This is a genomic window from Paraniabella ginsengisoli, from assembly GCF_022513635.1.
GTDB lineage: Bacteria > Bacteroidota > Bacteroidia > Chitinophagales > Chitinophagaceae > Niabella > Niabella ginsengisoli.
On record NZ_JAKWBL010000002.1, the window covers coordinates 345,485 to 403,155 of the forward strand.

General features: G+C 37.5%; 59 protein-coding genes, 1 other RNA gene and 7 pseudogenes (1 of these 67 cut by a window edge). 38 read left to right on the plus strand and 29 right to left on the minus strand.

Annotated features, from left to right (window positions below; genetic code table 11):
- The 3 genes and pseudogenes from MKP09_RS26140 to MKP09_RS12980 form a co-directional block, all read left to right on the plus strand.
- Nucleotides 1–521 carry the 3' portion of a DHA2 family efflux MFS transporter permease subunit gene (locus MKP09_RS26140; protein ID WP_262915359.1) on the plus strand. 259 nt of this gene lie to the left of the window's left edge, so the window shows 521 of its 780 coding nt (coding positions 260–780); its start codon lies off the left edge, out of view; its stop codon occupies nucleotides 519–521.
- Between the two features lie 58 nt (nucleotides 522–579).
- Nucleotides 580–1,326, plus strand: coding sequence for an MFS transporter (locus tag MKP09_RS26145; protein ID WP_394801064.1), 747 nt, complete (start codon nucleotides 580–582; stop codon nucleotides 1,324–1,326).
- Nucleotides 1,327–1,654: 328 nt separating this feature from the next.
- Nucleotides 1,655–2,092, plus strand: a pseudogene (locus MKP09_RS12980) (YdcF family protein); the annotation flags it as partial.
- Between the two features lie 21 nt (nucleotides 2,093–2,113).
- On the opposite strand, the gene MKP09_RS12985 reads toward MKP09_RS12980, so the two are convergent.
- Complete coding sequence (locus tag MKP09_RS12985) at nucleotides 2,114–3,385, minus strand: sterol desaturase family protein (protein WP_240830429.1); 1,272 nt, start codon at nucleotides 3,383–3,385, stop codon at nucleotides 2,114–2,116.
- Nucleotides 3,386–3,584: 199 nt separating this feature from the next.
- On the opposite strand from MKP09_RS12985, the gene MKP09_RS12990 reads away from it, so the two are divergent.
- The 19 genes and pseudogenes from MKP09_RS12990 (at nucleotide 3,585) to ssrA (ending at nucleotide 24,721) form a co-directional block, all read left to right on the plus strand.
- Nucleotides 3,585–4,664, plus strand: coding sequence for an extracellular solute-binding protein (locus MKP09_RS12990; RefSeq protein WP_240830430.1), 1,080 nt, complete (start codon nucleotides 3,585–3,587; stop codon nucleotides 4,662–4,664).
- A 14-nt stretch (nucleotides 4,665–4,678) separates the two neighbouring features.
- Entirely contained in the window at nucleotides 4,679–5,194 is a 516-nt protein-coding gene (locus MKP09_RS12995) for a type 2 periplasmic-binding domain-containing protein (protein ID WP_240830431.1), read from the plus strand.
- Nucleotides 5,194–6,332, plus strand: a pseudogene (locus MKP09_RS13000) (CaiB/BaiF CoA transferase family protein). Before MKP09_RS12995 ends, MKP09_RS13000 begins: the two are co-directional and overlap by 1 nt.
- Before the next feature lie 81 nt (nucleotides 6,333–6,413).
- Nucleotides 6,414–7,585: pseudogene (locus tag MKP09_RS13005) on the plus strand (CaiB/BaiF CoA transferase family protein).
- Between the two features lie 49 nt (nucleotides 7,586–7,634).
- Entirely contained in the window at nucleotides 7,635–8,483 is an 849-nt protein-coding gene (locus MKP09_RS13010; RefSeq protein ID WP_240830432.1) for an amidohydrolase family protein, read from the plus strand.
- Between the two features lie 228 nt (nucleotides 8,484–8,711).
- Nucleotides 8,712–9,628: pseudogene (locus tag MKP09_RS13015) on the plus strand (L-rhamnose/proton symporter RhaT).
- 1 nt (nucleotide 9,629) lies between these two features.
- On the plus strand, nucleotides 9,630–10,682 hold the full coding sequence (locus MKP09_RS13025; RefSeq protein ID WP_240830435.1) for a Gfo/Idh/MocA family protein: 1,053 nt from the start codon (nucleotides 9,630–9,632) through the stop codon (nucleotides 10,680–10,682).
- Between the two features lie 19 nt (nucleotides 10,683–10,701).
- The gene (locus MKP09_RS13030; RefSeq protein ID WP_240830436.1) at nucleotides 10,702–13,416 is read left to right on the plus strand and encodes an alpha-d-galacturonidase; all 2,715 of its coding nucleotides are present in this window, start codon (nucleotides 10,702–10,704) and stop codon (nucleotides 13,414–13,416) included.
- Nucleotides 13,417–13,501: 85 nt separating this feature from the next.
- Nucleotides 13,502–14,413, plus strand: a complete 912-nt coding sequence (locus tag MKP09_RS26150; protein ID WP_262915361.1) for a glycoside hydrolase family 28 protein — start codon at nucleotides 13,502–13,504, stop codon at nucleotides 14,411–14,413.
- Nucleotides 14,414–14,451: 38 nt separating this feature from the next.
- Nucleotides 14,452–15,057: a glycosyl hydrolase family 28 protein gene (locus MKP09_RS26155; protein WP_317235344.1), complete on the plus strand. Its 606-nt coding sequence runs from the start codon at nucleotides 14,452–14,454 to the stop codon at nucleotides 15,055–15,057.
- Between the two features lie 2 nt (nucleotides 15,058–15,059).
- The gene (locus MKP09_RS13040) at nucleotides 15,060–16,427 is read left to right on the plus strand and encodes a glycoside hydrolase family 95 protein (RefSeq protein WP_240830437.1); all 1,368 of its coding nucleotides are present in this window, start codon (nucleotides 15,060–15,062) and stop codon (nucleotides 16,425–16,427) included.
- Complete coding sequence (locus MKP09_RS13045) at nucleotides 16,406–17,890, plus strand: glycosyl hydrolase family 95 catalytic domain-containing protein (protein ID WP_240830438.1); 1,485 nt, start codon at nucleotides 16,406–16,408, stop codon at nucleotides 17,888–17,890. Before MKP09_RS13040 ends, MKP09_RS13045 begins: the two co-directional genes overlap by 22 nt.
- The gene (locus MKP09_RS13050) at nucleotides 17,865–18,284 is read left to right on the plus strand and encodes a hypothetical protein (RefSeq protein ID WP_240830439.1); all 420 of its coding nucleotides are present in this window, start codon (nucleotides 17,865–17,867) and stop codon (nucleotides 18,282–18,284) included. Before MKP09_RS13045 ends, MKP09_RS13050 begins: the two co-directional genes overlap by 26 nt.
- A 222-nt stretch (nucleotides 18,285–18,506) precedes the next feature.
- On the plus strand, nucleotides 18,507–20,336 hold the full coding sequence (locus MKP09_RS13055) for a glycoside hydrolase family 2 TIM barrel-domain containing protein (RefSeq protein WP_240830440.1): 1,830 nt from the start codon (nucleotides 18,507–18,509) through the stop codon (nucleotides 20,334–20,336).
- Nucleotides 20,309–21,448: a malectin domain-containing carbohydrate-binding protein gene (locus MKP09_RS13060; RefSeq protein WP_240830441.1), complete on the plus strand. Its 1,140-nt coding sequence runs from the start codon at nucleotides 20,309–20,311 to the stop codon at nucleotides 21,446–21,448. The genes MKP09_RS13055 and MKP09_RS13060 overlap by 28 nt, the downstream gene beginning before the upstream one ends.
- A gap of 17 nt (nucleotides 21,449–21,465) precedes the next feature.
- Nucleotides 21,466–22,065: pseudogene (locus tag MKP09_RS28650) on the plus strand (glycoside hydrolase family 78 protein).
- Between the two features lies 1 nt (nucleotide 22,066).
- The gene (locus MKP09_RS13075; RefSeq protein ID WP_262915362.1) at nucleotides 22,067–23,263 is read left to right on the plus strand and encodes a family 78 glycoside hydrolase catalytic domain; all 1,197 of its coding nucleotides are present in this window, start codon (nucleotides 22,067–22,069) and stop codon (nucleotides 23,261–23,263) included.
- Nucleotide 23,264: 1 nt separating this feature from the next.
- Nucleotides 23,265–24,155 carry an alpha-L-rhamnosidase-related protein gene (locus tag MKP09_RS26160; protein ID WP_262915363.1) on the plus strand — a complete coding sequence of 297 codons (891 nt, stop codon included), beginning with the start codon at nucleotides 23,265–23,267 and terminating at the stop codon, nucleotides 24,153–24,155.
- A 189-nt stretch (nucleotides 24,156–24,344) separates the two neighbouring features.
- Nucleotides 24,345–24,721, plus strand: a transfer-messenger RNA (tmRNA) gene (gene ssrA, locus MKP09_RS13085).
- Nucleotides 24,722–24,787: 66 nt separating this feature from the next.
- Here the strand turns inward: ssrA and MKP09_RS26165 are convergent.
- Nucleotides 24,788–24,916: a hypothetical protein gene (locus tag MKP09_RS26165; RefSeq protein WP_262915364.1), complete on the minus strand. Its 129-nt coding sequence runs from the start codon at nucleotides 24,914–24,916 to the stop codon at nucleotides 24,788–24,790.
- 230 nt (nucleotides 24,917–25,146) lie between these two features.
- Between MKP09_RS26165 and MKP09_RS13090 the strand changes: the two genes are divergently transcribed.
- The 6 genes from MKP09_RS13090 (at nucleotide 25,147) to MKP09_RS13115 (ending at nucleotide 28,134) form a co-directional block, all read left to right on the plus strand.
- Nucleotides 25,147–25,374 carry a hypothetical protein gene (locus MKP09_RS13090; RefSeq protein WP_240830444.1) on the plus strand — a complete coding sequence of 76 codons (228 nt, stop codon included), beginning with the start codon at nucleotides 25,147–25,149 and terminating at the stop codon, nucleotides 25,372–25,374.
- Nucleotides 25,371–26,213 (plus strand): hypothetical protein, encoded by an 843-nt coding sequence (locus MKP09_RS13095; RefSeq protein WP_240830445.1) that lies wholly within the window; start codon nucleotides 25,371–25,373, stop codon nucleotides 26,211–26,213. The genes MKP09_RS13090 and MKP09_RS13095 overlap by 4 nt, the downstream gene beginning before the upstream one ends.
- A gap of 14 nt (nucleotides 26,214–26,227) precedes the next feature.
- The gene (locus MKP09_RS13100) at nucleotides 26,228–26,380 is read left to right on the plus strand and encodes a hypothetical protein (RefSeq protein ID WP_240830446.1); all 153 of its coding nucleotides are present in this window, start codon (nucleotides 26,228–26,230) and stop codon (nucleotides 26,378–26,380) included.
- Nucleotides 26,381–26,655: 275 nt separating this feature from the next.
- The gene (locus MKP09_RS13105) at nucleotides 26,656–26,826 is read left to right on the plus strand and encodes a hypothetical protein (RefSeq protein ID WP_240830447.1); all 171 of its coding nucleotides are present in this window, start codon (nucleotides 26,656–26,658) and stop codon (nucleotides 26,824–26,826) included.
- A gap of 108 nt (nucleotides 26,827–26,934) precedes the next feature.
- The gene (locus tag MKP09_RS13110) at nucleotides 26,935–27,378 is read left to right on the plus strand and encodes a DinB family protein (protein ID WP_240830448.1); all 444 of its coding nucleotides are present in this window, start codon (nucleotides 26,935–26,937) and stop codon (nucleotides 27,376–27,378) included.
- Nucleotides 27,379–27,675: 297 nt separating this feature from the next.
- Complete coding sequence (locus MKP09_RS13115; RefSeq protein ID WP_240830449.1) at nucleotides 27,676–28,134, plus strand: MaoC family dehydratase; 459 nt, start codon at nucleotides 27,676–27,678, stop codon at nucleotides 28,132–28,134.
- A gap of 153 nt (nucleotides 28,135–28,287) precedes the next feature.
- Here MKP09_RS13115 and MKP09_RS13120 read toward each other — a convergent pair whose 3' ends face one another.
- The 5 genes from MKP09_RS13120 to MKP09_RS13140 all read right to left on the minus strand — a co-directional run bounded on the left by MKP09_RS13120 (nucleotide 28,288) and on the right by MKP09_RS13140 (nucleotide 31,231).
- Nucleotides 28,288–28,560, minus strand: coding sequence for a hypothetical protein (locus MKP09_RS13120; RefSeq protein WP_240830450.1), 273 nt, complete (start codon nucleotides 28,558–28,560; stop codon nucleotides 28,288–28,290).
- 91 nt (nucleotides 28,561–28,651) lie between these two features.
- A complete protein-coding gene (locus tag MKP09_RS13125; RefSeq protein ID WP_240830451.1) occupies nucleotides 28,652–29,293 on the minus strand; it encodes a rhomboid family intramembrane serine protease in 642 nt (213 codons plus the stop codon).
- A 117-nt stretch (nucleotides 29,294–29,410) separates the two neighbouring features.
- Nucleotides 29,411–30,370 carry an ABC transporter ATP-binding protein gene (locus tag MKP09_RS13130; RefSeq protein ID WP_240830452.1) on the minus strand — a complete coding sequence of 320 codons (960 nt, stop codon included), beginning with the start codon at nucleotides 30,368–30,370 and terminating at the stop codon, nucleotides 29,411–29,413.
- A gap of 190 nt (nucleotides 30,371–30,560) precedes the next feature.
- Nucleotides 30,561–31,031 carry an ABC transporter transmembrane domain-containing protein gene (locus MKP09_RS13135; RefSeq protein WP_240830453.1) on the minus strand — a complete coding sequence of 157 codons (471 nt, stop codon included), beginning with the start codon at nucleotides 31,029–31,031 and terminating at the stop codon, nucleotides 30,561–30,563.
- Entirely contained in the window at nucleotides 31,031–31,231 is a 201-nt protein-coding gene (locus MKP09_RS13140) for a hypothetical protein (protein WP_240830454.1), read from the minus strand. Before MKP09_RS13140 ends, MKP09_RS13135 begins: the two co-directional genes overlap by 1 nt.
- Nucleotides 31,232–31,382: 151 nt before the next feature.
- Here MKP09_RS13140 and MKP09_RS13145 point away from each other — a divergent pair, with 151 nt between their 5' ends.
- From MKP09_RS13145 to MKP09_RS13155, 3 genes are all read left to right on the plus strand, one after another.
- The gene (locus MKP09_RS13145) at nucleotides 31,383–32,576 is read left to right on the plus strand and encodes a hypothetical protein (protein WP_240830455.1); all 1,194 of its coding nucleotides are present in this window, start codon (nucleotides 31,383–31,385) and stop codon (nucleotides 32,574–32,576) included.
- A 57-nt stretch (nucleotides 32,577–32,633) separates the two neighbouring features.
- A complete protein-coding gene (locus MKP09_RS13150) occupies nucleotides 32,634–33,329 on the plus strand; it encodes an ROK family protein (RefSeq protein ID WP_240830456.1) in 696 nt (231 codons plus the stop codon).
- Between the two features lie 74 nt (nucleotides 33,330–33,403).
- Entirely contained in the window at nucleotides 33,404–33,985 is a 582-nt protein-coding gene (locus MKP09_RS13155; RefSeq protein WP_240830457.1) for a DUF1003 domain-containing protein, read from the plus strand.
- A gap of 273 nt (nucleotides 33,986–34,258) precedes the next feature.
- Here MKP09_RS13155 and trhO read toward each other — a convergent pair whose 3' ends face one another.
- The 3 genes from trhO to MKP09_RS13170 all read right to left on the minus strand — a co-directional run bounded on the left by trhO (nucleotide 34,259) and on the right by MKP09_RS13170 (nucleotide 36,965).
- Nucleotides 34,259–35,296 (minus strand): oxygen-dependent tRNA uridine(34) hydroxylase TrhO, encoded by a 1,038-nt coding sequence (gene trhO, locus MKP09_RS13160; protein WP_240830458.1) that lies wholly within the window; start codon nucleotides 35,294–35,296, stop codon nucleotides 34,259–34,261.
- 347 nt (nucleotides 35,297–35,643) lie between these two features.
- The gene (locus MKP09_RS13165) at nucleotides 35,644–36,360 is read right to left on the minus strand and encodes a M50 family metallopeptidase (protein WP_240830459.1); all 717 of its coding nucleotides are present in this window, start codon (nucleotides 36,358–36,360) and stop codon (nucleotides 35,644–35,646) included.
- The gene (locus tag MKP09_RS13170) at nucleotides 36,357–36,965 is read right to left on the minus strand and encodes a M50 family metallopeptidase (RefSeq protein WP_240830460.1); all 609 of its coding nucleotides are present in this window, start codon (nucleotides 36,963–36,965) and stop codon (nucleotides 36,357–36,359) included. Before MKP09_RS13170 ends, MKP09_RS13165 begins: the two co-directional genes overlap by 4 nt.
- Nucleotides 36,966–37,217: 252 nt before the next feature.
- Here MKP09_RS13170 and MKP09_RS13175 point away from each other — a divergent pair, with 252 nt between their 5' ends.
- Nucleotides 37,218–37,685: a DUF3276 family protein gene (locus MKP09_RS13175; RefSeq protein ID WP_240830461.1), complete on the plus strand. Its 468-nt coding sequence runs from the start codon at nucleotides 37,218–37,220 to the stop codon at nucleotides 37,683–37,685.
- Nucleotides 37,686–37,712: 27 nt separating this feature from the next.
- On the opposite strand, the gene MKP09_RS13180 is transcribed toward MKP09_RS13175, so the two are convergent.
- The 5 genes from MKP09_RS13180 to rplU form a co-directional block, all read right to left on the minus strand.
- Nucleotides 37,713–38,591: a PHP domain-containing protein gene (locus tag MKP09_RS13180; protein ID WP_317235345.1), complete on the minus strand. Its 879-nt coding sequence runs from the start codon at nucleotides 38,589–38,591 to the stop codon at nucleotides 37,713–37,715.
- On the minus strand, nucleotides 38,581–39,396 hold the full coding sequence (locus MKP09_RS13185; protein WP_240830462.1) for a helix-hairpin-helix domain-containing protein: 816 nt from the start codon (nucleotides 39,394–39,396) through the stop codon (nucleotides 38,581–38,583). The genes MKP09_RS13180 and MKP09_RS13185 overlap by 11 nt, the downstream gene beginning before the upstream one ends.
- A gap of 174 nt (nucleotides 39,397–39,570) precedes the next feature.
- Nucleotides 39,571–39,732 carry a hypothetical protein gene (locus MKP09_RS13190; protein ID WP_240830463.1) on the minus strand — a complete coding sequence of 54 codons (162 nt, stop codon included), beginning with the start codon at nucleotides 39,730–39,732 and terminating at the stop codon, nucleotides 39,571–39,573.
- A gap of 185 nt (nucleotides 39,733–39,917) precedes the next feature.
- Nucleotides 39,918–40,181, minus strand: coding sequence for a 50S ribosomal protein L27 (gene rpmA / locus MKP09_RS13195; RefSeq protein ID WP_240830464.1), 264 nt, complete (start codon nucleotides 40,179–40,181; stop codon nucleotides 39,918–39,920).
- Nucleotides 40,182–40,267: 86 nt separating this feature from the next.
- Complete coding sequence (gene rplU / locus MKP09_RS13200) at nucleotides 40,268–40,567, minus strand: 50S ribosomal protein L21 (protein WP_240830465.1); 300 nt, start codon at nucleotides 40,565–40,567, stop codon at nucleotides 40,268–40,270.
- A gap of 153 nt (nucleotides 40,568–40,720) precedes the next feature.
- Here rplU and MKP09_RS13205 point away from each other — a divergent pair, with 153 nt between their 5' ends.
- From MKP09_RS13205 to MKP09_RS13230, 6 genes and pseudogenes are all read left to right on the plus strand, one after another.
- Nucleotides 40,721–42,220, plus strand: a complete 1,500-nt coding sequence (locus MKP09_RS13205) for a GH3 family acyl-acid amido synthetase (protein WP_240830466.1) — start codon at nucleotides 40,721–40,723, stop codon at nucleotides 42,218–42,220.
- Nucleotides 42,221–42,265: 45 nt separating this feature from the next.
- Nucleotides 42,266–43,418, plus strand: a pseudogene (locus tag MKP09_RS13210) (1-deoxy-D-xylulose-5-phosphate reductoisomerase).
- Nucleotides 43,419–43,540: 122 nt separating this feature from the next.
- The gene (locus MKP09_RS13215) at nucleotides 43,541–44,410 is read left to right on the plus strand and encodes an alpha/beta hydrolase (protein WP_240830467.1); all 870 of its coding nucleotides are present in this window, start codon (nucleotides 43,541–43,543) and stop codon (nucleotides 44,408–44,410) included.
- A gap of 109 nt (nucleotides 44,411–44,519) precedes the next feature.
- A complete protein-coding gene (gene mazG, locus MKP09_RS13220) occupies nucleotides 44,520–45,302 on the plus strand; it encodes a nucleoside triphosphate pyrophosphohydrolase (protein ID WP_240830468.1) in 783 nt (260 codons plus the stop codon).
- A 2-nt stretch (nucleotides 45,303–45,304) separates the two neighbouring features.
- The gene (locus MKP09_RS13225; RefSeq protein ID WP_240830469.1) at nucleotides 45,305–47,125 is read left to right on the plus strand and encodes a hypothetical protein; all 1,821 of its coding nucleotides are present in this window, start codon (nucleotides 45,305–45,307) and stop codon (nucleotides 47,123–47,125) included.
- Between the two features lie 310 nt (nucleotides 47,126–47,435).
- Complete coding sequence (locus MKP09_RS13230) at nucleotides 47,436–49,046, plus strand: sensor histidine kinase (protein WP_240830470.1); 1,611 nt, start codon at nucleotides 47,436–47,438, stop codon at nucleotides 49,044–49,046.
- A gap of 68 nt (nucleotides 49,047–49,114) precedes the next feature.
- On the opposite strand, the gene MKP09_RS13235 is transcribed toward MKP09_RS13230, so the two are convergent.
- The 14 genes and pseudogenes from MKP09_RS13235 to MKP09_RS13295 all read right to left on the minus strand — a co-directional run bounded on the left by MKP09_RS13235 (nucleotide 49,115) and on the right by MKP09_RS13295 (nucleotide 57,512).
- Nucleotides 49,115–49,318: a hypothetical protein gene (locus MKP09_RS13235; protein WP_240830471.1), complete on the minus strand. Its 204-nt coding sequence runs from the start codon at nucleotides 49,316–49,318 to the stop codon at nucleotides 49,115–49,117.
- 134 nt (nucleotides 49,319–49,452) lie between these two features.
- Nucleotides 49,453–49,920 carry an RrF2 family transcriptional regulator gene (locus MKP09_RS13240; protein WP_240830472.1) on the minus strand — a complete coding sequence of 156 codons (468 nt, stop codon included), beginning with the start codon at nucleotides 49,918–49,920 and terminating at the stop codon, nucleotides 49,453–49,455.
- Between the two features lie 57 nt (nucleotides 49,921–49,977).
- Nucleotides 49,978–50,289 carry an SUF system Fe-S cluster assembly protein gene (locus tag MKP09_RS13245; RefSeq protein ID WP_240830473.1) on the minus strand — a complete coding sequence of 104 codons (312 nt, stop codon included), beginning with the start codon at nucleotides 50,287–50,289 and terminating at the stop codon, nucleotides 49,978–49,980.
- A gap of 76 nt (nucleotides 50,290–50,365) precedes the next feature.
- Nucleotides 50,366–50,791, minus strand: coding sequence for a SufE family protein (locus MKP09_RS13250; RefSeq protein WP_240830474.1), 426 nt, complete (start codon nucleotides 50,789–50,791; stop codon nucleotides 50,366–50,368).
- Nucleotides 50,791–50,943, minus strand: a complete 153-nt coding sequence (locus tag MKP09_RS13255; protein ID WP_240830475.1) for a DUF2442 domain-containing protein — start codon at nucleotides 50,941–50,943, stop codon at nucleotides 50,791–50,793. Before MKP09_RS13255 ends, MKP09_RS13250 begins: the two co-directional genes overlap by 1 nt.
- 98 nt (nucleotides 50,944–51,041) lie before the next feature.
- The gene (locus tag MKP09_RS13260) at nucleotides 51,042–51,308 is read right to left on the minus strand and encodes a DUF4160 domain-containing protein (RefSeq protein ID WP_240830476.1); all 267 of its coding nucleotides are present in this window, start codon (nucleotides 51,306–51,308) and stop codon (nucleotides 51,042–51,044) included.
- A 14-nt stretch (nucleotides 51,309–51,322) separates the two neighbouring features.
- Nucleotides 51,323–52,415: pseudogene (locus MKP09_RS28130) on the minus strand (cysteine desulfurase).
- A 159-nt stretch (nucleotides 52,416–52,574) separates the two neighbouring features.
- Nucleotides 52,575–52,838 carry a type II toxin-antitoxin system RelE family toxin gene (locus tag MKP09_RS13270; RefSeq protein WP_240830477.1) on the minus strand — a complete coding sequence of 88 codons (264 nt, stop codon included), beginning with the start codon at nucleotides 52,836–52,838 and terminating at the stop codon, nucleotides 52,575–52,577.
- Nucleotides 52,838–53,038, minus strand: a complete 201-nt coding sequence (locus tag MKP09_RS13275; protein ID WP_240830478.1) for a hypothetical protein — start codon at nucleotides 53,036–53,038, stop codon at nucleotides 52,838–52,840. The genes MKP09_RS13270 and MKP09_RS13275 overlap by 1 nt, the downstream gene beginning before the upstream one ends.
- Nucleotides 53,039–53,055: 17 nt before the next feature.
- Nucleotides 53,056–54,360, minus strand: a complete 1,305-nt coding sequence (gene sufD, locus MKP09_RS13280) for a Fe-S cluster assembly protein SufD (protein WP_240830479.1) — start codon at nucleotides 54,358–54,360, stop codon at nucleotides 53,056–53,058.
- An 82-nt stretch (nucleotides 54,361–54,442) separates the two neighbouring features.
- Entirely contained in the window at nucleotides 54,443–55,009 is a 567-nt protein-coding gene (gene sufC / locus MKP09_RS13285; RefSeq protein ID WP_317235347.1) for a Fe-S cluster assembly ATPase SufC, read from the minus strand.
- Nucleotides 54,946–55,191: an ATP-binding cassette domain-containing protein gene (locus MKP09_RS28655; protein WP_317235319.1), complete on the minus strand. Its 246-nt coding sequence runs from the start codon at nucleotides 55,189–55,191 to the stop codon at nucleotides 54,946–54,948. The genes sufC and MKP09_RS28655 overlap by 64 nt, the downstream gene beginning before the upstream one ends.
- 54 nt (nucleotides 55,192–55,245) lie before the next feature.
- Complete coding sequence (gene sufB / locus MKP09_RS13290) at nucleotides 55,246–56,730, minus strand: Fe-S cluster assembly protein SufB (protein WP_240830480.1); 1,485 nt, start codon at nucleotides 56,728–56,730, stop codon at nucleotides 55,246–55,248.
- Nucleotides 56,731–57,020: 290 nt separating this feature from the next.
- Nucleotides 57,021–57,512: a GDSL-type esterase/lipase family protein gene (locus MKP09_RS13295; protein WP_240830481.1), complete on the minus strand. Its 492-nt coding sequence runs from the start codon at nucleotides 57,510–57,512 to the stop codon at nucleotides 57,021–57,023.
- Nucleotides 57,513–57,671: the final 159 nt, after the last annotated feature.

Sequence of the window (57,671 nt, forward strand, 5' to 3'; positions counted from 1 at the left end):
CTATTGCTTTATTTACAGTATGTTCTTTTTTATGTGGTAACGCAACAGATATTTGGGAGCTGGTGGCTTTCAGGTTTTTGCAGGGTGTTGGTGGTGGAGCTTTGTTAGTGACTTCACAAACGATTATTACAGAATCTTATCCTGCTGCAAAAAGAGGTATGGCGCAGGCTATATACGGGCTTGGTGTAATTGTTGGGCCCACTTTAGGCCCACCTCTTGGAGGTTATATTGTAGATAATTTCAGCTGGCCTTATATTTTTTATATTAATATTCCGTTGGGTATTATTGCTGTATTACTGACGTTACAGTTTGTTCGCAGCCCGAAATATGCAGCTAAAAAAACTTCCAGGGAAATAGACTGGCTGGGTATCTTTTTACTTGCTATTACGGTAGGCTCTTTACAGTTTATTTTGGAGCGTGGACATGAAGAAGATTGGTTTCAAAGCAATATGATTGTTATGTTCACGGCCTTCGCCATTTTCGGTTTTTTTCTTTTTTATCTGGCGAGAGCTTACCTATAAAAATCCAATAGTTGAATTACGAGTTTTGAAAAACGGAAATCTTCGAATAGGTACGATAATGTCGTTTATACTTGGCTTTGGATTGTACGGTTCCACTTTTATCATTCCTCTTTATACACAAAGCCTGTTAGGCTGGACCGCTTATCAATCGGGCATGTTGATGATACCTGCCTCGCTTACAACCGCATTTATGATGCCCATCGTGGGAAAGCTTATTTCGAAAGGTGTGCCGCAAAATTACATGGTGGCTGCGGGGTTACTATTATTTTTTGTTTACAGCTTTTGGGGATACAAGATCATTACACCAGATACTGGACAGGATAATTTTTTCTGGATGCTGATCGTTCGTGGCGTGGGGTTGAGTTTGTTATTTATACCCATTACTACAATGGCGTTATCGACACTTAAAGGCCAGCAAATAGGTCAGGGTGCAGCATTTACAGGCATGATGCGGCAATTAGGAGGATCGTTTGGAGTAGCAGCTATCACCGTATTTATGAGTAATCGTAATAGCTTATATAGAAGTGATCTTATTTCTAATTTGAATGTAAACGATCTTGATGTTCAGCAAAGAGTAGGAGCTATGCAACAAAGTTTTATGGGCAAAGGTATGTCTCCAGATGTTGCGTTAAATTCAGCGTACAAAGCGTTGGATTTTGCTGTAACCAAACAAGCTACTGTTTTATCGTATATGGATGTATTTTTATACTTGGGTGTATTGTTTCTTATTTGTATTCCTTTTATTTTAATGGTTAGAAATAAGAAAAGGAAAGAGGCGATTGACATGAGTGCAGCAATGCATTAGAATTTGTTTTGTTGTTTATTAAGTATGCGCGGCTGTTCGGCTGCGCATTTTTTTGCCTCTTAAATTCATTCAGGATTATATCATATATTAGTGTTGTATGTATAAAATGAGTTTACTAGTTATGACAATAGCTTGTTTGGCAAGTTGTATCTCCTATAGAAAAAGACCGACCCGATTGTTTAATGAAGTAATAGAACAATAAAACTTTCGACGTAGCCATTGTTCCGGGCGTTCCATTCAATAATAACAAATGGGACTCTGTGATGAAAGGACGGGTGCTTTGGGCTGATTTTCTTTATAAAAAAGGAATTATCAGAAATATTATTTTTCAGGCGGTGCCGTTTATTCACCTTATTACGAAGCTAAAATTATGGGATTATACGCCCAACAATTGGGCATACCTGACACCAATATTTTTTACGAAACAAAAGCTGAGCACAGTACTGAAAACATATACTATTCTTATGAGTTAGCCAGGGACAAGGGATTTAAAACAATTGCTCTGGTAACAGATCCATTCCAGTCATCTTTAACTAAGCGATTTACGCGCCGACGCTTTGCTACACCAATTCAACACATACCATTTATGGTAGATACATTAAAGAAATTGAATGGTAACGATTATACAATCGACCCCGTGACCGCTTTTGAGTCGGATTTTAAATCGATACTTGATCGTGAAAATTGGTTCAGAAGATTTAGAGGAACCTTGGGTGCTTTTATTCCATGGAAAAATCGAAAGGGTGGGAAAGTGGCGCCGTTGTAGAACCTTGATTTGATAATATGTTTATATATTGTTAGCCTCTTGCATAGCAATTCTTTTAAAACCCATACAAAAATAACCCGTCATCGTTAAAGAAATTAACAGATAAAACAGAATAAAATATTTTAGATATGGAGATATGTCGTTTAATCTAAACCAGTCCTTTGTTGATATGATAATAATAGCGGCATAGATAAATTTAACAAATTCCCAAATCCAGGCCATTTTATGGTTGTCCATTAGCTCGGAAAAAGCATAAACAAAAAGAAATATAAAAACACCATAAAGGAAGATGCCCGGTGCGCCAATATGGGCTATACTTCCAAAAAGATATGATATAAAAAGTAGCAAAGCTATTAGTTGAACCCATAACCAACTTCTCATGAAAGGCAATAGATATGTAGTGTATTTTTTAAAATCGTATACATCATTTATTTTATAAATCGGGTATTTTTCTGATACATCGGCAGGCCTCCATCCTGTTGGCATAAGCCAAATGCGTATTTTATCTTTCCAATTTTGCGTGTGCCATGCATCTTTTATCAATAAAGCAACATGTTGAAAATTGATCTTAATTGGATTCCACGTTTGCACAGGTCGTGTAATGCCATACACCGGCGGTTTATCAGGCAGTTCTTCCTGAAATGTACCAAATAGTTTATCCCAGAAAATAAATATCTGAGAATAATTCTTGTCCAGATATTCCAGGTTTATAGCATGATGAACCCGATGATGAGACGGCGTCACAATTATTTTTTCAAGAAAGCCCATCTTTTTTATATGAACTGTATGATACCAGAATTGCGCAAATAAATGCAGCGGAGCAACAACTGCTATGACTTTTTCGGGAACACCTAATAGTGCGGCGGGCAATAAAAAAATTGCGAAGATCTTTACCAGGCCGGAAATACTTTGCCTTAGCGCGCAAGCCAGGTTAAATTCCTCACTGCTATGATGAACTAAATGTCCATTCCAAAAAAAGTTATACCTATGTTGAATTCTATGTACCGCATAACCCGAAAAGTCAAGCACTAAAAAAGCTACAACATAAGTAAGCCATGTAGCCTTAATATTATATATAGACAGATTTTCTAGCAGCCAGCCATATCCATATATAGCAATGCTAATGCCCAGTACATCTTTGGTTACATTCGTTACTCCGCTTAAAAGGCTGCTGATCATATCCTGAGTGTTCACATTATCTACTCCTTTTCGCCAGGCAAACCATTTTTCAAATAACACAAGTCCTAAAAATGCAGGCATTGCAATCAATAATATTTTCCCGTAAGTTTCCATTAATCAAGCGCAGTAAAATTATCAATCTTTTTTAGAAAAGTGTATTTTAAATAATGTCCATACGTAAGGTTTACGTTGGGAATATTAAAAAGTAAGTGTAAAATTAATCAGTAAAATCTTCCATCATATTAGTGAAACAACACATTTTTTAACCTCGGGTCTTGCTCTATTTTCGATTTGCGATAAAAGGCTTGTTATTATGAGCGAGAAAATATATTACGAAGATTTTATTTTAAACCAATCCCGAAAAACTACCGGACGAACGATAACCGATGCGGATATTGTATTGCATGCCGGACAATCGGGCGATTTTTACCCTCATCACATGGATGAAGAATGGTGCAAAACGCAACCTTTTAAAAAACGTATTGCACATGGAACACTTATATTCAGCGTTGGGGTGGGTTTGTCTGCCGGCATTATCAATGAGGTGGCAATGACTTATGGTTATGACAGGTTGCGTTTTATTAATCCGGTTTTTATCAACGACACTATAAAGGCAACAGTTACAATAAAAGAGAAAAGAGATCATAAAAAGCCTGCTTATGGCATCGTGACAGAGTTATTGGAAGTACATAATCAACAGGATCAATTGGTGATGGTATGTGAACATTTACTTTTGGTTGAAAAAGAAATGCCGATGCCTGATATTGTTTTAAAAGGAATTACATGGAACCATAGTCGTGGTATAACTCCGTTACAAGCCGCTTCACAGCGCTTTTCAGAGTTATATCCTTCAGTAGAAATACAATGGCATAAGCGTAGCCTACAGCAGTTTGCTGATTTTCCAATTGAAAAACTGACGGAAGAATATGATTTATTAATCATCGATCATCCCTGGGTAGGCACAGCGGCTACCACAAATTGTGTGTTGCCACTTGATGAGCATTTATCAGCCGAATATCTGAAAGATCAACAGATCAATAGTGTCGGAAATTCGCATAACAGTTATAACTACGATGGCCATCAATGGGCGTTGGCAATAGATGCGGCAACACCTGTAGCCAGTTACAGAAAGGATTTGATTGATGCAGCTGATGCAGCAGTACCGCATACATGGAGCAAATTACTAGATTTGGCTAAAGCCGGACGTGTTGCAGTTCCTGCCATTCCCATTGATCTGTTAATGAACTTTTATACATTTTGTATTGCGCGTGGCAAAGCTCCGTTCGACAGTGCAAGGGCAGTGATTGACGAACAAACGGGAATTAGTGCGTTAACTACCATGAAAGAATTATATTCGATTGTTGACCGATCCATGTTTGAAAAAATCCTATAGCTGTTGCTGAAATAATGACTAATAGCGATGAATATTGGTATTGCCCTTTTGCTTATGGTTACACAAATTATTCGCGTATTGGCTATGCTAAACATTTGCTTACATATACTGATGTAGTGAGTTACGATGGTAAAAAATTAAGCACAACCATTGGCGGTACTGGCCTTTCGGTATCTGCTTTTTCAAAACATCAGCAAGAGGCTGTTGCTTTTACGGAATTCGTTTGCTCGCCGCAATATCAAATAAATGGATATATATATAATGAGGGGCAACCCGGATATTTGCAGGCATGGAAGAGCCAATTGAACAATGAACTAACTAATAATTTTTTTAGTAATGTGCTTCCAGTGATGGAGAACGGATACATGCGACCAAGATATCATGGATATCTTCATTTTCAGGACGAGGCGGGTATTTATGTGCAGGAGTATTTATTGGGGAAGCAAAAAAGTGAAAGTCTGGTATTAGAAAAGTTGAATGAAATTTACATGAAATCTATTGAGAAAAATTTGTCAAAAGTCTTCATCTGATGTTGTTGCCATTAAAGGGTTTAATAGTAATTGAATTTAGCCAGTATCTTTCCGGCCCGTCTGCCGGGTTGCGATTGGGAGATCTGGGTGCAAGAGTTATTAAGATCGAACGGCCTGGTAGCGGAGATCCTAGCAGAAAACTGGCTATTAAAAATCTTTGGGTAGGTGATGATGCGCTTAACTTTCATGCCATCAATCGTAATAAAGAAAGTTTTACTGCAGATCTGAAAGATGCAACAGATCTGGATTTGGTCAAAAAGTTAATACTGAAGGCTGATGTGATAACGCATAACTTTCGGCCCGGAGTAATGGAAAAGTTGGGATTAGGATATAATGATATAAAAAAATAAACGATCGAATTGTTTATACAGAAATTACGGGATACGGAAAAAGGGGGCCGTGGAAAGATAAGCCCGGACAGGATTTATTATTACAATCACTTTCCGGCTTGGCATATACAACCGGTGATGATGGAGATGGGCCAATGCCTTTTGGCCTTTCGATTGTCGACAGTATCTGCGGCATACATGCCGTGCAGGGAATATTGGCTGCACTCATCCGCCGTCAAAAAACAGGTACTGGAGGGCTTATTGAGTTAAGCCTTTTGGAATCAGCTGTCAATTTTCAGTTTGAGCTTTTTACAACTCATTATCACAGTACGCAGGCAATAAAGAGGAGCAGGATCAGCAATGGCAATCCTTTATTAGGCGCACCTTACGGCATTTATAAAACAAAAGACGGATACATCGCACTCGCAATGATGAGCATGCCTTTATTACAAGAAGCCTTAGGCATTGCACAATTAAAAGAGTATGCTCAAAATGATGTATTTGAAAAGCGCGATGAGATAAAGGAAATTATAGCCAAACAATTACTGGTAAAGGAAACAAGGTATTGGTTACAGCGCTTGCTGAATCTTGGGTTGTGGGCTTCAGACGTAAATAATTGGGATGCACTTGTACAGACGGAGTTGTTTAAGAACATCAAAATGCAAAACAGGATTGATTTGGGTGCTGGTAAAGGTTTTGCAACAACACGGTGTCCTATTCGTATTGATGGTGAACACATCCTCTCAGAAAAAGCAGCGCCATTATTGGGAGAACATACTGAAAAGATTAAGGAAGAGTTTTTATTGTGAGAGCATACCGATAAAGAATGAAGAAGTTCGAAGGACTTCAATACAAATGACCGCCAATCCAATTGGCGTTAAAAGAAAAAAATGAATTTGCTTCAGGATATATTAGTTGTCGACTTTAGTCAGTTTTTATCAGGTCCTTCTGCGTCCTTATGTCTTGCTGACTTTGGAGCGGAAGTTATTAAGGTTGAGAAGCCTGATACAGGTGATATCTGTCGGGAGTTGTATGTATCTGATGTGGTTATTGATGGTGAATCATCTATTTTTCATGCCATCAACAGGAACAAAAAAGCTATGCTGCCGATCTGAAAAATATTGATGATGTTTCAAAAATAAACAAGCTGATTGCGCAGGCAGATGTAGTGATGCATAATTTTCGTCCTGGTGTAATGGAGCGATTAGGCTTTGATTATGAAAGCGTAAAACTTATTAACCCGTCTGTCGTATATGCACAGATCAGCGGATATGGTGAAGAAGGTGATTGGAAACATTTGCCAGGACAGGATTTATTATTGCAGTCAATTTCAGGTTTAGCTTGGTTGAACAATAGTAGCAATGCCAATCCCACGCCAATGGGTGTTTCAGTTGTAGATATGCTGGCTGGCGCACACCTTGCGCAGGGCATTCTTTCTTTATTGTATCGAAAAGGTGTGACAGGCGAGGGCGGAAGTATTCAAGTTAGCATGTTAGAAAGCGCATTAGATTTTCAATTTGAAGTATTAACCTGTTACTTTAATGATGGAGGCCAATTGCCTCAAAGAAGTGCTGTAAATAGCGGCCACGCTTATGTTGCGGCACCTTATGGTATCTATAAAACAAAAGACGATTATATAGCAATCGCTATGGCGGATATTGTTCAGCTCGGACATTTACTAAACAGTAGTGAATTGGCGGCATACAATGATAAGAAAGAATGGTTTGATAGAAGAGATGAAATAAAATCGGTATTAGCGCGCCACCTTTTAACTAATACAACGTCATATTGGTTAAACGTTCTTGAGCCGGCTGGTATTTGGTGTTCGAAGGTTTTGGATTATGAACAACTAACAGAAGAAGAAGGGTATAAGGCGCTTGATATGGAAGTGGTCGTGAAAACCAGCAATGGTATTGCTATTAAGACGACCCGATCGCCAGTGCGTGTAGACGGTGAATTGCTAATTAGCGAAACCGGAGCTCCGGGATTGGGTGAACATAATGATGCGATTGAAGCAAAATTTAATATTGGTGTAAAACCTGAAATGATTGGTGTAAAATAAAATTCTCGTTAGGATTTTCTTTAAAAGCTTAAATGATTGTTGAACGTTTATGATAGTTGATACGCATGTACATATCTGGAATTTACAACGATCCAACTACGATTGGTTGAAAGGAGCTCCTGAACTTCTAAATAAAAACTATTCTCTTAACGAACTCGAAGTCCAGCGATCAAAAGCGTCGATAGATGCAGGTTTGCTGGTACAGGCAGAGAACAGTTTGGAAGATACTGCTTTGATGCTTGAGGCTGCAAATGAACATGAGTGGATAAAAGGTGTGGTAGGTTGGTTACCGCTTATGGAACCTTCGAAGACGGAGCGGTTATTTCAGACTCATGTTTCTCAGGAAAAGTATTTTAAGGGTGTCAGGCATTTGATACATGATGAACCGGACGATGAATGGCTATTGCAGGATACGGTAATAGATAGTTTAAAATTACTGGCTTCGTATCAAATACCTTATGATATTGTTGGTGTAAAGCCCGCTCACATCCGTGTTGCATTAAAACTTGCGGAGGTAATACCCAATTTAAAAATGGTTTTTGATCATCTGAATCAGCCGCCTGTTCAGGCCGGGAAACAATTTGGTGAATGGGGTGAGTTGATGAACATTGCTTCTCAACATCCTAATTTTTATGCTAAGATTTCTGGGTTAGGAACAACTGCGGGTAAACAGCTTTTTACAGTTGAACACATCAAACCGTATATTGATTTCGTAATAAATAAATTTGGAACGGCGCGTTGTTTTTGTGGTGGAGATTGGCCCGTTTCGTTATTGGGCGTGGATTATGTTAGTACCTGGATTGTGTACAAGCAAGTGATAGATGAATTGTTGCCCGATGAAAAGCAGCAACAAAAGGTGTTTAGCGAAAATGCTATTTCATTTTATAACCTTGTGTGATGGATTTTCGACGTTTATATAGGTTGCCATATATACCACAGTACAAGTGTGCGACGCAACGAAGATAATAATAGTTCATCTGCCTGGACAATAAATTAGATAGTACTGATAAAACAATAACAATGCAATTATTTGAGGGAATATTTTTCACGGTGTTGGTGCTTCTTCGGCTGCATTGTGCTATACGCCTGAAAAAAAGTAAAAGGCTGGAGCTGGCAAACCTACTGGTTGGCACAGGCATCTGTATGTTGGTTTTTGTTGCCTTTAATTATTGCCTGGATTACGATCCCTTCATTAGGTAAGGTATTGTCGGAGGCTCCGGTGGAGGCAATGCGAAATGCATTTTTATTGGGGATGGCTTATGGTGTAGGTGGTACCGCTTTTGGTATGGCTATTAGGCATATTGGCTTTTCACTAACTTATGCTATCTCTGTTGGCATTTCTTGTGTGTTAGGAACACTTGTTCCGCCATTGATGGACGGCACATTGGGTGAGGCTCTTAGTGGTAAAGGTGGAAGTTGGATACTCACCGGCGTGTTGCTGGGTGCAATGGGTATTGCTTTTTGCGGTGTGGCTGGCAGAGGAAAAGAAAAAGATGTAGCACAAAGTCACACAAGTTTTTCTTTTAAAAAAGGATTGCCCTTGTGTCTGTTAGCTGGTGTGCTGTCTGCATTTTATGGCTTTGCTATTAACGCTGGTAAGCCTATTTCAGATATTGCTGCTAATTATGGTGCTGGGAATTTTCAGGTAAATGTGGTGTACATATTTTCTAACACGGGTGCTTTTGTTATTACACTTGCGTATACATTATGGCTTCATATAAAAAATAAAACTTTTTCTGAATATAAACATGTTAATAGTCGCGGACTAGGCACAAATTATCTGATGGCTTTACTTACCGGCATTCTATGGTATGGACAATTCTTTTTTATGGATTAGGCCATGTCAGATTAGGAAAATATGAATTTTCAAGTTGGGCCATTCACATGATCTTATTGGTATTTTTTAGTTCGCTGGTTGGTATTGTATTAAAAGAGTGGAAATTTACAAGGACTGTAACCCGCCGTATGCTTGGGTTTGCATTGGCAATACTTCTATTGTCAGTATTGGTATTGACGTACGGTAACTATTTAGGAGGAACATGATATGATTAATAATAATCCGGATATACCTATTTGCATCATCGGCGCTGGCGGCATTGTAGCCGATGCACATTTACCTGCATATAAAATAGGCGGCTTTGAAGTAAAGGGTATTGTAAACCGAAACAAACAAAAAGCAACCGCCCTTGCGGAGAAATTCAAAATAGCAAAAGTATATGATACCATAGAGGAGATGGTTGCTGAAAATGGCACTAATGTGATCTATGATTTTGCATTACCTGCTTCCGAAATTATACCAGTACTTGAGCAGTTACCTGAGAAAGCAACGATACTTATTCAAAAACCTTATGGAGAAAGTTTGGAGGAAGCAAAAGCGATTCATGAACTTGCTCAAAGTAAACAGATGCTGGCAGGTGTTAATTTTCAAATGCGTTTTGCTCCTTACATTTTAGAGGCGAAGCAAATGATAAAAGAAGAAAAATTAGGAGCCATTACAGATATTGAAGTTTACGTTAATGTACATACACCCTGGAATCTTTGGGACTTTCTGTTCACTAAAGAACGTATGGAAATAAACTATCATAGTATTCATTATATAGACCTTATTCGCTCATTTTTAGGAACGCCCGAAAAACTATTTGCACGAACGTTTAAACATCCGCAGTCGATGCAGTTGGCATCTGTTAAATCCAATATCATTATGGATTATGGGGATATGGTGCGCGCAACAATTCATACCAATCATAATCATGAGTTCGGTTATCAAAAACAGGAGTCTTACATAAAAATAGAAGGGGAAAAGGGTGCTATTAAAATAACCTTCGGTGCACTGATTGATTATCCACACGGCGTTTCCGATGTATTTGAATATGTTTTATTGGAAGATAAAAACCCTGGATGGAAACAGAAAGATATTGACGGAACATGGTTTCCACATGCGTTTATTGGAACTATGCAGCAAATGATGTTAGCAAAAGCCGGCATCATTGAAAAGCCTGAAAATAGTATTGACGACGCGTTAATGACAATGGCTTGTGTTGAAGCCGCTTATGCCAGCAATCAAATTGGGGGAATATTAATTGATGATTTTTTATAAAAATAAAGTACAGGTAAATATGATGCGATTAACCTGGCTGTTGGTTTTTGGGATTCTTGCCAACACGTCTTTTGCTACAGTAATCAGAAAAGTTATTATAGTCAATCAACTCCCTAATCAACCTCGCGTTGAATATGGAATAGATGCTTTGAAGAATAAGTTACAATCGATTGGTTATGCTGTTGATGTTGTAACTAAAGCCAACACTCCTTATAAGAATCAACAGCTGATTGTTATAAATAAAAATTTTAGAAAGGATCTTAAGAAAGAAGGTTTTTCCATCAGGGCTGAAAAGAATACTATAAACATTACGGGTGCTGATCCTTCAGGCTTATTGTATGGTTGCTTGGAGCTTGCGGATATTGCTGTAAATAACAGATCAATTCCTGAAAATATAAATGTAAAAGATGCGCCGGAAATGGTGCTACGTGGTGAATGTATAGGTTTACAAAAGCCTTATTATTTGCCAGGCAGAACAGTTTATGAGTATCCTTACACGGAAGAAACTTTTCCCTGGTTTTATGATAAGAAATTATGGCTACAGGTTTTGGACTCGATGGCTGTCAATAAAATGAATTCGCTGTATTTATGGAATGGTCATCCCTTCGCCTCATTGGTGAAACTGAAAGAGTATCCTTATGCGGTTGAAGTAGATGATGCAACTTTTGCAAAGAATGAAGATATATATCGCTTCCTTACAACTGAAGCTGACAAGCGCGGTATTTGGGTAATACAAATGTTTTATAACATTATTGTATCAAAACCTTTTGCAGAAAAGCATGGTTTAAAAACACAGGATCGTGAAAGACCCATTATTCCTGTCATTGCAGATTATACAAAAAAATCGATAACAGAATTTGTAAGAAAGTATCCTAATGTAGGATTATTGGTTTGCCTTGGCGAAGCAATGGAAGGTGTTGGGAAGGACGACATTGAATGGTTTACCAAAACAATTATTCCGGGAGTGCAGGATGGTATGAAAGCCGCGGGGTTAAAGGCTGAACCGCCAATTGTATTGCGTGCGCATGATACGGATGCGCCTGCTGTGATGAAAGCTTCTTTGCCCTTGTATAAAAATTTATATACAATGGCAAAGTTTAATGGCGAGGCATTAACCTATCAAACGCCACGTGGTAAATGGGCTGAGCTACACCAAACATTAAGTAAGCAGGGAAATATTCATATAGAAAATGTTCACATTCTGGCCAATCTCGAACCATTTCGTTATGGCTCCCCACGCTTTATTCAGGAGAGTATTGTGGGTATGCATGAAGCGATGGGCGGGAACGGTTTACACTTATATCCACAAGCTTCTTACTGGGATTGGCCTTATTCGGCTGACAGTATAAAAGGCGGTGAGAGGTTGTTGCAAATTGAACGGGACTGGCTTTGGTATAAAACCTGGAGCCGGTATGCATGGCAATCTAAAAGAAATAGAACAGAAGAAGTCGCGTATTGGAGTAAGATTTTGGGAAATGAGTTTGGTGCGAATAATACAGACGGCGCCCATATTTTAAAAGCTTATGAAGAGATCGGCGAAATTGCACCTAAGCTATTGAGAAGGTTTGGAATCACAGACGGAAACAGGCAGACCTTAACGTTGGGTATGTTGATGACACAACTCATCAACCCATATCGTTATGGTTTGTTTACATTGTTATATGAGGCTGAAAGTCCTGTTGGCGAGTCTTTGGCCGAGTACGCGGAAAAAGAATGGAATGCTGTGCAACATATTGGAGAAACGCCGGTGCAAATAATCAGCGAGGTAAAAGAACATGGCGACAAAGCTGTTGCTGCAATCAATGATGTAAAAAGCGTTGTAAAAAATACGGAAGAATTTGATCGTATAAAGAATGATATTTTTAGTTATCAGGCCATGTCTTATCATTATGCTTTTAAAACCGAAGCCGCTTTAGCGATACTGCGATACAAATATTCTAATGATATAAAGGATTTAGACAAAGCACTGCCTTTATTCCAGCAAAGCGTTGACTGGTATAAGAAACTTACTGATTTAACAAAGGGAACTTATTTATATGCGAATAGTATGCAAACCGGTGCACGAAAAATTCCTTTATCAGGATCGGGCGGCAGGTATAAAAACTGGTCTGATGTTTTGCCGGTTTTTGAAGAAGAGTTATCTACATTCCAAAGAAAAGTGGATTCCTTAAAACATCTGAAACCCGGTGCGTTAGAAAATGTCACACCATTAAAAAATGCAGTGGTGAAGATCGTTGGCAATTTTCAGTATTATAATATTGATAGTTTATCACAACCATTTTCAGATAAGCCCTATACTATAAGATCTTTTGCAGGCGAGCTAAAAGATTTGCGTGGATTAAAAACTTCTTTTAAAGATCAGATTGCTAATGGAACTGAAATTTCATTCAGCAATAAAAAACGGGTGAAAGTATTGGTAGGTTTTTTCAAACCTCAGAAAGCCGCATTTTCTGTAGATACAGTTTATTTAAAACAACCTGAGCTAGAGACAAATGCAACTGCCAATGAATATGGACAAGCCGATACTAAAATAGCCAACGCTATGATTATTCCGGGTATGCCACAATTGCATGTGCATAGTTATGAATTTGCACCGGGACAAAATACCCTGAAACTCGCTAAGGGCGTGGCTTTGATATTGGGTTTTGTAGATGCGGATGCTCCATTGCGTGTATATGACGCCGGATTATATGAAAGCGGAAATAGAAAACAAGTTGACTGGTTGTTTGAATAGCTATTTACACATTGATATTACCAGCCCGAAGGGCTTAAACTATAATGACCGGGTGCGTAGCTCCCTGAAAAAATAAAAATTATAAATGAAATATTTTCTTAGTGTTTGGATATTGGCGTTTTTATGTTTTGTTGAAGTACAGGGGCAGCAGTATTTTGATGTTACAAAATATGGAGCAAAAAGAGACAGTAGCGCTAAAGCCACGCTTGCTATAAAGAAGGCGATTGATGCTGCAGTTAAAGTAGGTGGCGGAACAGTTTATTTCCCTGCTGGAAAATATCTTACCGGGCCTATTCATTTGAAAAGCAACATCACCATTTTTATAGATGCCGGTGCTGAACTACATTTTAGTGATGATTTTGATGATTATCTGCCAATGGTTGAAAGCCGTTATGAAGGTGTGGATGTAACAAGTTTCTCGCCTTTATTTTATGCTTACAAAGCAGAAAATATAGCCATTGTAGGAAGAGGTATTATTGACGGGCATGGAAAGAAATGGTGGGATTTTGTAGAAGGGTATAAGAACGATCAGCCGCGTAGCAAATGGCAGAAAATATTTGATGAGAAAAATAAAAATATTCTTTTGCCTGATGATCCTAAACAAATGAAGCGAGGTTTTTTAAGACCACCATTCATTCAACCGATGTATTGCAAAAATGTATTGATTCAGGGAATCACTATTCGCAATTCGCCTTTCTGGACAGTGAACCCCGAGTTTTGCGATAATGTAACCGTTCATGCGGTAACGATAATTAATCCGCAAAGACAAGCTCCTAATACAGACGGCATCAATCCTGAAAGCTGCAGCAACGTGCGCATTAGCGACTGTTTTATTAGTGTGGGCGATGATTGTATCACGATCAAGTCGGGTAAAGATCAGCCGGGACGTGCAAAAGCTAAACCTGCGGAAAATTATTCCATTACAAATTGTACCATGTTAAGTGGTCATGGAGGTGTGGTTATTGGCAGTGAAATGAGTGGCGATGTAAAAAAATAACGATCAGCAATTGTGTATTTGATGGAACCGACAGAGGCATTCGTTTAAAAACTGTTCGCGGTCGCGGTGGCGTTGTAGAAGATATTCGAGTAGATAATATAGTGATGAAGAATATTAAAGACCAGGCAATCGTATTGGATATGGAGTACGCAAAGTCTTCGCCAGAACCGGTTTCGGAGCGAACGCCTCAGTTTCGGAATATTCGTTTGAGTAATATTACGGCCTATACAAACGAAGCCATGTATATCAATGGCATTGAAGAAATGCCCGTAAGCGAGATCAGTCTTCATGATGTTGTGTTCGAAGCACAGCGTGGTATAACCATTAAGAACGCAAAAGATATTCAGTTGCACAATGTACGTGTAAATACCACAGTTGGCAGTTCTTTAAAGGTTGATAATACTGAACGTTTGCTGATTAATAGTTTTGAAACAGCAAAGCCGTTGCCAGGAGCCTCTGTAATCAGTTTAAATAATGTAAAACAAGCATTACTTCAAAATGCCTGGCCTTTTGAAAATACGAACAAGTACTTGGAGATAACTGGCGAGCATACAAAGAACATCAATTTACAAGATAATCTTTTTGAGGATGAGTTGATTTTGGTAGGTAAAGAAGTAGATACAAAAGAGATTAAACGTAATTAGAAATGAATAGCAAATTATTTTTTCTCAAAAAAATCGTTATTGGTGTTGCAGCTTTAATCTTTACTGTTTCTGCTGCTGCGCAGGATTTGCAATTGTGGTATGATAAACCAGCTACAAAATGGGTTGAAGCATTGCCTATTGGTAATGGTAGATTAGGAGCCATGATTTTCGGAGGCATAAAAGACGATAGAATACAGTTTAATGAAGAAACATTATGGACGGGTTATCCGCGTAATTATAATAAACCAGGAGCATACAAATATTTAGACTCGATAAGAAACTTATTGTTTGAAGGAAAGCAAAAGGAAGCTGAAGCCCTTGCCGGGCGTGAGTTTATGGGCTTGAAATCAGATGATGGTGATAGACATGCATGGATCAATAAAATGAAATCGATTCTTCTATTAAAAAATAATCCATCAAAGCCTGCGTACAATGATGCTTCCTGGAAAACGATGAATGTACCCAATTATGATGGATGGGAGGCTGAAGGTTTTGAAGGAATGGACGGGGCTGTTTGGTTCAGATATCAATTTGATCTGCCGCAGAAATGGAGCGGAAAAGATCTTAAATTGGACATTAATAAAATTGCTGAATATGATTTTACTTACATCAACGGAACGTTAATCGGTTCTCAAGATAACGCCGATGCAAGAGACTATATAATTCCTAAATCTGTATTGAAACCCGGCAGAAATTCCATTGCCATTTTAGTATTGAACTTTACCGGAAAAGGCGGTATTATGGGCTATAAAGATGCCACCAAACATATTGGTATTTATCCTGTGGATGGCGATGAAAAAGATAAGATGTCTCTTAATGGTAGCTGGAAATATTATATTCAAAATACTGATGTACCCGCTGTAGGCCAATACCAGGCTGCATATCAGCCGTTCGGTGATTTGAATTTTAAGTTTGATGTAGATGAATCAAATATACAAAATTACAAACGTACACTTGATTTGAACGAGGCGGTTGCAACTACCAGTTACTCTTATAATGGTGTTAATTATAAAAGAGAATATATAGCTACAGCGGTAGATCAGGCATTTGTTGTGCATTTCTCTGCTGATAAAAAAGCGAGCCTGAATTTTACAGCGGAATTAAGTAGTCCTCATAAGGCCGCCATCGTTAATCGAATAAACGGAAATACCATATCACTTGCTGTAAAAGTGAAAGACGGTGTATTGAAAGGTGTTAGCTATCTTACTATAAACACAACAAGAGGAGCAGTGTCTGTTCAAAATAATAAAATAATAATAGCTAATGCAGATGCAGTTACGGTCTATCTTACGGCTAACACTAACTACAAAAACTATAAAGACATAACGCCGACCCTGCACGTGTCGGTTTGGCAACACTTTCAAAAATAAAAAGTAAAAACTGGCAACAGCTAAAAGGTGCACACGTTAAAGAATATCAGAAATATTTTAACACCTTTTCCATTTTATTGGGAACAAAGGATGTTGACAATAGCATGAACATCCCTACAGATCAGCGTTTGAATCATTTTGCTACCGCTAATGATCCATCTTTTCTTTCGCTTTATGTACAGTATAGTCGTTATTTATTAATTAGTAGTTCATGGCCGGGGACACGCCCCGCAAACCTTCAAGGTATTTGGAACGATTTGTTGTCGCCGCCGTGGGGTAGCAAGTACACAACCAATATCAATGCAGAGATGAATTACTGGCCTTCTGATTTGTTGAACCTGTCGCCCATGCAGCAGCCTTTGTTTCAAATGATCAAAGAATTGTCAGCAACAGGTAGCCAAACTGCTAAACAATATTATAATGCGCCGGGTTGGGTATTGCATCATAATACAGACCTGTGGCGAGGTACAGCGCCTATCAATGCTTCTAATCATGGCATTTGGGTTACAGGTGGCGCGTGGATGTGTGATCATTTATGGCAGCATTATTTGTTTACACAAAGCAAAGAGTTTTTAAAAGATACGGCTTATCCTATCATGAAAAATGCTGCGTTATTTTTCAATTCATTTTTGATAAAAGACCCTGTTACAGGCTATTTAATAAGTACTCCATCCAACTCACCCGAACAAGGCGGACTTGTAGCGGGACCAACGATGGATCATCAAATCATCCGCAACTTATTTAAGGCTGTGGCGGAAGCAAGTGATATTTTAAATGTTGATGCGCCGCTTCGGGAAATACTTTTAAAAAAGTATGATCAAATTGCACCTAATAAAATAGGGCGTTACGGCCAGTTGCAGGAGTGGATGCAGGATGTAGATGATACAACTAATAAGCATCGCCACGTCTCTCATTTGTGGGGTGTATATCCCGGCAGCGAAATTAATTGGGAGCATTCGGAAGAGCTTATGAAAGCCGCAAGACAATCTTTGTTATATCGTGGCGATGCTGCGACTGGCTGGAGTTTGGGCTGGAAGATCAATCTTTGGGCGCGTTTCAAAGATGGCGATCATACTTATAAACTCATACAAATGTTGTTAAGCCCGGCAAAGGGCGGTGCAGGAAGTTATCCTAATTTATTTGATGCACATCCTCCTTTTCAAATTGACGGAAACTTTGGAGGCGCTGCTGGAGTTGGTGAAATGTTGGTTCAAAGCCACACAGGTTTTATTAATCTGTTACCTGCTTTGCCTGCGGCGTTGCCCGATGGTGAAGTAAAAGGCATTTTGGCAAGAGGCGGTTTTGAGTTGTCGATCAAATGGAAGAAAGGATTGCTACAATCCGTTTCTGTGAAGTCTATTGCAGGCCTGCCTTTGGAGCTTCGATACAAAAATGAAACAATAACTATTCAAACAACAAAAAACACAATATATCATTTTGATGGATCGCTTCAGCAGTTATAAGGCAAAGCCGCTATGTGTTTCCTTCTCCTTTGGAGAGGGATTAAGGGTGAGGTTGAGCCCAGCTTCAGTGCTACTATTGAGCTTTACTTGCGTCGCACTCTTGTTTTGTGGTGCTTCTATCAGCAATGCGCAAACGTCTGGGGTGAGGTCTGTAATCAACCTAAATAATAACTGGCATACGATTGCAGGAAATGATGAAAACCCTATCGGCGCTGCATTTCAGATGGGAGTGGATGAAAGTGCATGGAAACAGGTGAGTGTTCCGCATAATTGGGATGATTATTATGGATATCGTCGTTTGCTACATGGTAATAAACATGGTGATGCCTGGTATCGGAAAAAGATAAGTGTTAAACAATCAAAAAACGGAAAACGCTTTTTTTTCTTTTTTTGAAGGTGTTGGTTCTTATGCTACGGTTTATCTAAATGAAAAAAAGTTGGTGAACATGCTGGAGGAAGAACAACTTTTACGATTGACGTTACAGAACAAATTAAAACTGATGGAACAGAAAATATATTAGCAGTTCGCGCCTGGCATCCATCTTTTATTAAAGACCTGCCTTGGGTTTGCGGCGGTTGCAGCGATGAGCGCGGCTTTAGTGAAGGTTCTCAGCCGATGGGTATTTTCAGACCCGTATCACTAATTATAACAAACGATATTCGCATAGAGCCATTTGGAGTACATGCCTGGGCCGATGTAAAGTCTGGCCACGCCTTGTTAAATACTGATGTTACTATTAAAAACTACAGTCATGCCGCTAACAAAAATATAGTCGTTCTGCAAGAACTGGTTAATAATGAAAATCAAGTTGTATCGCGAACGTCTAAAGGCTATCGGTTAAAAGGTTTAGATTCATTCGTTATCTCCAATAGAAATGTTAATGTGGTTAATCCTGTCTTATGGTCTGTTGAAAATCCATATCTCTATAAAATAAAAACAACGGTGCGTATTAACAATAAAATTGTTGACGAATTAATAACTGACTTTGGCTTTAGAACGATTAATTGGAAAACTGCATCAAACCAATTCTATTTAAATGGGAAACCTGTTTTTATCAATGGTGTGGCCGAGTATGAACACTTGCTTGGGCAAAGTCATGCTTTTTCCCAAGAGCAAGTTAGGTCTCGTGTAAAATGGTTGGAGGCTGCGGGTTTCAATGCGTTTAGAGATGGACATCAGCCACATAATTTATTGTATGGAAAGCTATTTAATGAAAAAGGAATTCTATGGTGGACGCAGCTTTCGGCGCATGTTTGGTATGATACACCCGAGTTTAAAAATAACTTTAAACAGCTTTTAAAAGAGTGGGTAATTGAAAGAAGAAATGATCCGTCTGTTGTATTGTGGGGTTTGCAAAATGAAAGTAAAATTCCAAAGGCATTTGCAGAAGAGTGCACTCAACTGATCCGTTCGCTTGATCCAACATCGCAAACACAACGGTTGGTAACGACCTGCAATGGCGGCGAAGGAACCGATTGGGATGTGCCGCAAAACTGGACAGGAACTTACGGCGGCGATCCTGATACTTATGGCGACGATTTGAAGAAACAAATTTTGGTAGGAGAATATGGCGCCTGGCGCACTTTAGATCTTCATGCAGAAGGTGGCTATAAACAAAATGCGCCAGTTAGCGAAGACCGGTTTACGCAATTGATGGAAAAGAAAATAAGATTAGCTGAGTCTGTGAAAGACAGTGTTGCCGGTCATTTCTTTTGGTTGTTAACTTCTCATGATAACCCAGGCCGTGTACAGGGTGGAGAAGGATTGCGTGAATTAGACAGGGTAGGGCCTGTTAATTATAAAATGCTTACACCATGGGAAGAGCCGACTGATGTTTTTTATATGTTTCGCAGCCACTATGTTTCTGCTAAAAAAGAACCGATGGTTTATATTGCATCACATACTTGGCCCAACCGCTGGAGTACGCCTGGCATAAAGGATTCTATTATGATTTACTCTAATTGTGATGAGGTAGAACTCTTTAATGATATTGATAATGCTTCTTTCGGAAGAAAGAAAAAAGGTGACTTTGGAACTCATTTTATCTGGAACAATGTAAATGTTCGATATAATATTTTATATGCTGTTGGTTATGTAAATGGAAAAGCTGTAGCAAAGGATACTGTAATATTGTATCATTTGCCCAATGCTCCATCAGTTAAAAAATGGACGGCAAACTCATCACTATTGCTAGAACCTACAAGTAATTTGAATTATATATATCGTCTCAATTGTGGTGGCGGGGATTATACGGATGAGTACGGAAATATATGGAATGCTGATAAAGCACTTCCGAAAGATTCAGATAGAAGGTATGCTGGCTCGTCTTCCTGGACTGCATCCTTCAGCGACATGCCTGCTTTTTTGCCAGTCAAAGGCGCACCAATGCTGCAATACGTGGTACAAAAGATTGGGAATTGTTTCAAACATTTCGATATGGCTTAGATAAATTGTATTATCAATTTCCTGCTCCAAATGGTATTTATAATGTCGAATTATATTTTACCGAACCGTGGCTGGGCATTGGCGGATCAATGGATGCAACAGGAATGCGCCTGTTTGATGTAGCCATAAATGATAAAATAGTTTTAAAAGATTTGGATATTTGGAAAGAAGCTGGAAGCAACGCCGCATTGAAAAAAACTTTCCAGGTAAAAGTAAACGATGGTATGTTAAGAATTTCTTTCCCCAATACAAAGGTCGGGCAAGCTATTATTGCCGCTATTGCTGTAGCTTCCCGGAACGGGAATGTACAAAAAGCTCCTTCATTCCAAATGATAAAAGACTTGAATTGTACTGGCTGTAGTATTAATTCCTGGCTTGATGAGGGAGATGAATTATTTAAGAATGCTGAAATACAAATAAACAAATTGCCATCTTCGCTTTTTGGTTCAGATTGGCTTTTTGCCGAACGAAAGAATTTAGATGATATTCATTTTGTATTGACTGATACTGCCGATGTTTATCTGGCTATTGAAAGTGGTTTGAAAATATCAAAAGAATATGAAAGGTTGAACGATTCTGTTATTACTGATGAAGATAGCGGAAGAAAATATGACCTACACAGGAAGCGATTCATTAAAGGAGAGAGAGCTACTATTAATTATAAAGGTGTAGGATTGATTGCTATTCAACAAGCCACCAATATGCAACCTGCATATGACTTGAAGCCTACTACTTCTTATAAATCTGATGTTGCTATTTTCAATAAAAGTGTCGAAAAGAAAATTATTTCTAATAATGAAAGGACTGTAATTAAAAACGATGATAATGCTGAAATTGTATGGCCTATTGAAACAGGTGTTGCGGATGTGTATTCAATAACTGTGAAATATAACAGTCCTTTGGAAAAAGATATTGACGCGATGTTGCAGTTGTTTGATGTAAGCAATAAAAAGTTAGTAGAAGAGCCGGTACAATTTAAATTTACAAAAACCGGTAAATGGAATTATGTAAACATAAATACCGGCTCTATGATCAATGCGGGCAGCTACAAGGTTAAACTTGTTACCAAAAATGCTGAAGGTCTGATTATATCTAATATTGATGTACAATAGGCAATTTAAATATTCAAATGAAGAAGTACACATTTATATTACTTAGTTTAATCTGCACGGTTTTTTCGTCAGTAGCGCAGGTTATACGTATTGCAAATCCCAGGTGCGAATACATCCATAATCCGCTTGGTGTGGAAGTGTTGCAACCCGAATTAAGTTGGGAGATACAGGCATTTGAAAAAAAATCATACAGTCAGCTTACCGTATTATGGTTGCCGATGATAGCCTTTTGTTGATGAATGACAAACCTAATATTTGGGATTCTAAAAAATAAATAGTGATAAAAATAGCCAGATAGAATATGCTGGGACGACTTTGATACCCACAAAAAATATTATTGGAAGGTAATGGTGTGGGATAATAAAGGCAATCAATCAACATACAGCAAAATTTCGTATTGGAGAATGGGTTTATTAAAAACGGATGACTGGAAGGGTGCGAAATGGATCGCTTACGATGTATTGCCAGATAGTAACCAATATATTCCATTAATGCATGGTAATGGAAAAAAGCATGGGGAAAACGACCGGATGTTTTGCCGCTTTTTAGAAAAGATCTTGAAATTAAAAAACCGTCAAAGCCGCGACAGTCTTCATTTCTGGTTTAGGGCATTTTGAAATGAGCATTAATGGCGCTAAAACAGGCGATCATTTTTTTGATCCAGGTTGGACACAATACAGCAAACATGCGCAATATGTAACTTTCGATATAACCTCTCAGCTTAGAAACGGTACCAATGCATTGGGCGTAATGCTTGGTAATGGGTTTTATTATATTCCCGGCGAACGTTACCGTAAAATGACTGGTGCTTATGGTTATCCCAAAATGATCGCACGTGTGTTGCTGCAATACGCAGACGGAAGTTCCGAAAATATTGTGACAGACGCTTCCTGGAAAACGGCGCCTTCTCCCATTTGTTTTTCCAGCATTTTTGGTGGTGAAGATTATGACGCTAATAAAGAACCAAGGGGCTGGAATAAGATGGGGTATAACGATGCTTCCTGGAAGAATGCAATAGAAACAGATGGCCCACCATTGTTGCAATCGCAGATGGCAGAGCCTTTAAAGGTTATGGAGAAATTTGAGCCGGTCAACAAAAAGCGATTAACCGATGGCTCCTGGATGTTTGACTTAGGACAGAACTTTTCAGGCATTCCTTCTATAACCTTATCGGGTAAAAAAGGAGATACAGTCCGCATTATTCCTTCAGAACTGATAAACGACGACGGCTCTGCCAATCAAAAGGGTAGTGGCGGATTGTATGTATATACTTACATCTTAAAAGGAGATAAAATCGAAGAATGGCAGCCACGTTTTTCTTATTATGGTTTCAGGTATCTACAGGTAAAAGGAGCGACACCTGCAGATATGGTACGTAACAAGGATTTGCCGATTATAAAAAACATTAAGGGATTGCATATAAGAAATGCGGCGAATAACGCCGGAACTTTCAGGAACTCGAACGAGTTGTTTAATAAAACAAATGCGCTTATCAAATGGGCCATCAAAAGCAATATGGTTAGTGTATTTACTGATTGTCCACACAGAGAAAAACTGGGTTGGTTAGAACAAACGCATTTGATGGGAAGTTCTGTTCAGTATAATTATGATGTGGCGGCGCTCAATAAAAAAGTAATTATGGATATGATGCAGGCTCAATACCCTGATGGTAAAGTTCCTGAGATTGCGCCTGAGTTCACTGTGTTTGATGCACCTTTTGATGAATCGCCAGAATGGGGCAGCGCTGCGGTTATTCTTCCCTGGTATAATTATCGATGGTACGGCGATAAAAAAACATTGGAGATAAGCTTATGAAATGATGAAAGGATATGTTGAATATTTACGTCATAAATCTTCAGGGCATATACTCTCTCATGGTTTGGGCGACTGGTATGATATAGGTCCCGATCGTCCCGGTGTTTCGCAACTTACGCCACTTGGAGTTACCGCTACCGCCATGTACTATTATGATATTACGCTGATGGAAAAAGCTGCAATCGTTCTAAAAAAGAATGCAGATGCAGCCATGTATAAAGCATTGGGAATAGAAGTTAAAAAAGCATTCAATGAAGCATTCTTTAACAAAGAAACAAAGCAGTATGCCACAGGAAGCCAAACGGCAAACGCAATGGCCATATATATGAAGTTGGTAGAAGAGCCATATAGAAATGAGGTACTCAACAATTTAATTGCGGATATACAAAAACGCAACAATGCACTAACTGCCGGCGATATTGGATATCGATATGTATTAAGAGCATTAGAAGATGCAGGTCGAAGCGATGTAATTTATACAATGAACAATCGAAGCGATGTTCCGGGTTATGGTTACCAGATTGCTCACGGGGCAACGGCTTTAACTGAGTCGTGGCAGGCTTATCCATCAGTTTCAAATAATCATTTTATGCTGGGCCATTTAATGGAATGGTTTTATACGGGCCTTTGTGGCATTGGTCAGGAGCCTGGTTCAGTTGGTTTTAAGCAGATTGAAATTCGTCCGCAACCTGTGGGGGATATTAAATCCGCAAACGCTACATATCGTTCAATTAATGGTTTAATTGGCGTTGACTGGAAAAAAACAGAAAACACTTTTGAGCTTAATGTTGTTGTTCCACCTAACGCAACAGCAACCATTTATTTTCCAAAAGAGTATAATAAGGAGCCCGTTAAAGTTGGATCGGGTGCACATCATTTTAATGTGAAATGATAAGTAACCTTTTTATTGACCCAGCAGATGAATATGTGTCATCGGTATTGCGTCGCACAGCGTCATCGTTCCGTTTATATAGGATGCCATAAGCACAACAGTTGAAGTGTGCGACGCAAGAAAAAAGAGTTATATTTGCAGTCGGTTCAAAACGTACATCGTATATTATACATTGTACAACATAAGCCTGGGGGCGTTTGGTTTTGACAGCGTAGATCTTTGAAAGTGTAAGCATGTCGGGCGTTGTGTAATTAGCCCGTTAATCTGAATACTCAAACTTCAAATGGCAATACACAGTATGCCATGGCTGCCTAATCAGTGATTAGATAGTCATTAGGGCCGCGTTGAGCAGGTTGGTCTGCTGCCATGCTCCGCCGCCGACTTAACAACAAAATGCAGAATGCTGCTACGTAAGGCTGTGAACGTAGCAAAAGATTATCCAGCTAAGCTTTGAATCGGTTTGTTCTTTTCCTGTTCATTGCCGACAATTAATATAAGAAATAAACATGTAGAAAGCTTTTGGAGGATATGTTTGGACACCGGTTCGATCCCGGTCGCCTCCACAATCAGGTTGAACTTATAAAAAAGCAGCGTGTATCAATTGACGTACGCTGCTTTTTTATTATCTGAGATTAATTAGTTTGGCGCGTTTCCCTATACACAAATTCTTCTATAAGGTCAAATAGTGTGCTACCGCTTTTTTCCATGTTGGCATTTTCAAGCTTATCGGTTAATTCAATTGCCCGTTTTCTGCCCTTCAATTGTCTCGTTTAGTTCTTTTCGATCCCTTGACAGATTGGGCCAGGATTTTTAAGGTTAAAAATTTAGCGAGTTGGTGATGAACTTTCCTCCAACTATTGTTATTTTTCAGGTGTATATGTTGCACTTGCTCAATTTTAATTTTCAATGAATTTTTGCAACTGTATACTTTCAATGAATTTGGAAAAATGAGAATTAATCTGTTCCTTCGAAGAGCTCTAACATACATGCAATGAAAAAAACTGCCCTCACCCTAGCCTTTGTATTGCTCTCTTTTCTCTCATTTGCCCAGCCATCTGCCGGAGATATGGTTGTTTTGGGTATAGATGCCATAAACGACAAAGTTACTTTCGCTACCCTGGTCAATATTCCTGCGGGAACAGAAATCAAGATTACGGATAGGGGTTGGGATAATGCGACTAACGCTTTTACAACACCAATGACTGGTGAGGCATTGTGACCTGGACCCCAACCACCAATATTGACGCAGGGGATATCTTTTCTTTAGTACTTGGAGGTGCTGATAATAGTCCTGCGACAAATTTGACAAACGTCACTACAAATGCTAATCTTACAAGCGAGGCTGTTTTCAGTGGTTATTCCGCTAACGATGCAATACTAATATCCGGTGACCAGGTTTTTATCTATAGAGGTAGTGATACCAATCCTTATTTCATTTTTGGGCTGAACGCCAGCGGAAATACAAATTTGGATGCTAACTATTGGCAAACCTCCATTACACAGATATTGATAAACTCAACATTGCCCAATGGCGTGGGTAGTCAAAACAGTTTAACAGCTGGTGTTAATGCGGTGGGTGTATTAACCAATCCGGGAGGTGCCACTCCCGCCCAACAACAATTCGATAATGTTTTTTATAATGGCCCTATAGGTTCGGGTGATAGGGATGGCTGGCTGGCGCGCATTGTAAATAATGAAAACTGGGACGGCGATGACTCGGGTATGGGCATAACCTCGGTTGGAACAACTTTAGGGACAAGTGTAATAGCTTTACCTGTAGTATTTAATACTATAGAAGCGAAATGGAGTGATAATAATTGCATTCTTTCCTGGCAAACTCTTTCTGAAACTAATAATGACTATTTTGAAGTGCAGGCTTCCACAGATGGGAGGGAGTTTACTACAGTTGCTACTGTAAAATCACAAGCCGTAAATGGAAATTCAGATATACCACTTCAATACCATATTACAATAGATATGGCTGGAAGTATTGCTTTGTCAGGTTTGGGCATACTATCCTTTTTAGTAGTTACTGCAGGTAAAAAAGAAAATGGATAGGCATAACAATAGCATTGGTTCTTAGCACTATTGCTTGGTATGGTTGTTCTAAAAATAAGGATAAGATAAACATTGATAAAGAGCAAGTATATATCCGCGTTGCACAGATAGATAAAGATGGCAGCAGAAGTAATAGTAAAGTGATTATTGTAAAATCAGATCAATAGCGGGTAAATATCAATTTACGCTAGAGTGATATTACAGTTAAGGATATTTACCATGAATTAGGCATCAGCGATTCGACCTTTTATAAGTAATTGCATGGCGTTCTAAGCTACTTTGAACAAGCTATTAGTATAAGCAAAACTCAAAGTCGATACAAAAAAGCTCTTGCTGATTTATGATAGCCTGATTTTGGAAGTGTTTTAAGTAAAATCAAAATTCCGCATCTTCAATAATATTTGATGAAGAAGCTATTCGCCAGCTACAGGTTTTTTCGCTTATGGATGTGATGAATGCATTGCCTGGCCGCAAAACAGTTGCCCCTGATTTACAAACACCTCAAACCATAATGCTAAGAACCAGTGCAGGTGGTGCGGATGCTATGAATAACTCTTTTGGAATTGCTGTATTTATTGATGGTGTGCGTATTAGTGCGGCATCAAATATTTGATTATTTAGTAGAAAATAATTTGAGTAGGATAGCGTACTTTCAGGGTGAAGTTGAAAAACGAAAAAAGCGATTAATGAACAGTAAAGTATAAAAAGTATTGACCATAAAATGAAGCAGTTTTTTAAGGAGTTATTTGAATATAATCACTTTTGCAACCAAAAGTTGTGGAACTTTTTGAATGTGAATTCAGACAAAAGTTTGGAGACTCCGATTAAGTTATATAGCCATATTTTGAACGCACATCAAATTTGGAATAATAGAATTGCATTTAAGCAAGCATCTTTTGGCATTTGGGAAATTCATCCTGCTCAGAATTGGAAGGGGATTGAACAGATAAACTTTAACCATTCTTTACTAATAATTGAGGAGTTCAACCTTGACAACCCCATTAATTATGCAAACACAAAGGGGCAGATTTTCAACCAATGTATTAAGGATATACTTTTCCATGTTATTAATCATTCGACCTATCATCGGGGACAAATCGCGACTAACCTTCGGCAAAGTGGTCTTGAGCCATTGGTGACGGATTATATTCTCTATAAAATGTGATCATTTGTAAAATGACAATATTATTTCTTTAATCATATTGTTGATATAGTACCGCAGTTTTAAAACTACAAGTCAACTAATATTTAAAGTCAGGCATTATTGAGGCATGATAGATTGTACTGATTAGTAATATCTATTTTTTCTCTTAATTAGAATCGCTTGCTTAAAAAAGAAAACACTATTTTCGAGATTCCCAGTAATGAATAATGGCAGCCGAACTGCAATTCTCTAAAATATTTAAGGGCGGTAAAACAAAGACACGTAACGTTGCTGTGTTGGGGTTAAATAAATCTATTTATGTTAGTAATAAACAATTTCGAAGAGTATAAATCATATGTAGGAAAGGAATTAGGCTTCTCTGACTGGCATAGAATAGATCAAGATCAAATCGATAGGTTCGCAGATGCAACATTAGATCATCAATGGATTCATGTTGATCAGGAAAGAGCATCGAAAGAAGGCCCCTTTAAAGTTACAATTGCACATGGTTATTTAACGTTATCGTTAATTCCATATTTGTGGAAACAGATTGCAGATGTACGCAATCTTAAAATGGAAATAAACTATGGTATAGAGAATCTTAAATTTGGCCAGCCTGTGTTAGTAGATAGCGATGTGCAACTGATCGCTAAGCTTAAATCGATTATCAACCTGAAAGGAATTACTAAAGTTGTTATTGAAGCTATTCTTACCATTAAAAACGAAACAAAACCTGCCTATGTTGGCGATGTAGTATTTCTGTATCATTTTATATAGTTGAAGGACTTGCTTCACTTAAAATATGCAAAGAACAATTAAACGAGGAAATCAAGGAGGTTGTTAGGTTGTGGCTTGGCCGTCACTATTATATCAAATAAAAAGCAGCGTGTATCAATTGACGCACGCTGCTTTTTTAGGAAGGGACAAAGATTAATTAGTTGGTCGGGTTTCTCTGTACACGAATTCTTCAATAAGATCAAATAGTGTGCTTCCGCTTCTTTCCATGTTGGCGTTTTCAAACTTATCAGTTAACTCTATCGCCATATTATACATGTCGGGTGTAGCACTTCGGTCGAGCATTTGAGAAAAATTTTTGGATTGCTTTCCCTCCTGCAAATCTCTTAAATAACACAATGCTTCAACTACTTCAAAATGTGTTTTTTGCCAGGAATCAAAGCCGCGTGGAAAATGATGTTCAGACATAGCAAGTCGTTTTAAGTTATTAGATTATTTATCTATCTAAAATACTACAATTCGCGTAAACTTCTGCTTAGAGTTTGTTAAGTTTTAGCGGCTAGCCTCTTATGGCGGTTATAAAATTCTGTAATACATTTATTTCTCCTTTTAATGATACGAACAGCAGCGTATAAGCAATTCCAAAGATAGCGCCCCACAAATGTGCGCCATGGTTGATGTTTCCACCGCCCTGCTTATTTAAATAGGCAGAGATCCCTAAATAGATCAATCCGAAAATCCACCCCCGAATAGGTATAAAGAAAAAACTGATTTGCATTGTTGGATATAACACAATACAGGAAAAGATTATTGCCGAAACTGCTCCCGATGCACCTAAGCTTCTGAAATGATAATCATCTTTGTGTTTAAAGTAATCCGGCACGCTCGAAATGATGAGTCCCCCGATGTACAGCATGATAAAGTAAAAGGGTGCTTCATTTCCAAATATATCAGGATTTGCAAATAAACCCTTTTCCAATCCTATGCCGAAAGTATAAAATGCCAGCATATTAAATGCCAAATGCATAAAATCGGCATGAATAAAACCGCAGGTAATAAAGCGGTAATATTGATTTCTTTTAGAAATAGCAGGCCCGTAAAAAATAAGATCCTCAATAACTTTTTGACTATTAAAGCCCAAAAGAGAAACAATAACTGTGATAGCAGTGATCACAAGGGTAATAGAAAATGTAAAATCCATCGAATAAAAGTATAGTTTATAAATTGAATGAGCAATTAATGCAATGTACAATGTTCGAATTAGAATGTGCGAATACGTTTACAACTACTAAGCTAGAGCCTGAAAAGTATAAACATATCAGTCTGTTCCTTGTTGTTGTGAGTAAAGCTTGGAATAAAAGCCTCCTTCAATTTTCATAAGTTCTGCATGTGTGCCTTGTTCTACGATTTTACCATCGTCCAGAACAATGATCCTATCAAAATTGAGTAACGAAAACACTCTGTGTGTGATGATAATTGCTGTTTTGTCAGTAAGATATTTATTAAGCCGGCCCATAATTTCCTTCTCCGTTTTAGCATCAACGGCACTTAAACAATCATCAAAAATTATCAGCGCTGGATCTTTGATCAGTGCACGTGCGATAGATATCCGCTGTTTCTGTCCGCCGCTCAACGTTACGCCACGTTCTCCAATCAGTGTTTCATAACCGTTGGCAAATCCTTCAATTTCCTTGTCAACGCCAGCGATCTGTGCTGCTTCTATAACAGCATCTTTCTTTGCATTTGGAATACCAAATCTGATGTTGTTTTCTACGGTATCGCTAAATAGAAAAACGTCCTGTGGTACATAACTTATTTGGCTGCGTAGCGTGGATAATTTAATATTATCAATAGCCACATCATCCATACTTATTTGTCCCTTTTCCACGTTGTACATGCGTAGTAGGAGTTGAGCAATTGTAGATTTTCCACTTCCGGTGCGCCCTGTAATCGCAACCTTTTCACCTTTGTTGATCTGTAAATTAAAATCTTTCAAAGCTTCTATCCCGGTATCTGGATAGGTAAATGTTACATGTTCAAATTTCACATTTCCGTTCAATTGTACATCTGTTGCTGAGTTATTGTCTCTAACCTCCGGTTCAATATCTAAAAACTCATTCAACCTTTTTTGGGATGCCGCAGCCCGCTGCACCATGCTAGCGGTTAATCCAATGGCGCTAACAGGAAAAGTGAGCATATTTACATATACTATAAATTCTACTATGGTGCCTAAACTAATGTTGTGTTCATTATTAATATAATAAAGCCCGCCAATCATTATAGTTAAGAGCGTACTTAAACCAATCAGCAGATTTATAGATGGAAAGTAGATCGCTTCAGTCTTAGCAAGGCTAACTGCATTTTGCCGATAGCGTTCAGTATTGTTTTTAAAAAACTAAGCATGGCACTTTCCTGCACAAAGGACTTGATCACTCTTATGCCTGAATAGGATTCCTGTGCATTTGTTGTCAGGTCAGACAAAGCTTCCTGTATCCGTTCGCTTTTTTATGTATAGTACTGTTGACAAAATAGATGATGATAGCAAGTATGGGCAATGGCATCAATACATATAACGTTAACTCCTTACTACTTTGTAGCATAAAAAAAACACTCAAAGCAATTACCGAAACCAAGTTGACAATATACATAATGGCTGGTCCGGTAAATATTCTTACACGGCTAACATCTTCGGCTATACGATTCATCATGTCGCCGATATTATGACGCTTGAAAAATAAACTATCAAGATTTTGATACTTTGTATATACTTCATTTTTTTGATCATACTCTATATGCCTGCTCATTACAATAATAGTTTGACGCATTAAGAACATGAAGAAACTTCTTAGTAATGCAAGAACTAAAATAACAATGCTGGCTATGATAACTACCTGAGCAACGCTTCTTTGCGATCCGATCAAACCTATCACTTTTCTCACTAAAATATCGTAACCATTATCGCCAATTGTGGATGTGTTTTTGTGAATGAAAGCGCATTGTCAACGTAGTTAATGATGTATCGCATCAACTGTGGAGAAAGCACATTGAAATAATTGGATAAAACAACAAATAAAATTCCCGCGCTTAACCTTACCCTGTATTTCAAAAAATATTTACCTAAAGCCCTTAAATGACGCATAAGTGCAAGGTAATGTTTTGTGTACTTTTGTTGAACAATTATTACAATTTGTTGAGCAATCATTATACATCTCACCTCGCGTATAAGTTTTTAAATTTTTTGCTTCAATTCCATAAACATATTTATTATCTTGTCTATATATATAATCTAAATGGTAAAAGAATTAAGACAACAGTTTAATAAGAGTTTTACACAGCAGAAATATGAAGCATTTTTTAATGATCTCAATACTGCGCATTCATCGCTACAATTCAGGCCAGCCGAAACACCCGTTTTTGTTCCAAAGCATTTTCATAAACAAATGATAAGTGCGTGTGAAAGTATCATTGATGTTATATTAAAGCCTGATTTTAAAGAACTCACCGAAAATTCAATTCCTAAAGATTTAAGAGTTAAAAATGAGGATGATTACCCAGGTTGTCTTACGTTTGATTTTGGTGTTTGCATCAATGATCATAACAAGCTGGAGCCACAGCTTATTGAAATGCAGGCATTCCCCACACTGTTCGCCTACGAGGTATTGCTGGATGATACATTCTATAAGCATTTTGAAGCACCTTCTAATTATTCAAGCTATCTGGGAGCGTTAAGCAAAGATTCTTATCTTAAATTATTGAAGGATCTTATTCTAAAAAACCATGCACCTGAAAATGTGATCTTACTGGAGATATTCCCTGACAAACAAAAAACAAATATTGACTTCTATTGTACACAGGACTACTTGGGAATAAAACCCGTGTGTGTTACGGAGCTCATAAAAAAAGGAAAAGAGCTTTATTATTTTAATGGAGGTAAGGAAACGTTGATCAAAAGAATTTACAATCGTGTCATTTTTGATGAATTATTGCAGCAGGAAGAGTGGGTACAGGAAAAAGCAAAAGTATTATTTGAAGATATTGATGTTGAGTGGATGCCGCATCCCAATTGGTTTTATCGTATTAGTAAATATACTTTGCCACTCATTAAGCATCCCAATATTCCGGAAACCAACTTCTTAAACAAAATTGAAAAAATACCTTCGGATCTGGAAAACTATGTATTAAAGCCACTATTTTCCTTTGCCGGCCAAGGCGTTGTAATTGATGTTACAAATGAAGATATTGAGAAAATTGAAGATCGTGAGAACTGGATATTACAACGTAAAGTGCAATATGCTTCGGTTATAGAAACGTTGGATGAGCCTGCGAAAGCGGAGATCCGGATTTTTTATTTTTGGCCAGATAAAGCGGATCGGCCCATTCCTACCAATAATCTTGTCAGATTAAGCAAGGGTAAAATGATCGGCGTTCGATACAACAAAGATAAAAGCTGGACTGGTGGCACCTTTGGATTATTTGAACGATAGCTCTCATTCAGTTTGTTTAAATTGCAATACTTTATCCAACTTTAAAATGTCAAACATATGGCAACTAGTGTAACATTATCGATTGATATAGGTGGCTCGAAAATAAAAGCCTGCACACTCAATAAAAATGGTAAAATTTTACACGAATACACAAAAATACCAACCCCCAATCCTGCTAATCCTACAAACCTGCTCGCCGCAATTAAAGAGCTTGTAAAGGAGTTTAGATATGATCGTATATCTGCAGGTTTTCCTGGTTATGTTAGAGACGGAATTGTACATACGGCTCCAAACCTCGGTACTGAATTTTGGAAGGGAGTGAACCTGGCCGAAGAACTTATGGTGACTTTAGGCAAACCGACCCGGGTTATAAATGATGCCGATATGCTGGGACTTGGCTGCGTAAGCGGAAAGGGTTTTGAAATGATGATAACATTAGGAACTGGCTTTGGCACTGCTTTCTACCTCGATGGTAAAGTGCTTCCCCACCTTGAAGTAGCACATCATCCTATTCATAAAGATCAGGATTATGATGCATTTATAGGTGAAGCTACTTACAATGAAATTGGTAAAAAGAAATGGAACAAGCGAATGCAACGGGTGTTATCCATTATGAAAACAGTTTTTAACTACGACAAGTTATACATTGGCGGCGGATTATCACGGAAATTAGATTTTCAACTTGATGAAAACATTATTTTGGTTGCTAATATTGATGGTATTGATGGCGGGGTAAAACTTTGGGAGCAATAGCAAACACCATAGATAACAAACCTTCAGGCTTACATTCACGTTTGTATTGTCTACTTTTGCGGCTCTTATTAAAAATGATGGATCAAAAAGAAAATAACATATTAGGAGAACGCAACAAAGCAAGACTGGAACGTATTGCCAATGTGGCTACACGCTGGATTGGCTCGACAGCTTCATTGCTTGTCCATACAGTACTATTTATTATAGCATTTGCCCTTCCGCTTCTACATATATTAAGTTTTGATAAAATGCTTTTGGTGCTTACAACCATTGTATCATTAGAAGCTATTTATCTGGCCATTTTTATACAAATGTCCGTTAATAAGAATAGTGAGGATATTGAAGAGATCCAGGAGTATGTAGAAGAAATTCAGGAAGATATCGAGGAGATTCAGGAAGATGTGGATGAAATTCAGGAAGACGTGGAAGAGATTCAGGAAGATGTAGAAGAGATCCAGGAAGATGTGGAAGAAATTCAGGAAGATGTAGAAGAAATTCAGGAAGAACTTGATGAAGATGCTGAAGATGGATTAGTTAGCCAGAAAACCGAGGCAGTGCAGGTTTTTAATTCGGTTGATAAAATATCCAAAATACAACTGCTCATAAATCAACTTCAGAAAGAAATTGAACAATTAAAAGCGCAAAAAATTAGTTAATTAACTTTTATTCTAAGTTAAAATTAGAATATGCGACGTTATCGTTTGATTCTGCTTTCGGAGTAATTGTTTCTGAACTTTTATTTAATACTTGCTGATTATCAAGTACAAATAAGGCTACAGGTGTTGTCACTAACAACAATAGGAGTAGCATTTTAGATATTCTATTCATATAAGGTCTAGGTTTAGAGCTTTTGCTTGGATTATAATAAACGCAAAATTCGTTCCAAACGCTGCAAAGATATAAAAAAATGTTATTTTTTTATATCGAAATTAACTTTTTATGGAAAGATTGCCCAGTCGTGATTTAGCCTTATTGAATACATTTCTTCCCAAATCTATACCACTACGCTGCTCTTTTTGCTGATCTTCTGGCAGATGTATAAATTCTTTACAGTCGTAGCTGCAGCAACCCTCAAATTCTTTTGCGCATTCTTCGCACTGAATAAAAAGCAAATGACAGGCATCATTCACACAATTCACATGAGTATCAGCCGGTTTGCCGCATTGATGACATTTAGCAATGATTTCATTGGTAACCCTCTCACCCAGCCGCTGATCAAAGACGAAGTTTTTACCGTGAAATTTGTTTGCTAATCCAGACTCCTTTACTTTATTCACATAATTGATAATTCCACCTTCCAGGTGAAAAACATTTTTAAAACCTCTATGCAACATATATGCTGACGCTTTCTCGCAACGGATGCCGCCAGTGCAATACATAATGATGTTTTTATCTTTATGTTGTTCCATCATTTCTACTGCCATGGGTAATTGTTCTCTGAAAGTATCACTCGGAATTTCAATAGCATTTTCGAAATGTCCCACTTCAAATTCGTAGTGATTACGCATATCGATAATGATAGTTTCCGAATCAGCGGCTAAATCATTAAACTTTTTCGCATCCGCATATTTACCTTTGTTTGCCATATTGAATGCGGGGTCTTCAATACCATCAGCCACAATTTTATTACGTACTTTAATATCCAGCACATAAAAAGATTTTCCGTCATCATCAACAGCAATATTAAGGCGTAAATTATTTAATGCCTGATCTGATTGATAAAGTGTTGTTTTAAATTGATTAAAATAGGCTGATGGAACGCTTATCTGCGCATTAATACCTTCGTGCGCAATATAAATACGGCCTAAAACATTCAGTTCCGAAAAAATTCTGTAAAGATTATTGCGGAACTGTTGGGGATCTTCAATTTTAAAATAGCAGTAAAATGAAAGGGTGGTGCGTGGGGTATTATCCTGTAAAATACGTTCTTTAAGTTCCTTGCGCGAAACTCTGTTATGTAGTGCCATGTGTTTGAAATTTGACCACGCTTATCAGCGGGAATTAATAATAATTGGGCAGTTTCAGGCTGCACCAAATTTCAGACTGCAAAAGTAATTATCTGAACCTGGATTTTTAAGATTTATTTGATTATGCAGATGGAGTAATCCTAATTCTATTTTATAAATAGTCCGGCACTTTTCACCAAGGCATCAAGCCACATGGCATTATAGGATCTTTATTAGATTATTATGCGTATAATCACTATAAAATATCTTCCCAATCTTTTATCCCATAAATCATGGTTCAGAAGTTTATTTTCCCCAACCAAACCAGTCATTGCCGTTAGCATATAGCATAAGTCCCAGAAGAAGGATCATGCCGACCATCTGCGCATATTCCAAAAACTTTTCATTGGGTTTGCGCCGCTAACCATTTCATAAAGCGTAAACATTACGTGGCCACCATCCAATGCCGGAATGGGAAGAAGGTTCATAAATGCCAATATAATCGATAGAAAAGCAGTAATGTTCCAAAATGCTTCCCAGCTCCAGAAAGTAGGAAATACAGAACCCATAGCTTTAAATCCACCAACACCTTTATAGGCTTCCGTCTCAGGATTTAATATCAAAGCAAATTGGTCTATATATGCTTTTAGCTTTTCTATAGATTTTTTTACACCAGCAGGAAACGCTGCCAGAAAACTATACTCACGCTTTTCAATTTTATAAGCACCTAGGTTCGCATATTCTTCATCTGTTAAAAACGGTATACCAATTTTTCCGTCCGCGTCAACCCGGGCATTTAATGTTAGTGGCTGGTCATTGCGGATAATAGATAATACGACCGGCGTGTTCTTTTTATCTTTCAAGATCGAAGACATTTCATCGTAAAAGTTGACAGGCGTAGAGTCGATCGCTGTGATCAGATCCATTTTTCTTAAGCCGGCTTTGTAACCGCCTAAGGTATCCATTCCATATTTTTTATCATACTCGCCAACGTATGATGGTACTCTTTCCATAAACATGTAAGCCCTTTTCCGCCTGCTTTCTACCAACTTACCGATCAGGTTTACTGGTACATTGATCGTCATTTTTTTCCTGCTCGCTCAATGTCGATAGTCTTACTTCCAATTAAAATTTTCGCAGCCAGATCTTCAAAATAGGGAACTGGTTCGCCATTAACTGCAAGTATTTTATCTCCTGATCTTAAACCTATCTCACTCATAAGGCTGTCGGTAACTGCAACACCATTCTGTAATGAACTCATTGGTGTTTTCTTTTCACCCCACACAAAAAGAATCATGGCATAAATAATAAATGCAACCAGTACATTCATAATGATCCCGGCCAACATAATGATCAATCGCTGCCAGGCTGGTTTACTTCTAAACTCATAAGCTTTTGCCGGTTGTTTCATTTGCTCCTTGTCCATGCTCTCATCAATCATGCCGCTGATTTTTACATAACCACCTAAAGGAAGCCAGCCAACACCATACTCGGTATCGCCAACTTTCTTTTTGAACAATGAGAACCAGGGATCAAAAAATAAATAAAATTTTTCAACACGGCATCCAAACCATCTTGCAGTAATGTAATGACCAAACTCATGAAGTAACACAAGAATTGAAAGGGCCAAAATAAGCTGAGCAACCTGAACACCCACACCAGACCAGTTAATAGCTAAAGTATAAAGCATTATGATAGGGAATATTTTATTTTAAGCTGGCAAAGATACATCGAATGTTCTTACTGATTTGCTAAAAACTATTTTTAAAAGTATGGCGTATTTTTTTGTGAATAGAATTATGCTTGATATTTTTATATTAATAAGAGAATATTTATATATAAAAAATTTTATTGCCTTTAACAACTATTTTATTGTTTTTTCAAAAACATAGTTATATTTGTTAGCTAAGTAAAACTTTTTATAAAGTAAATATTACAGAAAGTGGAGAACGGAAACAACGACAAAAAAATGGAAGCCATTTACAGCAAAAGGCTCCGTGCTGGAAAAAGAAGAACTTATTTTTTTGATGTAAGGTCTACCAAAGGCAATGATTATTATTTAACAATTACAGAGAGTCGTAAGAGGTTTGATGATAATGGGTATGACAGGCATAAGGTTTTCCTTTACAAGGAAGATTTCAATAAGTTTTTAAAAGCATTGAATGAGGCGGTTGAATATGTAAAAACGGATTTAATGCCTGATTTCGATTTTGATGCGTTTAATCATGATGAGTATGAAGAAGATGGCGGCGCTGTTTCTCATTCGCCAGCTACAGGAAGCGCACCAGTTGCTGCTGCACCCGTTGAAGAGCAACCCAATAATGACGAAAAAGTTGTAGAAAATGTAGCTCCTAAAACTGATGAATCGGGAACCGCATCTACAAGTCATGAAGAAGTTGACAAATGGTAATTTTAAATGAATAGTATATTAAAGCCGCTAAATATTTTTAGCGGCTTTTGTTTTTTTAAGATAATCTTCAAATTCTTCTAAGTTGAAACTACTCAAATTACGCTGAGCTGTTAAACCTCCTTTTTGAGCAGCCAACACGCCATACTTAATATCATAAAAACCTTCTATTGAGTGCGCATCTGGATTGATAGATAACAATACATCCTTTTCGAGGGCATAAGGTATCCACGACCAGTCCAGATCGAGTCGGTGTGGGTTGGCATTAATTTCAATGACAACATGGTTGGCTACGCAGGCGTCAATGATCTTTTCATGATTAATGGGATAGCCATTTCGGCTTAGTAGTAAACGCCCGGTAGGATGCCCTAAAATAGTGGTGTAGCGATTCTCAATTGCCTTCATTAAGCGCTGCATGGCTTTTTCTTCGCTCATATAAAGATTGCTATGCACTGATGCAATTACTAAATCAAAACTGCTTAGCACTTCATCGCTATAATCAAGGTTACCATCATTTAAAATATCGCTTTCAATACTTTTAAAAATTTTAAATGGAGCTAATTTTTGATTGAGCTTATCAATATAAATATGCTGCTCTTTAATTCGTTCCTCAGATAATCCATTTGCATATGCTGCAGTTTTAGAGTGATCTGACATAACCAGGTATTCAAAATTATTTTTGATAAGGTTGTCAGCCAGTTCATCAATAGTATTAATACCATCTGACCAATTGCTATGATTATGGATAATGCCTTTTATGTCATTTAATGCGATAGTTTGAGGAAGCGAATTGTTGATTGCCTGGTCTACTGCATCTTTTGTTTCCCGATAATAAGGATAGATAAAAGGAACGCCTGCCTTTTCGAAAATAGCCTCCTCATTTTCATAATTGTTTTTTTCAAAAAAGATTTATCTGTTTTTGAAAAAAGGCTTCGATAAATTGTTCCCCGGCAGAAGTTAGAAATTGCTTTTTGTAAATATTCTCATCACCAAAATAAATGCGAAGCTTTAGGCCATTGGTTAATTTGTAAACAATAAATTCGTCAGTGTCTTCAAGCAATTCAGGCGGATAGGCTGTTTTAAATTTCGGAAAAATAGCTTCCTTTTTTTCTTTTATGACAAACTCAAGTTCTTGAATAGTTAAAAGCTGGCGACGATAATCTCCAGTCACCAAAACCTTCTCTTTACCAAAAATATTTTCAAGATAATTTTGAATACCTGGAAAAACCTCATGGATCTGGGCGTATAGAAAATGACCAATATGTTGATTATAAAACCTGATCGCTTCCAGCACATTTGCCTGCGTTTTCGCACCAAAACCTTTATATCGTGTTAACCTGTTTTCGTTGCAAGCGTATTCAAGTTCTCCAATCGATTGTATGCCCATTTCCTGCCAAACGGTGTGTATCTTTTTAGGGCCTAATCCTTTTATGCGAAGCATTTCGCGAACACCTTCAGGCGTATCTTCAATAAATTCTTGTAAGGTTGTCATCGATCCGGTGTCAAGCAGTTCAATCACTTTTGATGCGACAGATGGGCCCAGGCCTTTGATTGACGCAATGGAGCTTCGATCTGTTTCTAAAAGCGGATGCTCTAATTTTTCGATGTGGAAAGCTGCAATGGAATAGGTTTTGGATTTGAAAGAATTTTCTCCGTGGATATCCATTAATTTAGATAGCAACGAAAAATGCTCAGCTATATCTGCGTTATTCATAAATGCAAAATAAGCAATTCGGGTTATTCAGTATTATTGGCTATGCAAAAAAAAACCTCCAAAGGAGGTTTTATAAGTTTAATACAAGCCAATGCTTATTTTTTCTTTTTGCTGCTGCTTTTTTAGGAGCTGCTTTTTTTGCTGCTGCCTTTTTAGGAGCTGCTTTTTTTGCTGCTACTTTTTTAGGAGCTGCTTTTTTGCTGCTGCTTTTTTAGGAGCTGCTTTTTTTGCTGCTGCCTTTTTAGGAGCTGCTTTTTTTGCTGCTACTTTTTTAGGAGCTGCTTTTTTTGCTGCTGCTTTTTTAGGAGCCGCTTTCTTAGCTGCTGCTTTTGCCATTTGATTTTGAATTTAATTGATTAGTAAATGGGTTATCGAAAGTAAAATTATACAAAAATAAACTACTCACAAATTTTTTTCCACAAGTTATTAAGGTGGAAGCATGTATTATTCACATTCTAAAATTCGAGCATAAAAAAAGGATGGTATAAAACCATCCTTAATAATATCTAAAAATATCTTCCTTAAGCCTGTGCTGCTTCAGAAACAGAAACAAAAGTTCTGTCTTTTCTACCTTTTTTAAATTCTACAACACCGTCAGTCAATGCAAATAAAGTGAAGTCTCTACCTACACCAACGTTACTACCAGGATGATAAACAGTACCACGCTGACGAACAATAATATTACCGGCGATAGCAGGTTGCCCGCCAAATATCTTAACACCTAATCTTTTGCTTTCTGAGTCGCGACCGTTTTTTACACTACCTTCGCCTTTCTTATGTGCCATTTCTTTTAGTTTAAATGTTTTATAATGTTTATAAGTTGAAAGGAATACTATTTATAATTTATTAACCTTTCAACGCGTAAATCAAATTACGCTATTGCGGTAACTTTAATTTTAGTATAAGCAGTACGGTGACCTTTCTTTTTGTGGAAACCTTTTCTTCTTTTCATTTTATAAGCAATAACTGTATCACCTTTTATGTGATCTACAATTTCCGCGCTAACTGTTGCTTTATTATCTGCACCAACAGAAAGTTTTCCGTCAGCATGTACAAATAATACATCCAAATTAACAGAGTCGCCTGCTTTACCTTCCAAATGAGGAACAAATAATGTCTGATCCTTTTCTACCTTATATTGTTGGCCCGCTACTTTAATTACTGCTATCATCTTATAAAAATTAGGCGGCAAAGGTAGATATTAATTTCGATAATTCAATGAGAAATTTGAACTTTATATAAATCCTTTTTTATAGAATGCGGTCACAGGATATTTTTGTATAAATTTGATTGCTACATGGTTTATTAAAATTCGTATAAGTTAATGAAAATCAAATCTTTTTTAGCAAAGCCCTTTGCTTCAATTGTACATAAAAATATCAAAAAAGGAATGTTGACGGCTGTTGCTGATCAGGATGCAATACTAAAAAATTTAATTAAGGTTGGTAAAAGCACACAATTTGGAAAAGATCATAAGCTGGAGGTTGTTGCAGAGTATAATGAATTTCGTGATGCGATACCAGTAAGAGATTATGAAGGACTTACTTCTTACATCAATTTAATAAAGGAGGGTAAGCATAATATTTTATGGAAAGGTGTGCCCATTTATTTTGCAAAAACATCTGGCACAACCAGCGGAACCAAATATATTCCAATTACAAAAGATTCGATTGGCAATCATATCAACTCTGCACGAAACGCATTATTATGTTATATGGCAGAAACGGGCAACACTCGTTTTGCAGATGGAAAGTTGATTTTTCTAAGCGGATCGCCTGAACTGGAGCGGATAGGTGGCGTTCCTACGGGACGTTTGAGTGGAATTGTAAATCATCATATACCCCGGTATCTGCGAAAAAACCAGTTGCCTGATTATGAAACGAATTGTATTGAAGATTGGGAAACGAAACTCAATAAAATAGTGGATGAGACCATTAATCAGGATATGACGCTGATAAGTGGTATACCACCATGGGTTCAAATGTATTTTGATGAATTGATGAAACGTACCGGCAAATCAGTGGGCGAGATATTTCCTAACTTTTCCGTAATGGTATATGGCGGTGTCAATTTTGAACCTTACAAAGCAAAGCTCCATCAAAGTATTGGCAGAAAAATAGATGGGATAGAAACATTTCCTGCATCCGAAGGTTTTTTTGCTTTCCAGGATACTCAAACAGAACCCGGCCTATTATTAAATACAAACAGTGGTATATTTTTCGAGTTTATTCCGGAAGAAGAAATAGGTAAGGAAAGTCCCAAACGTATTTCTTTAAAAGATGTAAAAACCGGAGTGAATTATGCATTGATCATTAACAGTAATGCCGGACTTTGGGGATATGATATTGGCGACATGGTAAAGTTCGTTTCTACTGAACCCTACAGGCTTATTGTAACAGGCCGCACAAAGCATTTTATATCGGCTTTTGGTGAGCACGTTATTGCGGAAGAAGTAGAGCATAGCCTATTGAAAGCCGCTGCCGAAGACAATGTGCATATTACCGAATTTACAGTAGCCCCTTATGTGAACGAAGGTTCGGGAAAGAGTTATCACGAATGGTTTATAGAATTTGATAATGTTCCCAATAACATGCAGCAATTTTCTGAAAAGGTAGATGTATATTTACGCCAGAAGAATGTTTATTATGATGACCTGATCGCCGGTAATATCTTACAAACATTGAAAATTACGCCGATCAGAAAAAACGGATTTATTGATTATATGAAATCTATCGGTAAACTTGGCGGGCAAAATAAAGTACCTCGTTTAAGTAATGATAGAAAAATAGCAGACAGTCTTTTGCCGTGGGCTCAAAGTGAATAATCAATAATCTTCTTGTTACACCCTCTTACGCTCTTAGTATAAAATATGATAAAAAGGATAGGAATTTTTGGTTCGACTGGATCCATAGGAAAGCAAACGCTGGATGTGATTAAACATAATCCGGACAAGTTTTCTGTGGAAATATTAACTGCTAACAGCAATTATGAAATGCTGGTTGAGCAAGCGCTGGAGCATGACCCAAATATTGTGGTAATTGGTGAAAAAAACTTTATGAAAAAGTAAAAGAAGAATTATCGGGTACTGATATAAAAGTTTTTGCTGGCGAAGATGCCTTGGAGGAAGTAGCTGCAATGGATTGTTACGATATGATGCTTGCTGCTATTGTTGGATTTGCAGGCCTAAAACCTACATTACGAGCTATTGAGAATAAAAAAGCAATTGCTTTAGCGAATAAAGAAACATTAGTGGTAGCCGGTGATATTGTTATGGACTTAGCCGTACAAAATCAGGTTCCTATTATTCCGGTTGACTCAGAACATTCTGCCATCTTTCAATGCCTGGTAGGGGAGAGCCGCAATAAAATTGAGAAAATATACCTTACCGCATCGGGTGGTCCTTTCTTAGGAAGAAAGCCTAATTTTTTGGTGAATGTGAAAAGGGAGCATGCTTTGCAGCATCCTAATTGGCAAATGGGCGCAAAGATTTCAATTGATTCAGCAACCTTGATGAATAAAGGCCTTGAAATGATAGAGGCAAAATGGCTTTTTAATCTGGAGCCTGATCAAATAGAAGTGTTGGTGCATCCGCAAAGCGCTATTCACAGCATGGTTCAATTTGATGATGGAAGTGTGAAAGCGCAAATTGGAGTTCCTGATATGAAACTTCCCATACAGTATGCATTGGCTTTTCCATATAGGATACCTAACGAATATCCAAGATTCAGTTTTAAAAAATTCAATACACTAACTTTCGAAGAACCAGACTTGCGAACTTTCAGAAACCTGGAATTATCCATTGGCGCATTACAGAAAGGCGGCAACTTGCCTTGCGTTATGAACGCAGCTAATGAAATAGCTGTATATGCTTTTTAAAAAATCGAATTGGCTTTTTGGAAATGACGGATGTTATAGAATCGGTAATGCATCGACTAACTTTTATTGAAAAACCTACTCTTGACGACTATTTTAACAGCGATGCTGAAGCCAGAACACTAGCAGCCGATATCATTAGTTTATAGTATCAAAAATTGTTTAAAGTTTTTTCTTCTTATCCTGCAATTTCATAACCATTGGGATGTCAAAGCGCTATGCGTGTCTATCAATGTAAATTATTACATTCGTTGTTCAAACTTTATTCAATATGAATTTTAAATTAGGCATTGGGCTTATATGTTTAAGTTTCACTTTTAGTAATGTATGGGCATCTAAAGTAGACACCGTTGTAACTCACAGCCAGGCAATGAAGAAAGACATTAAAGCTGTTGTTATTACTCCGGAAAAATATGATAAGGCGAAACAATATCCGGTAGTATATCTTTTACATGGTTACAGCGGTAGTTATAAAGATTGGCCAAAAGCAGCTGCGGTTTTGGCAGCAGCAGATCTTTATAATGAAATAATAGTTTGTGGGGATGGTGGATTTGGTAGTTGGTATTGGGATAGCCCGGTAGATCCGGCCTTTAAGTATGAGACTTATGTTTCAAAAGAACTTGTTGAATGGGTCGACAAAAATTACACAACAATAAAAAGTTCTAAAGGACGTGCAATAGCCGGGTTAAGCATGGGCGGACATGGTGCATTGTACCTGGCTATAAAGCACCCCAATGTTTTTGGCGCCTGCGGTAGTATGAGCGGAGGTGTTGACATCAGGCCGTTTCCTGATAATTGGGACATGGCAAAGCGAATGGGTAAATATTCGGAGCATCCCGAAAGATGGGAAAAGAATACCATCGTAAATATGCTGCATCTTATTGAACCAAAAACACTCAGCATTATTATAGATTGCGGCACCGGCGACTTTTTTATGAAGTTAATCAGGCCTTACACCAACAGTTGCTATATAGAAACATACCACACGATTATATTACCCGGCCGGGAGGACATACATGGCCTTACTGGGAAAATGCAGTCGGCTATCAATTGCTTTTTTCTACAATTTCTTTTCCAAATCCAATTGAGATTTACTACGGTATTGATTTTTAATAATTTAATTTATCATAAATTTCAATAACTGCACAATATTTGCTTTTAGTTAATATTTGACCAAAGGTTGATATTTATGATAGCTTATGTTGCTATCATTTATTCATTATTTACTTTTTTATAAATCTTCTATATTAATGGTACAGAACGGGTTTGAAAGGCTGGTGGACATAATGAATGACCTACGCGAAAAATGCCCCTGGGATAAAAAACAAACCATCCAATCTTTAAGGCAGATGACGCTTGAAGAAACGTATGAATTGACCGACGCTATTTTAGAAGAAGATTGGAATCATATAAAAGAGGAGCTGGGCGATTTACTGTTGCATATTGTGTTTTATTCGAAGATTGCAACAGAAAAGGAAAAATTTACTATAGACGATGTTGCACATGGTATTTCTGAAAAACTTATTAAAAGGCATCCACATGTATATCCGCCGGCCCATCAGCATACAGATCTTCGCGAGGTAAAAAATGAAGAAGATGTAAAACAGAACTGGGAACAGCTTAAACTTAAAGAAGGTAAAAAATCTGTACTTAGTGGTGTTCCAACATCTTTACCAAGTATAATCAAGGCAATGCGGTTGCAGGAAAAAGCCAAGCAGGTAGGATTTGAATGGGAGAATAAGGAAGATGTATGGAAAAAGGTAGAAGAAGAAATGGACGAGTTAAAAGAGGCGGTATCCCAAAAATCAATTGTTGAGCAAGAGGAAGAACTGGGTGATCTTTTATTTTCTATCATTAATTATGCAAGATTTTTAAATGTTGATGCTGATGCTGCACTTGAACGAACAAATAAGAAATTTAAAAAGCGATTTACCGAAATGGAAAGTATCGCATCGCAACAAGGGAAAAATCTGAACAAAATGTCGCTTGAAGAAATGGACGAGATCTGGGATACTATCAAAGCTGCAAAATAAGAATGAGCAAGTTGTTTAAAAATAAAAATTCCTGGAGCTACTTTATACTATTTTGTTCCTTAGCTTTATTTGCGGGCTCATTTGCTTTCCAGTCTATATCGGTTAACAAATCTTCTTTTGAACAACGGGTAAAAAAGCTGGAGAAAGGCATTCATCAGCTGGAAAAGGATGCAGCATCAGTACTAAGCGATACGGCATTAATGAGGCGACTTAATATTGCGAAGCAAACCCCTGCCGATCTTGATTATCTCTATAATAAACCATATTACTTTTATGTTTATCAAAAACTAAATAACGGGCAATATTTAAAGTTTTGGAATACTGCCGTTATGATTATTCCTGACAGCGTATTAAATGATGTAATGGATGAAAAATTCGTCCAACTTTCCAACGGTTATTATTACATAAAAAAGAACCAGAGCAAACAGCATCCGGGCCTTAATATTTGCTACGCTATTCTTATCAAATCTCAGTTTTTTATTCCCTCCGAGAATTTTAAAGAGTCTTATCCTCTAAATAAAGGCCTTGACGGAGTAGCCAATATCAGCCTCAATCCCAGTCCTTATGTAGTAAGATCGTTTTCGGGAAAATCTCTCTTTTATTTAAAAAAAAAACCGGGCACTACGTTAAATAATGATAACGTTGGGTTTGTCATCATCAGGCTGATCAGTTTCTTTTTCATTTTCCTCGCTATTTACTTTATACTTTTCAAAAATGTAGTTAGGAAGTATAAGTTTGCAGACATTCCTTTTTTCATACTTTGTCTTCTTTCTTTTAGGGTTCTTTTGTATTTGTTTAGAGATATCTTTAGTTTGGAACGGCTTGAACTATTCCGTTCCTCCCTTTATAATGCTGGAATGATGTTGCCCAGCCTGGGCGATCTTTTAATAAGTAGCGCACTTTTTTGCTGGATTGGAATTTTTATTTGGAATCGTATAAAACCAGACGGATCAGAACCGCCTGAACCGAAAAGAAATAAAGTTCAATGGGCACAGGGTATTTTGTACATTTTATTATTGCTTATTCTAACATTTACAACAATAAATGTTATCAGAAGCATTGTCTCTAACTCTAAGGTATCCTTCGATGTTACTAATTTTTTCAGTTTAAGTTTTTTTACCGCAGTAGGATTTGTCATCCTCGCTTTCCTTTCTCTTGGCTTTCACTATTTTTCGAGAATCATATACAATTACCTGTTTCCGGCCTTTTCAGGTTCTGTTTATTACATATATCTGTTTATTGCCGTAGCGGGCCTTTCCTACATAGCGTTATCTACACCGCAGGTTACGGCCTTATATCTTTTATGCCTTGCGTGGTTATTGCTGTATACTTTTTTATTTAATAATGAAACTTCTCTTAACAAATTAATACGGTTTAATATTTCAGGCATTGTTATCTGGATCTTTATTTTTTCGATTAGCATATCAGTATTGATGTTGTCGGAAATAGATAAAGCAGAACTTAAACAGCGAAGAGTTTACCTGGAGAAACTGGATACAAAAAGCGATCCCGGAACAGAGCGGCTGATTGTTATGGCAAACACTTATCTGGATAATGATTTTTTTCAGCATAATTTTCATCGCCTTTACGATGAAAAGGACAATAAATTTTTGCGTGATAGTATTTTGTCAAATAATTATTCCAGGTATATCAGAGATTATTCTGGCAGCCTGTATTTTTTGACAGCACGCATAAGCCACTGTTTAATACAGGTAATTTATCTTATGAATCTATTAAAACGATTATTTTACGGCAGTCCGACTCTACTAATTTTCGGGACTTATATTTTTATGAGCCTTCGTATGACAAGTTTGCTTACATAACTTATCGTCCAGTAAAAGCTGAGGATGGAAAACTTATGGGAACGGTTTGCATTATATCACAACCCAAAAAGTTCTCACCTATTATTATCACTCCTGAGCTTTTCAGGCAGTACAACGAGTGGACGTTTTCAAACTCTACGATGTATAGCTATGCTATTTATTCTAATAAACTTTTGGTATCGTCTTCAAAAAATATCCTTTTACCTATAACCTCGTTCCCTCACAAATACCAAAATCAGTTTTCGAATTAAAAGAAAATAATGGATATAGCGAACTTTGGTATCGACCAAGCAATAATAAAGTTATTGTAATGACACGTAAGAACGAAAGTGTACTAGAAACCATAACACTGTTTTCTTATATATTTTGTGCTTTCCTGTTTTTAGTAGCGCTTATTCAATTGTTTTCAAACCTGCTCAACCTTGTTCTTAACAAGGGATTATTAAAAAAACGACTGAAATTTTCGACAAGCATTCGCGGACAAATCCATAATACTTTTATATTAATAACGCTGCTATCTTTTGTAGTAATTGGTATTGCGACAATTTCATTTTTTATAAAAAGATTTGAAGATTCTAATAGCGAGCATCTTGGAAGAACAATGAATATTATGGTGAATGAAATGCAGTCGCGCAAAGAAATTGGCTCGCTTGTATATGAGCAGGCCGACTCTTTAAATTCACAGCGTTTGGAAGATATTATTAAGCGTGTGGCGGATATACATGGGGTTGATGTAAATATTTTTAATTTTCGAGGGTCTTTACTGGCTAGTAGTCAGCCGGATATTTATCGAAAGGGAGTATTGAGTATGCAGATAGATCCACGCGCTTATTATTACTTATTTAGGCTTCGCCGAATTGAGCATACACAAAAGGAAAAAGTAGCTGATCTTAAGTATACAAACATGTATGCACCGCTGCGTAATGACGACGGGAGTTTTTATGCTTATTTAAGCATACCGTATTTTACCTCAGAGCAGGTATTAAATGAAGAAATATCCCGGTTTCTGATCACCCTTATCAATCTGAATGCATTTATATTTTTGATAACTGGGTTGGTTGCACTTTTAATTACCAACAGAATTACACATTCATTTGCGCTTATTCGCGATAAACTGATGCAGGTAAATTTATCGAAGCACAATGAAATGATCGTTTGGGAAAAGAACGATGAGATTGGGAGCCTTGTTGCTGAATATAATAAAATGGTTACCAAACTTCAGTTAAGCGCAGACGCGCTTGCTAAATCTGAGCGGCAGGAAGCTTGGAGAGAAATGGCCCGGCAGGTTGCACATGAAATAAAGAATCCGCTAACGCCAATGAAATTGAGCCTTCAATATCTGCAAAAGGCAATAGATAATAACAGCCCCAATGTTCAACAGTTAACTTTTAATGTGTCTAAAACCTTAGTAGAACAAATAGACCATCTTTCTAAAATAGCCGCTGATTTTTCTCAATTTGCCAACATTAATCAGGTTCAAACAGAAATTTTTGACCTTCATGAAGTCATTCGGCCATTGATTGTTATTTATAGTAAAAATCCTGATGTAGAGTTAATATGGCAACCTCTATCTCAATCGCTCGATATATTTGCAGATAAAACACATATGAATAGGGTATTCACTAATCTTTTTGGCAATGCTATAGAAGCGGCCAGGCCAAATATACCTTTTAAAATGGCTGTGAAGGAAAGAATTCATGGAGATAAGGTTATTGTAACGGTTGCTGATAATGGTGTTGGAATAAGCGAGGAAATGCAAAGCAAAATTTTCATACCCAATTTTACTACTAAAAGTTCTGGTACCGGTTTGGGTCTCGCTATGTGCAAAACAATTGTAGAACAGGCCGGAGGGGAAATAACTTTTGAAACTGCGGTTAATAAAGGAACATCCTTTCATATCGAATTACCACTTATTCGCTAAAGACAGCATACAAAAAAGCCGGTTGAAATTTCAACCGGCCCTCTTATAACTTAATTGTTAATTGCTTCTTAGTGAGCAGCAGAATCAGCAGCAACAGCAGCAGCTGAATCAACTGTAGCAGCAGCTGAATCAATAGTAGCATGTGCAGAATCAGCTAAAGTTTCAACTTCAGCGTTCAAAGAATCAGCTGTAGCCTCTTCTGAAGTAGTTTCAGCACTGTTACAAGCTGCAAAAGATACTGCGATCAAAGCAATTGCGAATAATTTTTTCATGATTGTCTTTTTTGTTTTAAAATTATAATTTGAAGATTAATACCAAAAAGACAAAGAGGTAACCCAAATCTTTAAATTTTTTAAAAAGGCTTTTTATTGATAAATAAACCAGTATAAATAGTAAATAAAAATATTTATAATTTATTCAAAAATTCAGGGCTAAGTGCATCAAAAATGGTGTTTTTGCTATCATTTTGACTCACCAAATCTTCTAAAGTAATCCGTTCTAACAAATTATTAACGGTTAATTGTATCATTTGCCAAAGCGAGCGCGAAGAACAATCAACCGAGCTTGTGCAAAAACGCATAACAGCGCCGTTCTCATCGGTAAACTCTTTATCAAGAGGTGTTCCTAAAGCTTCCAATACATTTTTGATAACAATTTCCGAAGGTTTTTGAGCCACTATATAGCCACCTTTGTTACCGGGAGTGCTGCGAATGAAACCAGACATTCTCAATAACCTGGTTAGCTTTGCAATATAATGCTGACTCAGTTGCTCCGTCTCGCTTAATTGAGGAATGCTCATACCATCACGGTCTTCGCAAGATGCAATGCGTATTAAAATTCTTAAGCCATATTCTTCCTGTGCAGTAATTTTCATTCGTATTTTTTTAAGTTGCAGCTTGGCTGCGATTGTATTGCCGAATGCATTATTATTTTACATAAATCCTAATTCCAATTGTGCAGCCTCGCTCATCATGCTTTTATTCCACGGCGGATCCCATGTCACGGTTACCAGTACATCACTCACACCCTCAAGCTCCCTTACTTTTTGATCAACCTCCATTGGCAAGCTCTGCGCTGCAGGACAGCCTGGGGCAGTCAGCGTCATCAATACAAATACATTTCCGCCCTCGTTCACTTCCACCTTGTAAATTAATCCCAGTTCGTAAATATTTACTGGGAGTTCAGGATCAAAAATGGTTTGTAATACCTCAACAACTTTATCTTTTATTTCCGATTCGTTCATTTCGATTTTTTATTAAATCATCAGCAATGCTACTAGCATCTTTGTTGCGTCGCACTCTTCAATTGTGGAATACATATCAACTTTTTAAACTAAACGCCAAAGCATAATGTTTCATTTGTTTTACCATTGCCAAAAGACCATTCGAACGCGTTTGTGCTAAATGGCTTGTCATACCGATCTTATTAATAAAATCCATTTTAGAATGTAGTATTTCATCAGGTGTATGTCCACTTAATACCCTAATAAGCATACTTATCAATCCTTTTACAATAATAGCATCACTTTCCGCCTGGTAATAAATTTTTCCATCTTTATAATCTGCCTCCAACCAAACAGTAGATTGGCAACCCTTTACTTTGTTCTCATCTTTTTTATATTCATCGGGTAGGGGCGCCAGCTTCTTCCCTAAATCGATAATATACTCATACTTATCGTCCCAACTGTCAAAAAGCGAAAATTCATCTACTATTTCTTCTTCTATTTGTTCGATCGTTTTTATCATTAATCAACTTTTATACTATCCTCATATAGTGTTTCCGGATCAATATCGGCTTGGTTGGCCCAGGCCACACTATTAAAACATGGTCTTACAGTATTAAACATTTTCGGATCTTTCAACTGTTTAAATATTCCCAAATTCAAATACGGACTCATATCAAATTGTCTTTTTCACCATTTACATAAGTGAAAATAATTTGATAATCGGCTAATGCCTGAACGTCTTTTACATCTATATATTTATACATAAAATGCTATTTTAAAGGTTCAATGTTGAAAGGTTGTTCTCCACTTTGACATAGTTCCCAATCTGCTAACAATTCATCTTTATGTATTTCGATCCACGCCTGAATGAGTTTTATTTGTTTCAGCGGCAATTCACCATTTAAAATTTCACCATCGCTGATTTGCAGTACAGCTTCTATGCCTTGGTAAACAGCGTGAATATGCGGAGGGTTATGCTCCTTCGGGCCGTAATACATCCTTATTAGAATGCCAAAAAACATTGAAATTGTAGGCATGGTAAAATTTTTTATTACCTTAAAACTTTCACGGCTTTTTTCAATCCTTCTATCATCAAATCCACTTCTTCAACGGTGTTATACAACGCGAAAGATGCGCGAATCGTTCCTGGAATGCAGAAACGGTTCATCAATGGTTCTGCACAATGATGCCCTGTACGAACTGCAATGCCTTTATTATCTAACAATATGCCAATATCCTGCGGATGTACGCCTGCTATCACAAAAGAAGCCACACTTACTTTGTGATCGTTATCTCCGATAATTTTTAGCCCTTCAATTTCTTTTAATCTTTCCGTTGCATGTGCCAGCAATACATCTTCATGTTTGCGGATATTTGATTTACCAACTTTGTTGATATAATCAATTGCAGGTTTTAATGCAATAGCATCGGCAATGTTTGGTGTGCCTGCTTCAAATTTATAAGGAAGCTCGTTGTAAGTTGTTTTTTCGAAAGTTACTTCTTTTATCATTTCGCCGCCGCCCGCAAACACGGGCATTGCGTTGAGTAGATCTTTTTACCATACAAAATACCCATACCGGTTGGGCCAAGTAGTTTATGTGATGAAAATGCAAAAAGTCACAATCCAAGTCCTGCACATCAATGTCTAAATGCATGGAACTTTGCGCGCCATCAATCAAAACCACCGCGCCTTTTTCATGCGCTAATTGAATGATTTCTTTTACCGGATTTACGGTACCCAATGCGTTGGATACATGGTTTACGGCAACAAGTTTGGTGCGGTCATTCAATAATTTTTTGTATTCATCCATCAGCAATTCTCCATTATCATTTATGGGAATTACTTTGAGTTTAGCATTATTTTGTTCGCAAATAATTTGCCAGGGAACAATGTTGGAGTGATGCTCCATTCCGGAGATGATCACTTCATCATTTGCTTTCAAATTTTGCCTTGCCCAGGTATATGCTACTAAGTTGATGCTTTCGGTAGTACCGCGTGTATAAATAATTTCTTCGCGTGATGAGGCATTAATAAATGCTTTAACCGTATCTCTTGTGGCTTCAAAATCTGCTGTCGCTTCTTCTGCTAATGAATGAATGCCTCTATGAACATTGGCATTATTAAAACTATAATAATGAACCAACGCATCGATAACCGATTGCGGTTTTTGAGATGTTGCAGCATTATCGAAGTAAACCAGACGATGGCCTTTTACCTCTCTGTTGAGAATGGGAAAGTCTTTTCGGATGGCTCTATGTCGAAAATATATTTTGTATTGGCTGTTGCTATCATCTTAAATTATTTACGGAAAGTAGCGGTACACTTCCTTTCGATGTAAAATTCTACTTAATATTATTGTATCATCTTCTACAAAAAATCCGATTCGATAATCTTTAATTTTGATACGATAAGCTCTTGGATGTCCTTTTAACTTTTTAATATTGGAAAGTTCATTTATATTTTTGGCCTCAATAATTTGGAGGATCAGTTTTTCAATTTCAACTTTTATAGCTTTTGGCAACGATTTGACATCTTTATTAGCCGAAGGACGTATAACGAGTTGCATTAGCTTTTAAGATTCTTTAAAAAGGTATCCAAACTTATTTCACGTTTATCCTTATCCCCTTCTTTCATCGCTTTCAGTAAGGCCGCGTCTTCTCTGTCCTCGCTGCTCAAAACACCAAATGATAAGCCCATTTCTTGAACAAATTTTTTTATTTTTTCAATCTGCTCTTTGCTTCGAGGCGTTATCACAATTGAGTCCATATAAATAAATTTAAAAATTACAAATCCAGCTTCTTTGTTACCAACCCTTCTACGAAAGTTCTTACATTTTCATGCTTTATTTTTTCCAGCACATCAAGTGCAAAACCATGAAGCAGGAGAGACGTAGCTGTTTTCTCTTCGATGCCGCGTGAGCGCATGTAAAATAATGCATCCTCGTCAAGGCTTCCAACTGTACAACCGTGCGAACATTTTACATCATCAGCAAAAATCTCCAACTGCGGTTTGGCGTTAACGCTGGCATTTTCTGATAACAGAATGTTACGATTGCTTTGGTAAGCATTTGTTTTTTGTGCTATTTGGCGTACAAATATTTTTCCGTTAAATACACCGGTAGAATTACCATTCAACACGCCTTTATACAATTCATTGCTTAGGCAATTGGGTTGGCGGTTATCAACTACTGTGTGATTGTCGATATGTGTTTGATTATCTCCCAGGTATAATCCGAATAAATTGGCTTCGCAATATTCGGCGCTCATTACCATGTTGAGATTATTACGAATCAAACCACCGTTCAGGCAAACCGTTACCACATTTGCAACGCTTTTACCAATTTGATGTACATGCGTGGTACTTACCACTTTCGAATTGGCTTCATCATTTTGAATTTTATATAGATCCAAAATCGCATCTTTTTCTACAACCAATTCAATAACCTGGTTGGTAAAGCTTTCATCCGCACCAATGGTTACAAAAGTTTCCACCATTTGCACCTGTGCGTTTTGAGCTACGTGAACCAGGCTACGTGGCTGCGCAAAAATATTTCCATTGCGCGCATCGGTAATATTATATAAATAAATAGGATGACTAGCCGTTCGGCTTTTGAAAACATGTACAAACACGCCTTCCTGAATGAAGGCTGTATTCAATGCATTGATGCCATCTTTGTGGTAATCGGCGCTATGGCCTAAATGTTCTTTAACAATAGAAGCATACTTATCGTGACCTGCCGCGCTTTGCAATGAAAGGATTTCTAATTCATCAGAACGGGTGTGAGATAATTCTTCATGAAAATGTCCGTTTACAAACACGATCAAATTAGCATCCTCATGTCCCGGAAGTTGTAATGTTGAAAGATCAGATACAGTAAATGATTGTTCTTTCAGATCGGTGGTAAAATGATAATCTTTATTGAAGAAGTCATTGATGCGTGTATATTTCCACTCTTCATGCTTAACTGTTGGAATACCAGTTTGCTCAAATTCTGTAAAAGCCTCATCTCTCATATCTTTTATATGAGCATCAACATTATTGGTCTGAAGCTTTTCGAAACGTTCTTTAAAATATGATATTGTGTCCATTGAAATTTAATGTGATGATGTGATGATAATTAAGATAATGTGATGCTGAATTAGCATATTATCACATTAGCAAATTATCAAATTAAGCTACTACGCTCTTAATAAAATCGTATCCTTTTTCTTCCAGCTCGTAAGCTAATTCCTTCGTACCTGATTTTACGATTCGGCCATTATATAATACATGTACAAAATCAGGAACTATATAATCTAACAAACGTTGATAGTGCGTAATACAAAGCACGGCGTTTTCGCTGCTGCGTAATTTATTAACCCCATTAGCTACTACTCTAATCGCGTCAATATCTAACCCCGAATCAGTTTCATCCAAAATGGCGAGCTTTGGCTCCAGCATGGCCATTTGAAAAATTTCGTTACGTTTTTTCTCACCACCTGAAAAACCTTCGTTTAATGAACGGCTTAACATTGTCTGATCGATTTCTACCAAAGCCATTTTTTCTTTCATTTTTTTCAAAAAGGAAACGGCATCCAATTCTTCTTCACCGCGATATTTACGAATTTCGTTAACTGCAGTTTTCATAAAGTTGGTTGTGCTTAAGCCCGGAATCTCAACTGGATATTGAAAACTTAAAAAATACCTTCCCCAGCGCGTTCTTCTGGAGCAAGATCTAATAGATCTTTGCCTAAAAATTCTACCGACCCGCTCAACACTTCATAATCTTCCTTTCCAGCTAAAACAGATGCCAAGGTACTTTTACCCGAACCATTAGGCCCCATGATTGCGTGTACCTCGCCTGGATTTATTTGTAAATTGATCCCTTTTAATATTTCTCTACCTTCAATACCTGCGCGCAGGTCATTAATTGTTAACATGATTTATTGCGATTTCTGATTTTTATGTATTGATTCTTTATATAAAATAAAATATTAGCCTACACTTCCTTCTAAACTGATAGCCAATAATTTTTGAGCTTCAACAGCGAACTCCATTGGCAATTGATTCATTACTTCTTTGGCAAATCCATTGATTATTAATGCTACCGCAGTTTCCGTATCTATACCACGCTGATTGCAGTAAAATATCTGATCTTCACCTATCTTGGAAGTTGTTGCCTCATGTTCTACTACACCTGTGTTGTTTTTTACCTCAATGTACGGGAACGTGTGAGCGCCACATTTGTCACCCAGCAATAAAGAATCGCATTGAGAGAAGTTTCTGGCATTAGATGCATTCTTTCCTACGCGTACCAATCCTCTATAGCTATTGTTGCTATAACCTGCTGAAATACCCTTACTTACGATGCGACTTCTCGTATTTTTGCCGAGGTGTATCATTTTCGTTCCGGTATCTGCTTGTTGATAATTGTTAGTTACCGCAACAGAATAAAATTCTCCATTTGAATTATCGCCCTGCAAAATAACACTTGGGTATTTCCAGGTAATGGAAGAGCCAGTTTCAACCTGCGTCCAGCTTATTTTAGAGTTTACACCTTTGCAAATGCCGCGCTTGGTAACGAAATTGTAAATACCGCCTTTTCCTTCCTTATCACCAGGGTACCAGTTTTGAACTGTCGAGTATTTTACCTCGGCGTTATTTAAAGCAACTATTTCGACAACCGCTGCATGTAGTTGATTTTCATCTCTCATTGGTGCTGTACATCCTTCCAGATAACTTACATAAGTATCATCTTCTGCTACTATTAAAGTGCGTTCAAATTGACCTGTATTTTCAGCATTGATCCGGAAATAAGTTGAAAGCTCCATAGGGCAACGAACGCCTTTAGGAATAAAACAAAATGATCCATCACTAAAAACGGCGGAGTTAAGAGCCGAAAAATAATTGTCCGTAACAGGTACTACGCTTCCTAAATATTGACGTATCAACTCAGGATGTTCCTGGATAGCTTCGCTCATCGAGCAAAATATAATCCCCTGCTCACTCAGTTGTTTTTTGAAAGAAGTTCCAATTGACACGCTATCAATTACTGCATCTACCGCAACCCCTGTAAGGCGTTTCTGCTCATCCAGAGAAATCCCTAATTTCTCAAAAGTTTTAATCAATTCTGGATCCACTTCGTCAAGACCGTTCAGTTTTGCTTTTTGCTTAGGGGCAGAATAATAGATAACATCCTGGTAGTTGATAGGAGGAAATGTAACGTTTGCCCAGGTTGGCTCTTTCATTTTAAGCCATTGCGCATAAGCTTTTAGTCTCCATTCAAGCATCCATTCGGGTTCATTCTTTTTAGCAGAGATAAAACGTACAATTTCTTCGCTAAGACCTTTTGGGGCTGATTCAGATTCGATTTCAGTTACAAAACCATATTTATACTCACTATTTACGTGGCTTTCGATCGGATCAAAGTCCGTTTCGCTGGTTTCGGGCTTTATTAATTGTTCCACATCAGTATTCATGCCCGCAAAGTTAGGCTATTTGTACTAAAAAGTATAAATGAAGCGCAGCTCTTTTCTTATAAATTTTCTTAACTGTTTAACTGATAAATTGATATACAGGCTTATACTTTTAGAGTATCGTGTATTTGGTTAGTTTGCCTTTAGATTTTCTTTTACCGATAACGCGATTAATTCCGCCCATTCCCTATACATTTTACCTGAAGGATGAAGACCGTCTGAGGCTATTAAAGTTCTGTCATTATCTGCTTTGCGGGAACCGGGTGTAATATCAATATAGTTTATGCCAAATGTTATGATTCTTCTCTATTGATTGCATTAAAAGCATCAATCTCGGCTGAAATAGTAGCCGTATTTCTGCCACTATTTTTTCCAAAAGGCGTAACTGCCCAGTCGGGAATTGATATTACGAAGACATGCTTTTTATTGCCGCCTGCAAATGAAACAGCCTGTTGTAAAAGTGCTTTGAACTCCTTTCTATACTGGCTTTGCGAATAGCCGCGAAATTGATTATTTACACCTATCAGCAAAGTAACTATGTCAAATTGTTGTTGAATATTTTCAGAATTGATGGCAACTTGTAGTTCGTCAGTCGTCCAGCCTGTTCGTGCTACAATTTTTGGGGTTAGTAAATCGATACTATCGGTTCGAAGTATTGATGCCAGTTGATATGGAAACGACTCATCCTGTCTCACGCTTTCACCAATTGTATAAGAATCGCCAAGCGCCAGGTAACTGAAATTTCCTGTACTATTTTCAACAGGTTTATTTTTTGAACAGCTCAACAATAATGTGATGAATATTACGACTAAAAATTTCATGACTATATATACGAAGAGTGAAGGTGTTCGGATTGATAATACATTCTATTTGCACTCAAAGTGTTCTGGTTCATTGGCGTAATAATTGCCTGTACTTTTTAGTATTTATAAATTGTTAATTCA

Bases quoted from the DNA above. Each gene is read 5' to 3' on its own strand.
- MKP09_RS26145 (WP_394801064.1), top strand. From the start codon at position 580: ATGTCGTTTATACTTGGCTTTGGATTGTACGGTTCCACTTTTATCATT.
- MKP09_RS12985 (WP_240830429.1), bottom strand. From the start codon at position 3,385: ATGGAAACTTACGGGAAAATATTATTGATTGCAATGCCTGCATTTTTA.
- MKP09_RS12990 (WP_240830430.1), top strand. From the start codon at position 3,585: ATGAGCGAGAAAATATATTACGAAGATTTTATTTTAAACCAATCCCGA.
- MKP09_RS12995 (WP_240830431.1), top strand. From the start codon at position 4,679: ATGACTAATAGCGATGAATATTGGTATTGCCCTTTTGCTTATGGTTAC.
- MKP09_RS13010 (WP_240830432.1), top strand. From the start codon at position 7,635: ATGATAGTTGATACGCATGTACATATCTGGAATTTACAACGATCCAAC.
- MKP09_RS13025 (WP_240830435.1), top strand. From the start codon at position 9,630: ATGATTAATAATAATCCGGATATACCTATTTGCATCATCGGCGCTGGC.
- MKP09_RS13030 (WP_240830436.1), top strand. From the start codon at position 10,702: ATGATGCGATTAACCTGGCTGTTGGTTTTTGGGATTCTTGCCAACACG.
- MKP09_RS26150 (WP_262915361.1), top strand. From the start codon at position 13,502: ATGAAATATTTTCTTAGTGTTTGGATATTGGCGTTTTTATGTTTTGTT.
- MKP09_RS13040 (WP_240830437.1), top strand. From the start codon at position 15,060: ATGAATAGCAAATTATTTTTTCTCAAAAAAATCGTTATTGGTGTTGCA.
- MKP09_RS13055 (WP_240830440.1), top strand. From the start codon at position 18,507: ATGGGTATTTTCAGACCCGTATCACTAATTATAACAAACGATATTCGC.
- MKP09_RS13075 (WP_262915362.1), top strand. From the start codon at position 22,067: ATGAGCATTAATGGCGCTAAAACAGGCGATCATTTTTTTGATCCAGGT.
- MKP09_RS26160 (WP_262915363.1), top strand. From the start codon at position 23,265: ATGATGAAAGGATATGTTGAATATTTACGTCATAAATCTTCAGGGCAT.
- MKP09_RS13090 (WP_240830444.1), top strand. From the start codon at position 25,147: ATGAAAAAAACTGCCCTCACCCTAGCCTTTGTATTGCTCTCTTTTCTC.
- MKP09_RS13105 (WP_240830447.1), top strand. From the start codon at position 26,656: ATGGATGTGATGAATGCATTGCCTGGCCGCAAAACAGTTGCCCCTGAT.
- MKP09_RS13110 (WP_240830448.1), top strand. From the start codon at position 26,935: ATGAAGCAGTTTTTTAAGGAGTTATTTGAATATAATCACTTTTGCAAC.
- MKP09_RS13115 (WP_240830449.1), top strand. From the start codon at position 27,676: ATGTTAGTAATAAACAATTTCGAAGAGTATAAATCATATGTAGGAAAG.
- MKP09_RS13120 (WP_240830450.1), bottom strand. From the start codon at position 28,560: ATGTCTGAACATCATTTTCCACGCGGCTTTGATTCCTGGCAAAAAACA.
- MKP09_RS13125 (WP_240830451.1), bottom strand. From the start codon at position 29,293: ATGGATTTTACATTTTCTATTACCCTTGTGATCACTGCTATCACAGTT.
- MKP09_RS13130 (WP_240830452.1), bottom strand. From the start codon at position 30,370: ATGATTGGCGGGCTTTATTATATTAATAATGAACACAACATTAGTTTA.
- MKP09_RS13140 (WP_240830454.1), bottom strand. From the start codon at position 31,231: ATGCGTCATTTAAGGGCTTTAGGTAAATATTTTTTGAAATACAGGGTA.
- MKP09_RS13145 (WP_240830455.1), top strand. From the start codon at position 31,383: ATGGTAAAAGAATTAAGACAACAGTTTAATAAGAGTTTTACACAGCAG.
- MKP09_RS13150 (WP_240830456.1), top strand. From the start codon at position 32,634: ATGGCAACTAGTGTAACATTATCGATTGATATAGGTGGCTCGAAAATA.
- MKP09_RS13155 (WP_240830457.1), top strand. From the start codon at position 33,404: ATGATGGATCAAAAAGAAAATAACATATTAGGAGAACGCAACAAAGCA.
- trhO (WP_240830458.1), bottom strand. From the start codon at position 35,296: ATGGCACTACATAACAGAGTTTCGCGCAAGGAACTTAAAGAACGTATT.
- MKP09_RS13165 (WP_240830459.1), bottom strand. From the start codon at position 36,360: ATGACGATCAATGTACCAGTAAACCTGATCGGTAAGTTGGTAGAAAGC.
- MKP09_RS13170 (WP_240830460.1), bottom strand. From the start codon at position 36,965: ATGCTTTATACTTTAGCTATTAACTGGTCTGGTGTGGGTGTTCAGGTT.
- MKP09_RS13185 (WP_240830462.1), bottom strand. From the start codon at position 39,396: ATGAATAACGCAGATATAGCTGAGCATTTTTCGTTGCTATCTAAATTA.
- MKP09_RS13190 (WP_240830463.1), bottom strand. From the start codon at position 39,732: ATGGCAAAAGCAGCAGCTAAGAAAGCGGCTCCTAAAAAAGCAGCAGCA.
- rpmA (WP_240830464.1), bottom strand. From the start codon at position 40,181: ATGGCACATAAGAAAGGCGAAGGTAGTGTAAAAAACGGTCGCGACTCA.
- rplU (WP_240830465.1), bottom strand. From the start codon at position 40,567: ATGATAGCAGTAATTAAAGTAGCGGGCCAACAATATAAGGTAGAAAAG.
- MKP09_RS13205 (WP_240830466.1), top strand. From the start codon at position 40,721: ATGAAAATCAAATCTTTTTTAGCAAAGCCCTTTGCTTCAATTGTACAT.
- MKP09_RS13215 (WP_240830467.1), top strand. From the start codon at position 43,541: ATGAATTTTAAATTAGGCATTGGGCTTATATGTTTAAGTTTCACTTTT.
- mazG (WP_240830468.1), top strand. From the start codon at position 44,520: ATGGTACAGAACGGGTTTGAAAGGCTGGTGGACATAATGAATGACCTA.
- MKP09_RS13225 (WP_240830469.1), top strand. From the start codon at position 45,305: ATGAGCAAGTTGTTTAAAAATAAAAATTCCTGGAGCTACTTTATACTA.
- MKP09_RS13230 (WP_240830470.1), top strand. From the start codon at position 47,436: ATGACACGTAAGAACGAAAGTGTACTAGAAACCATAACACTGTTTTCT.
- MKP09_RS13235 (WP_240830471.1), bottom strand. From the start codon at position 49,318: ATGAAAAAATTATTCGCAATTGCTTTGATCGCAGTATCTTTTGCAGCT.
- MKP09_RS13240 (WP_240830472.1), bottom strand. From the start codon at position 49,920: ATGAAAATTACTGCACAGGAAGAATATGGCTTAAGAATTTTAATACGC.
- MKP09_RS13245 (WP_240830473.1), bottom strand. From the start codon at position 50,289: ATGAACGAATCGGAAATAAAAGATAAAGTTGTTGAGGTATTACAAACC.
- MKP09_RS13250 (WP_240830474.1), bottom strand. From the start codon at position 50,791: ATGATAAAAACGATCGAACAAATAGAAGAAGAAATAGTAGATGAATTT.
- MKP09_RS13255 (WP_240830475.1), bottom strand. From the start codon at position 50,943: ATGAGTCCGTATTTGAATTTGGGAATATTTAAACAGTTGAAAGATCCG.
- MKP09_RS13260 (WP_240830476.1), bottom strand. From the start codon at position 51,308: ATGCCTACAATTTCAATGTTTTTTGGCATTCTAATAAGGATGTATTAC.
- MKP09_RS13270 (WP_240830477.1), bottom strand. From the start codon at position 52,838: ATGCAACTCGTTATACGTCCTTCGGCTAATAAAGATGTCAAATCGTTG.
- MKP09_RS13275 (WP_240830478.1), bottom strand. From the start codon at position 53,038: ATGGACTCAATTGTGATAACGCCTCGAAGCAAAGAGCAGATTGAAAAA.
- sufD (WP_240830479.1), bottom strand. From the start codon at position 54,360: ATGGACACAATATCATATTTTAAAGAACGTTTCGAAAAGCTTCAGACC.
- MKP09_RS28655 (WP_317235319.1), bottom strand. From the start codon at position 55,191: ATGTTAACAATTAATGACCTGCGCGCAGGTATTGAAGGTAGAGAAATA.
- sufB (WP_240830480.1), bottom strand. From the start codon at position 56,730: ATGAATACTGATGTGGAACAATTAATAAAGCCCGAAACCAGCGAAACG.